A 56,220-nucleotide genomic window follows, 5' to 3' on the forward strand; every position below is an offset into this window, starting at 1 on the left:
CACCCAGGTGATCGTGCCGGGCATCGTCGGGATCGTGCTGCTCGGCGACCGGGTCCGCGACGGGTGGGTGCCGGTCGCCGTGATCGGCCTGCTGATGGCCGTCTACGGCGTGCTCGTGCTGGCCAGGCGCAAACCCGTGCGGCGGAAGCCCGCGCGGGTAACCTGACGACCCGTGCCGCAGCTCGAACGCCCCGGCGTCTCCCTGTACTACGAGGACCACCGGCCGTCGTCGCCCGCCTCGGACGTCCCGATCCTGCTGATCGCGCCCGGCGGGATGCGATCGACGGTCGACTTCTGGCAGCACGCGCCCTGGAACCCGGTCACCCACCTCTCCGAGCGCTACCGCGTGATCGCCATGGACCAGCGCAACGCCGGTTCCTCGGTCGCCGACGTGCACGGCACCGACGGATGGTCGAGCTGGACCACCGACCAGCTCGCAGTGCTCGACCATCTCGGCGTCGACGAGTTCGCCGTGCTCGGCATGTGCATCGGCGGCTCCTACATCGCGAGCCTGCTGGCCACCGCACCGCAGCGGATCCGGGCGGCCGTGACGCTCCAGCCGATCGGCCGCGACGGCAACCAGGAGCGGTTCGACGGGATGGTCGACGACTGGGCCGCCGAGCTCGCCCCTGCGCACCCGGAGGCGACGGAGGCCGACTGGGCGGGGCTGCGCACGAACCTGTTCGGTGGCGGCGGGGTCCTGTTCAGCGTGCCCGACGAGGCGCTGGCCCACGTCACGACGCCGTGGCTGGTGCTGATGGGCGGCGACGAGGCACATCCGGAGTCGGCGTCCCGTCGTCTCGCGGAGCTGGCTCCCGGCGTCACGCTCGTCGAACGGTGGAAGGCGCCGGAGTACGTCGAGGCCGGACGACGAGCCGTCGACGGGTTCCTGGCCGAGCACCTCTGAGCGGATCCGTTTCGTTCACGACACCGCACGCGGGCCGGTCCAGGATGGACCCATGCCGACGTGGGATGACGTGGTCCGGATCGCGACCGCACTGCCGGAGGTCGAGGAGTCGACGTCCTACGGGACGCCGTCGTTGAAGGTCCGCAGGAAGGGCTTCGCGCGCCTGCGGACCGAGGCCGAGGGCGGGCTCATGGTCAGGTGCCCGATGGAGGAGAAGGAGGCGCTGCTCGCCTCCGGCGACCCCGCGTTCTACACGACCCCGCACTACGACGGGTACGGCTCCATCCTCATCGACCTCGACCGGATCGACGAGCAACGGCTCACCGAGCTGATCGAGGACGCGTGGCGTGGCAGTGCCCCGGTGACCGTGATCCGGAAGTTCGACGCCTGACAGGCTGGCCCCGTGCGCTACGTGGTGATCGGTGCGGGGGCCGTCGGCGGGACGATCGGGGTGCGGCTGCACGAGGCGGGGCGCGACGTGGTGCTCGTCGCCCGCGGACCGCACCTGGCCGCCATCCGCGAGCACGGGCTGCGGTTCGACGACCCGGAGCGCTCCCGGACCGTGCGGGTACCGGTCGCCGGGACCGTCGCCGAGGTCGCGCCGGGCGCGGGCGACGTCGTCGTGCTGGCCGTGAAGAGCCAGGACACGGCCGCGGTCCTCGACGAGCTCGCCCCCGGCGTGCCGGTGGTCTGCGCCCAGAACGGGGTCGCGAACGAGCGGGAGGCCCACGGGCGCGGCTTCCCGACGCAGGCGATGCTCGTCATCCTGCCCGCCGAGCACTACGAGCCGGGCGTCGTCGTCGCGTCGTCGGTGCCGGTGCCGGGCGTGCTGGACGTCGGCACCCACCCCACCGGTACGGACGAGCTGAGCGAGAAGATCGCCGCCGACCTCACCGCGGCCGGGTTCTCGTCGCGGGCCGATCCGCACGTGATGGACGCGAAGTACGGCAAGCTCCTGACGAACCTGGCGAACGCGGCGGACGCGATCTGCGGCGCGGACGATCCGGCGTTCGACGAGGTCGCCGCCGCGGCCCGCGCCGAAGGCGCCGACTGTCTGGCCGCGGCCGGGGTCGCGGTCCGCCCGGACGAGGACGACCGGGTCCGCCGTGAGGGCGTGATCACCGAGTCACCGGTCGGCGGGCTGGAGCGCCGCGGCTCGTCGATGTGGCAGAGCCTGCGACGCGGGACCGGCCGGACCGAGGCCGCGTTCCTGAACGGCGAGGTCGTCGCGCTCGGGGCGGTCCATGGTGTCCCGACGCCGGTGAACGCCGAGCTGCTCCGCGTCGTGACGGAGATGGGCGAGGCGGGCGAGCCGCCCGCGTCCCGCGACGGCGCCGGCCTGCTCGCCGCGGCGACGGCCGGCGGCTGACCGCAGCCGTCCCGGCCCGTGGCATGCGGCGATTCGCCGCAGCGCACTAGCCCGTTACGCCGTCCCCAACTCTGATGAACTACGCCGTTCGGTCCAGCTCGGCCGATAACGACACCCCGTTCCGACCTCGATGAACGGGCATGCGGCCGGAACCGGAGGCCGCGCGTCGTCGGGGAGTGGTCGGGAATGGGCGAACGGTGCCGGTGCGGGGCGGATCTCCTGCCCGGACTGCACTTCTGCGTGGGGTGCGGGGCGGACCTCGCGGTCGCGGCGCGTCCGGCGGCGATGGCCGTGGGGCGCGGACCCGCTCCGTCGGCACCGGTGTGGGGTCCCGTCCCGCGCGGTGCGGCTCCGTCGTACCCGCCGGTCCCGGTGTCGCAGCCGACGACGCTGCGTCCGGCTCCGGTGCCGGCTCCTGCCTCGTACGCGCCGTTCCAGCCCGCCCCCGTCCCGTACGCGCCGGTCCAGTACGTCCCGGTCCCGCAGGCCGTGGCCCCCACGGCCCGGGCCTGGTCGCCCGCTCCGTGGCTGGTCGCGCTGTCCGTCGTGCTCGTTGTGCTGCTGTCCGCGGGCGCCGTGCTGGTGACGCTGCGCCCCGCGCTCGTGTTGGGCGACGCGTCGCCCACCGTCGTCCCGGCGGCCGCCGCACCGACCGGCGCCTCGGGTGCGCAGCCGTTCCTGCCCGCCGTCGCGCCGTCGGCGTCCGACGAGCTCCGGGACCAGGTCGAGCAGGACCGCGTCCGGGTCGAGTCGACGACCGGGTGGTGGGTCCCGCAGCTGTCGTCGAAGAAGTCCGGCACGGTCGACGGCGGCGTGCGCTACGACGACGCGGCGATCCTCGGTCACTACCGCGGCCTGGCCGCCCAGTACCCAGGTGCGGCCCTGCTGTACTCCGGGGACTGGCCGGTGTTCAGAGGAGGCGACTACTGGGTCGTGGTCGTCGCGCAGCCGTTCTCCACCGCCGCCCAGGCCAACGCCTGGTGCGACGCGCAGGGCTTCGGTTCCGACGACTGTTTCGCCAAGAGCCTCTCCCACTCCGGTGGCCCGACCGGCACGACGGTGCACCGGTGACCGCCCCGATCGTGCACGCGTAATGGACATCGGCCCGGCCTGGATCCTCGTGGCGGTCGTCAGCACGTCCTGTTCCTGGCCTACGCCCGGGTCGGTGTGACCGCGCCGTCGCGACCCGGTGACCCGCCCACCGTCCGGATCCCGGTCGTCGGAAGCCCCGGAATGCCGCTGACGACGGTCGCCGCGCGATCTACCGTCGTAGTGTGGACACCGACACCGAGATCCGCACCGTCGCCGACCTGGAGGCCCTGACCGGCACGCCGATGCCGTCGGCGATCCGGAAGGAACGTGACCGGCTCCTCGACGTCCACCGCGAATGGCTCGCTGTCTCGCCGTTCTGCCTGCTCGCGACGAGCGGAGCGGACGGGACGTGCGACGTGTCACCGAAGGGCGACCCGCCCGGTTTCGCCCTCGCCGTCGACGAGCACACGCTCTCCGTCCCGGAGCGGCCCGGCAACGGACGTGTGGACGGCTGGCGCAACGTGCTGGAGAACCCGCACGTCGGGCTGATCTTCCTGGTGCCGGGCCGCACGGACACGCTGCGGGTGAACGGTCGCGCTCGGCTCGTGCGCGACGCCCCGTACTTCGACGCGATGGCGGTGCGGAACCGACGCCCGATCCTGGCCATGGAGGTCGACGTGGCACAGGTGTTCTTCCACTGCCCGAAGGCGTTCATGCGCTCGAAGCTGTGGGACCACGGGAGCTGGCCGGAGGACACGCTGCCCTCGATCGCCCGGATCGCGAAGCAGCTCGCCCGTCAGGACGAGCCGCTGGAGCAGATCGAGGCCTACTACGGCCCGTCGTACGCGGAGAAGCTGTACTGACGCCGTACCGAAGCGCGGAACGCCGCACTTGACGGGCGGCGTACGGCCGGGATTCTGAGGAGCACCTCGACGAGGAGGTCGCCCGTGCCCGGTCTGACGTTGAGTACCCGCGACCCGGACGAGGCGGGCGCGATCTGCGGCGACGTCTACTACCCGCACCGGCTCGACGTCCGCCACGACCGGACGCGGTTCCACATGTCGCTGTCCGCGGCGACGCTCGGCTCCGTGTCGGCCGGCATCCTCGGCTACTCCGGCGAGGTCGCGATCCAGACCGGCGAGCTGGAGACCGGCTACGAGATCAACGTCCCGTTGACCGGCCATCTGCACACCTGGATCGGCGCCGACGAGGTGTGCGCGACGCCGACGACGGCCGCCCTCTACCCGCCGGACCGTCCCGCGCGGCTGCACGGATGGGCCGACGGCGGCGGGCTGTTCGGGATGAAGATCGAGCGATCGGCGCTGGAGGACCGTCTGCGCGAGCTCACCGACGGGCGCGCGTCCGGCCCCGTGCGGCTCGGCGGTTCCCTCGACCTGACCGAGGGCCCCGGGCGGCAATGGTGGGCGCTGGCCAGGTCGCTCGTCGATCTCACGGCCGACCCGGACGGCCCGCTGACCCGGCCGATCGTCGCCCGCCCGCTGGCCGACGCGCTGGTCAGCCTGCTCCTGCACGTCGCCGACCACCCGCACCGCGACCTGGTGCACGCCCGGCCGCCGCTGCCGCGCCCGTCGACGATCCAGGCGGCCCTGGACCTGATCGAGGCCGAACCCGAGCGTGCGTGGACGGTGCCGGAGATCGCCGAGCAGGTGGGGCTGTCGACCCGCGGGCTCCAGCACGGGTTCGCCCGGCACGTCGGGCGGACACCGACGGCCGAGCTGCGGCGGATCCGGCTGGACCGTGCCCGTGCCGACCTGCGGGGCGCCGACCCGGCCCGGCAGACGGTCGCCGCCGTCGCGGCCCGGTGGGGGTTCGCCCACCTCGGCCGGTTCGCGGCGGACTACCGGCGACGCCACGGCACGTCGCCCTCGGAGGACCTGCGGGCCTGACGGCGCGGCCACCGGCACGCGTGGCCGGCGGTCCTGCGCACCCCGGACACGGTCGCTGCGCACAGCGGATCGACCGTGACCGCCGTCACTCCTAGCGTCGGTCCACAACCGAGACGCACCGTCCCACCACGCCGGGAGTACCGATGACCGCGACCGATCCGGCCACCGCCGAGTTCGACTTCAACCCGCTCGTCTCCCCGCACCGCGAGGACCCGCACCTGTTCTACCGGGCGGCGCGGGCGCGCCCGTTGCAGATGAGCCCGACGCTCGGCGCCTACATGGTGACCCGCTACGAGGACCTGGTCGCGGTGATCGACGACCCGGACACGTTCTCCTCCGCCGTGGCCGTTCCGAAGATCATGTCCAACGCGCCGGAGGTCGTCGAGATCCTGCGTGAGGGCGGCGTGCCGGAGACGAACGCCGTCGTGAACGACGACGAGCCGGAGCACACCCCGAAGCGCAGGGTGTTCGACGCCGGGTTCACCGGTGCGCGTGTGCGGGCGATGCTCCCGACGATGCACGAGACGGCCGAGCAGCTGATCGACGCGTTCGAGCCGGGCCGGGCCGATCTCGTCGCGGACTACGCGATCCCGTTCGTGCAGCGGGTGATCAGCGCGATCATCGGGTTCCCGCCGGAGGACACGCAGCAGATCCAGCAGTGGACCGACGACCAGAACACGCTCTGGAACCCGCTCGCGCCGCTGGAGGACCAGAAGGCGGCCGCGACGCGGTTCGTCGACTACACCCGCTACATGCAGGCCCTGATCGACGACCGGCGCGCCAACCCGCGCGACGACCTGCTGTCCGACATGGTGCACGGCGCGAACGGCTATCCCGGCGTCCCGGACGAATACACGCACACGGCCGTCCGCGGGGCGGCCCGGGTCGCCGGCTTCGACACCACCCGCGACGCGATCACCTCGACCGTGCTGGCCGTGCTGCAGAACCCGGACATCCGCGACCGGGTGCTCGCCGACCCGGTGAAGATGATCCCGCGGGCCACCGAGGAGGTGCTGCGCCGTGACGCGCCGCACCGGGGGCTGTTCCGGATCGCGACGCGTGACACCGAGCTGAACGGCGTCCCGTTGAAGGCGGGCAGCATGCTCCTGCTGCTGTTCGGGTCGGGCAACCGCGACGAGTCCGTGTTCCCGGACCCGGACGCGGTCGACCTGGACCGCCAGAACGTGCGCGACCACCTGGCGTTCGGGCGCGGCATCCACGTGTGCCCCGGCAAGCCGATGGCGCTCGCCGAGATCCGGGTCGCGCTGGAGCACCTGTTCAGGCGCCTGCCCGACCTGCGCCTGGCCGACGGGTTCGAGCCGGTCTACATCGCGAGCTACTTCTTCCGCGGGCTGGAGCGCCTCGACGTCACGTGGTGACGGGCTCGGCCACCGCCCGTCCGGCGGCCGCGGCCAGCGCGGACAGGCCCAGACCGATCGCCCGCTGGGAGCCGCTGCCCCGCCGGATGCAGGTCAGCAGACGACGGCGGGGCGCGGCCGGGTCGGCGAGCGGGACCCGGACGGCGTTCAGGCCCTCCGGGATCCGCACGAGCCGCGGGACCAGCGCGACGCCGAGTCCGTGACCGACGAGCGCGGCGGTGGCGGCCCACTCCCTCGCCTCGTGGGCGACGGTCGGGCGGAACCCCGCCTGCGTGCACGCGAGGAGCGCGAGCTCGTGCTGGTCGCAGCTGTCCGGAGCGGGCAGGATCCACGGCTCGTGCGCGGCCCTGTCGAGCGTGACGTCCGGTTCGCCCACCAGGGGGTGACCGGCCGGCACCAGGAGGTCCTGTGGCACCTCCAGCAGGTGGTCCTGCTCGAACCGCGGGTCGTCCGTGGGTGGGCAGTCCCGGTTCGGGACGAACACGGCGACGTCCAGCTCCCCGGAGAGCACGTGCTCGAACGCGTCCGTCGTCTCGACCTCGCTGATCCGGACCCGCATCCGGGGCTCGGAACGGGTGAGATCGGCCACGGCCGGGGCCACCACCATGTCCAGGCTGGAGGGGATCCCACCCACGGCGAGCGCCCCGGGCGGTTGGTCGGCCTCGTCGAGGAGCTCGGCGCGGGCGTTCTCCCAGCGCTCGGCGATCTCGTCGGCGTGCCGGAGCAACGCGTGCGCCGCGGGGCTCAACCGCACCCCGCGCCCGTCGGGAACCAGCAGGTCAACCCCGACGTCCCGGGCCAGCGTGCGTAGCTGCTGGGAGACGGCGGACGGGGTCAGGTGCAGCAGGCGGGCCGCCGCGGTGACCGTCCCGACCTGGTCCACGACGCGCAGCACCTGCACCCGGCGAAGGTCGATCATGTAGATATTCTGCACGGTCAGGTCGAAAAACGTGTGATGGACCTCCACGGTTTCTCGGCGAACCATGGTGACGTGACATCGATTCGCCTCCGCCTCGCCCTTCTCGTGACCCCGGCCGCCCTCGTCATCGGGCTCGTCCGGCCCGCCGCCCTGCTCGCCCTGCTCCTGCTGACCGTGTTCGCCGCGGCCGTGGCCCGACTCGGGCTGTGGTTGCTCGGCAGCGAGGACCCGAGGGGTTCCGACGTGCAGGCCGTCGGCGCGGCCGCCGTCGTGTTCACCGCGGCCGTCACCGTCGCCGCGATCCTGCTCGTGCTGGGCCCGGCGAGCGTCCCGGTGCTGGCGGTGCTGGCCGTCGCGACGGCGGCGGGCGTCGCCGTGCGGCTGCGGCCGGTGCCACCGGCGATCTGACCGCGAGGCGTCACCACTCTTGATGACGCCGTTCGTCGTTTCGCTGAGCGGGTGAACGGTTGTCGAGGGCTCCCGGAGATCGATTCCGGGTGGTGTCCGTGGCCGGCCGGGAGCCTCCGGAACGATCTCCGGTGGTAGCTGCCACATCGGCCCAGCTCCGGTGTGGACACGGTCTGACCTGGGCCGTTACGTCTGGAGCGGATGACGGGAATCGAACCCGCGTATTCAGCTTGGGAAGCTGATGTTCTACCATTGAACTACATCCGCAGCGTGCGTCACGACTCTAGCACCCTGCTCCGGACGGTCGTCGACGCCAGGTGTGGTGATCCGGGCCGTTGTCCACCTGGCGACAATTGCTCGACGCGCGCGACGGATCCGGGCCACACTCGCGGTCGTCGGTCAGCTCCCCGGCCGGAAGGACAGGCGATGACCACTGAGTTCGACCTCTCGATGCTGGGCGGTTCGCCGGACCACGAGCACGACATCCTTCTGATCGCCGGGAGCCGCCCCGAGGTGGCGCGCCTGGCACCGGTCGCGACGGCCGTCGCGAAGGCCGACCGGTTCCGTGCGATCACGGTGGCGACCGGAGCCGACCCGATGTCCGTGGACGAGGCGTTCGACGCGTTCGGCGTGCCCACCGACATCACACTCCTGCTGCCGTTCGAGACCGGGCCCGGCCTCGCTGACGTCGCCGCCGCCCTGCTGACCCGCCTGGACCGGCTGATGGTCGACCAGGACCCGTCCGCGGTCCTGATCCACGGAGGCGGGGTCGCGGCGTCGATCGCCGCGACGGTCGCGTTCTGGCGGCGCATCCCGGTCGTCCACATGCAGGCCGGGATGGGTACCGACGATCTGCTGTGCCCGTTCCCGCAGGAGGCCCACCGTCGGGTGATCGGCCAGCTCGCGTCGCTGTTCCTGACGACGAGTGGTGCGGCACTCGGCAGCCCGCTCGGCCCGAACGTGCTGACCATCGGCGACACCGTGCACGGGCTGCCTGCGCCGGAGGACCCCCGGTGCGCCGACGTGCTGGCCCGCATCCGACCGGAGAACCGGCGGCTGGTGCTGGTCGATCTGGCCCGCCCGTCGTCGCACGACGCGCTGGCCGGGCTCGCCGGGCTGCTCGAGCGGTTCGACGACATCGAGGTCGTGATCTCCGGCGATCTCGCCTCCGACCAGCTGGCGCTCGACCTCGGCCGTCATCCGCGGGTGGTCCTCACCCCGGCGCCCGAGCTCGCGGACCTGCTCGTCACGCTCGCGGCCGCGTCCGTGCTGATCTCCGACGACACGGACCTGGTCGGCGACGCGCCCGGCCTCGGCACGGCGGCGGTCCTGGTGGACGGCCCGAACGTGCCCCAGCCCGGCGATTCGATCCGGTCGATCGGCGGCTCGTCCGTGCTCGCGGACGTGACCCGGATCCTGGAGGGCGACCACGGCCGCCGCCCGGCACCCTCGGACGGGGCCGAGGCGCAGCGTGCCGAGCAGGCCGTGGCCTGGATGTTCGGTCTCTGCCGGTCCCCGCACCTCGACGACGAGGCCGACCACGTCGACCCGGACACGGCGGCCCGCAAGGTGGACACCGGGTCGACGGAGGCCTGAGCACCGCTAGGGTGATCGGGTGCTGCTGTCCGACGGCGACCTGCGCAAGGAGATCGAAGCGGGCCGGCTGGTGATCGATCCCTGGGATCCGGGGATGGTCCAGCCGTCGAGCGTGGACGTCCGGCTGGACCGGTTCTTCCGCGTGTTCATGAACTCCCGCTACACCCACATCGACCCCTCCGAGCAGCAGGACGAGCTGACCACCCCGGTCGAGCCCGAGGACGACGAGCCGTTCGTCCTGCACCCGGGCGAGTTCGTGCTCGGATCGACGTTCGAGTCCGTCGGCCTGCCCGACGACCTCGCCGGTCGATTGGAAGGAAAATCGAGTCTCGGCCGTCTCGGCCTGCTCACGCACTCCACCGCCGGCTTCATCGATCCGGGCTTCGAGGGCCACATCACGCTGGAGCTGTCGAACGTCGCGAACCTGCCGATCACCCTCTGGCCCGGGATGAAGATCGGCCAGCTGTGCCTGTTCCGGCTGTCCAGCCCGGCCGAGAAGCCGTACGGCAGCGAAGGCGTCGGATCGCGGTACCAGGGTCAGCGGGGCCCGACGCCGTCCCGCGCGTTCCGTAACTTCCACCGGATCGACACCCGGCGCGGCTGAGCTCGCGAACTGCGGCCGGTGGGGCCGCCGGCCGCAGTACGCTGGCCGGCGATGGAGCCCCAGGAGCGTCCCGACCCGCCGTCGAACCTGCCTGCGGTCCCGGGTCGCGGCCCCGACGCGGGCCCGCCCGGTCCCGACCCGTGGGCGTCCGGACGGCGTCGCGACCCGGGGCAGGGCGGGGTCCCGTCGTGGGCCCGCCGGTTCCGTCCGCGCTCGCTGAAGGCCGCCGTCGGGCTGGGTCTCCTCGGTGCGGCCGTGCTGCTGTACCCGTTCGCGGCGGCGTCGTCGCAGGACGACAACTACGCCTGGTGGCTCCCGCTCGGGCTCGGCGTCGGCGTGCTGGCGTTGATCACGCTGTTCCGCCTGGACCGGGTCATGTTCGGCTGGGCGCCGCACGTGGGTGGGGTGGTGCTGGTCGGCACGCTCGTCTGGCAGACGAGCCTCAACCCGTGGGCGTGGGGTCTGGCCGCGGGGGTCGGCGTCGCGCTGGCGGGGCTGCTGCTCCTGCCCCGGTGGCAGGTGCTGGCCGTGGGGGCGGTGCTGCTCGTCGTGGCCGGGATCGGGTACCAGTTCCGGTCCGCGGAGCTCACCGAACAACGGGCTCAACTGGACACCCAGGCCGGCGAGCAGATGCGCACCGTCCTCGGCGTGACACGCCCCCAGCTCGCGGTCGTCAGCCTCGACAACGGTGTGCTCGACAACGACCAGGAGCGCATCTGCCGGATCCTCCAGGACCCAGCTGTGGACCAACTCCGCGCCGCGACCGGCGGTGCCGACTGCGCGGACGCGGTGGCGCGACTGCACGGCCGGGCCGCGGGCGTGGGAATCGCGGCGACACAGCCCGACCGTCAGGCTGATCCCACGGTGGCTCCCGGACAGACGACGACGGTCGACGCCTGTTCGACGCTGTGGGCGGCCTCTGCCGGGCCCGGACTCGGCCGAGTCCAGCTGGTGCGGACGGACGCGCCGCAGCAGCGCTTCCAGGTGACGGGCTTCGCCGCCTGCTGAGGCGGCACCGCGCGACACGAGGGCCGGCCCGCCGAACGGCGGACCGGCCCTCGCGTCCGTGGGTCAGCTCTGGGACTCGGAGCGCTCCTCGCTCGCCGAGCTGTCCGCGGAGGAACCGTTCGCGGTGGACCCGTTCGAGGACGACCCGTTCGCCGAGGCGTCGGACGGCTGCGGCTCCTTCTCGGCGTCCTGCTTCTCGGACTCCTCGGCGGGCGCGGAGCCGTTCGAGGAACCGTTGGCCGCCGGGTCGCCGCGCTTCACGGCGGCCAGCAGCATCTGCGACACGTCCTGGACCTGGACGTTGTCGCCGAGGCCGTCGCTCTGCTTCTCGGTGAGGCCGTCGGAGATCATCGTCCGGCAGAACGGGCAGCCGACGGCGATCGTGCCGCCCGCGGCCGACCCGTCGCCGCCCTTCGCGGAGGCGCCGACCCCGTCCAGGGTCTCGATCGCCTCGGTCGTGCGGTTCACGTTCACCCGCTGGGTGCCGAGGTGCTCCTCCATCCACATGCGCGCACCGCCGGCGCCGCAGCACATCGAGCGGTCGGCGTGCCGCGGCATCTCGGTGAGCGTCGCGCCGGCGGCCCCGACGAGCTCGCGCGGCTCGGCGTAGACCTCGTTGTGGCGCCCGAGGTAGCACGGGTCGTGGTAGGTGACGGGCGCGGCGTTGTCCGGTGCGGCGACCGGCACCAGCTTGCCGTCCCGGACGAGCTTGTTCAGCAGCTGCGTGTGGTGCACGACCTCGTAGTGGCCGTCCAGCTGCGGGTACTCGCGGCCGAGCGTGTTCAGGCAGTGCGGGCAGGTGGTGACGATCTTGCGCTTGCCCGGCTCGCGGCCCTCGAACACCGCGTTGAGCACCTCGACGTTCTGCTGCGCGAGCATCTGGAACACGAACTCGTTGCCGGAGCGCCGCGCCGGGTCACCGGTGCAGGTCTCCTCCTGGCCGAGCACGACGTACTTCACACCGGCCCGGTGCATCAGCTCGGCGGTGGCCTTCACGGTCTTCTTCTGGCCGTCGTCGAACGCGCCCGCGCAGCCGACCCAGAACAGGTACTCGGTGTCCTCGGTGAGCTCGCCGTCGAACACCGGGACCTCGAAGTCGAGGCCCTTGGTCCAGTCCAGGCGCTCCTTGGCGTTCTGGCCCCAGGGGTTGCCCTTGTTCTCGAGGTTCTTGAACAGCGAGTTCAGCTCGTTCGGGAACTCGGACTCGATCAGGACCTGGTGCCGTCGCATGTCGACGATGTGGTCGACGTGCTCGATGTCCACCGGGCACTGCTCGACGCACGCGCCGCACGTCGTGCAGGACCACAGCACGTCGGGGTCGATCACGCCGCCCATCTCGGCGGTACCGACGAGGGGGCGCGCGGCCTGCTCGTCGTTGGAACCGCGGATCCGCTCGAAGCCGGACTCCGGAACGCCGTGCCGGTGCACGTTGTCGTCCGTGAGGCCCGCGGAGAAGTCGATCGCGCCTTCCTCGGGCACCGCCTTGCCGCCGATGATGTACGGCGCCTTGGCCATCAGGTGGTCCCGCAGGTCCATGATGACGAGCTTCGGCGACAGCGGCTTGCCGGTGTTCCAGGCCGGGCACTGGCTCTGGCAGCGACCGCACTCGGTGCAGGTTGCGAAGTCGAGCATGCCCTTCCACGTGAAGTCCTCGATCTTGCCGCGGCCGAACGTGTCGTCCTCGCCGGGGTCCTCAAAGTCGATCTTGACGCCGTTCGACTCCATGGCGGGCAGCGGGCCGAGCGCCTTCGGGTAGCGCTTGGCCGACACGTTGATCGGCGCGGTGAAGATGTGCAGGTGCTTCGAGTAGGCGACGATCACGAGGAACGCCAGCATGACGCCGATGTGCAGCAGCAGGCCGATGCTCTCGACGATCTCCAGCGCCGGCGTGCTCAGACCGGTGAACAGGTTGCCCAGCCCGATCGACGCGAACGCACCGGACTTGTACGGGAACGCCCCCAACGCCGACGACGCGGCCCGGAAGAAGAACAGCGTCCACAGCACGTTGAAGATCATGAAAAGGATCAGCCAGGCGCCACCGGTGTGCGAGCCGTAGAACCGGGAGTCACGCTTCTCGCGCTCGGGGGAGTTGCGCACCCGGATGATCGCGAACACACCGAGCGAGATCAGGCAGAGCACCGCGATCAGGTCCTGGAGGAACCCGAGGGGCGCCCAGGTGCCGATCAGCGGGATGTGGAACTCCGGGTCGAACAGGGCGCCGTACGCCTCGATGTAGACGGTGAGCAGCAGCACGAACGCCCAGAACGTGAAGAAGTGCGCCAGGCCGGGGACCGACCACTTGAGCAGCCGCTTCTGGCCGAACACCTCGACGAGCTGGGTGCGCACCCGCCTGCCCAGGTCCTCGCTCCGGTCGTGCGCCGGTTGTCCCGACTTGATCAGTTTGTAGATCTCGAAGGCACGCCGTCCCGCGATCGCCAGCGCGATCACGGTCAGAGCAAGTCCGACCACCAACCTCCACACCATGCGTGCCTCCTTGAACACTCGCTCCGCGTGGTGGTGGGCACGCGGAGGCAATCCGCCAGAAGGGTAGTGCGCCGCGGGCCGGGCCGCGCTCCTGCCGGGACCGGACCGGTTACCGAAGAGTAGCGGGACGACTCTGTCATTCCGGGAACCCGTCGGGAAGCCGAGAAGGGCCGCGTGGGGCGAGGGTCACGTTCACGGTCGTGAACGATCGGTGACCGGTTCGCCTCGCCCCGTCGCCGCGACGCCCGGTCGCGCGCCGTCGTCGGCCCGCGGGCTCGACAGCCGTCGACGGCCTCGTGACGTGCGAGAATGTGCGTCAGTCGGGACCGCTTCCGGTGCTGCGCCCCCGTCTGCGTTCCGGACGACGAGAGCCCACTCGCCCGTACGGCCCTGTCGCTTTTCCGTCCCGGTGACACGGCGTAGCCCGGCGGCTCCGGACACGGAGCGTCAGCTAACATCACGCCGGTTCGGCGTGTTCTACTCGTCTCTTGACCGATGCCGAGGATGATCACTGCGGTCGTCCCGTGCCGCGCGGCGGACGGCAGGGCAGCGCAACAGCGGGGCGACGGTCCCGGAGGAGGAGCCGTGAAGACCACTCCTGAGGCACTCGGGTCGTGGCTCGCTCAAGGGCTCAGTACGAACAACCTCCAGAGCTGGATCACGAACAACATCGTGCCGCTCATCCTGCTCGCCATCGCCGTGATCCTGCTGTGGATCGGTGGCCGCGGCGACAACGCAGGCGTGGCCCGGCGCAGCATCGGCCTGATCGTCGGCCTCATCGCACTGGGCATCGCGGTGACCGGAAGTGGTCCGGCCGTCGGAAAAGCGATGGCCGAGCTGTTGACCGGGTGAGTCGTGCTCGTTCGCACCGATGACGAGGTGTATCGCATCGACGCGGTGTGGCTGGGCCCGCCGCGTGCGACGTTCCCGTGGCGCGCCCGCTACGTGAGCTACGGCGTCGGGCTGCTCGTCATGATGCTGATCATGTTCGCGCAGCGGCGCCTCGGCGTGCCGCTGGACTTCTTCTCGATCGCGTGGGCGCTCGTCGGCACCGTCGCGATCACCCGGCTGCTCGGCAAGAAGATCACCTTCGAGCGACCGTTCGGCCAGGTCGTCACGCAGTTCTGGTCGGAGGTGACCGGGCCTCGCAAGCGCACGACGGGCGGCGGCGGGCACCTCAGGGCCGGCCATGTCCGGGTCCGGTCGACGCGGAGCGCGCCGGTCGCACCCCGGCGTGCCGCGGCGGATCGGCGGGCGGCCGCTGCTCCGCGGGCGACCGCAGAGGTCGCCGCCGGGCAGACGCCCCCGCAGTCGGCGGTCCGCGACGGCCGGGCGGCGCCGGTCCGGACCGCGCCGGACGCGTGGTCCACCCGGCGGTCCCGCCCCGCGACGACGGCCGCGCCGGCGCGTCGGACGGGACGGACGACGAAGGAGGCCCGTCGTGGCCGCGGGTGAGCGGACCGAACGCAGGCGGGGCCGCCGGTCGCTGGCCGGCGAGGGCGGCTCCTCGTTCAGCCCGTCCATCGCCCTGCGCTCGATCGACGGCCACCTGACCCGCACCGGCGGCCAGGTCATGGCCTGGTACCGGCTGGCCGCGCAGGCGTGGAGCTTCCGCAGCGACTCGCAGCGCGAGGTGCTGATACGCCAGATCGCGGCGCAGCTCGGCGAACTGCAGGGCCGCTGGCTGCACCTGCGCGTGACCACGCGTCCGTACCCGGTGCACATGTGGGCGGAGTCGTTCGACCAGAACGCGCTCGGCCGGATGCCCGACGTGCCCGGCGCGCTCGGCTGGGACGGGTTCCTCGAGGGCGAGCAGCGCCACCTGATGGGTCTGTCCATGTCGGACAAGGAGGTGTTCCTCGGCATCGAGGTGTCCGGCCGGGGGATGCTCGACCGCTGGGTGGACAAGGCGGCACCGGTTCTGGACAAGCTGGTGCCGTCAGCAGTGCGTGCCGAGCTCGCCGCGCTCGAGTCCGAGGTCAACCACCTCGACGTGCTCGTGGCCGGGTCCGGGCTGGACGCGGTGCCGGCGAACGCCGAGGACATGGCGTGGCTGATGCACCGTTCGGTGGCGCTCGGCCTGCCCGCGCCGCGCGGTCTGTCCTCGGTGCCCCGTGGCGTGACGCGGTGGGAGAGCGAGGACCTCGCCGCGTTCACCGAGGGCGTCGACGTGTTCCAGGAGCCCTACGCCCCGACCGTGCAGGTGACCGGCCGGATCCGGAACCAGACGGTCACCCGGCACGTCGCCGTCCTCTCGGTCGGGCTGATGGAGGGTCTGCGGATCCCCGAGGTCGACGACCCGTGGATGCAGCACTCGGACCGGCTCCCGTTCCCGGTGGAGTGGTCGGCACGGATCTACGTCCGGCGCCCGGAGGACGTGACCGGTGAGCTGCAGCGCCAGATGGGCAAGGTGCGCAGCCAGATCCGCCACTACACCCACGACCATGACCTCGACCCGCCGATGTCGCTCGCCCGCCAGGCGGACCGGGTGCTCGAGGTCGAGGACGAGCTGACCAGCGGTCTGACCCAGCTGAACACGCGGCTCTACGGATGGTGGCGGATCGCGGTCAGCGGGCGCGACGAGGAGGAGACGACGACGCGCGCCCAGCAGGTCGTCGAGCTCTACCGGCCGAAGGTGCAGATCGAGCACCCGGAGGCGCAGTACCGCTACGCGCGCGAGTTCGTGCCCGGCGAGCCGCTGGCGTCCACGGCCTACCGACGGCGCGCGTCGGTGACCTGGGCGGCGGCGGGTGTCCCCGCGGCGACGGCCAGCGTCGGCGACCGCCGCGGGATCATGCTCGGCGAGACCTGCACGGCCACCCGGCGCCCGGTGGCGTGGGACCCCTGGCTCGCCCAGGAGGTGCGGCGCGCGTCCGGCCTGACCGCGATCGTCGGCGGCCTGGGTTCCGGGAAGTCGTTCCTCACCGGGCTGATCGTCTACAAGACCCTGCGCAGCGGTGCACGGTGGACGGTGCTCGACCCCTCCGGCCCGTTGGCCGAGCTGACCCGCCTGCCCGAGCTCGCCCCGTTCTCCCGGCACATCAACCTGCTGCGCGCCGACCCCGGCATCCTGAACCCGTACCGGGTGGTGGCCGAGCCGCGTCCGGAGCACTACGCCGACGACGAGGACCCCGAGCGGGCCTGGCGACGCGAGCGCTCGCTGGCCGCGGCGACCCGGCGCCGGCTGGTGCTCGACGTGCTGTCCGGCCTGCTGCCGTACGAGATCTCCCGGCAGCCGCATACCCGGATCGTGCTGCTGCGCGCCGTGCGCGAGGTCGGCGGCGCCCCGGACCGGCATCCCGGGATGGTGATCGACGCGCTGCGACGGCACGCGCGCGACGGGGAGGAGCACGCCGGCGTCGTCGCCGACTTCCTGGACGAGCGCCGCGAGCTGCCGCAGGCCGCGCTGCTGTTCCCGGACGAGACCCGTGACGACCCGTGGCAGGCCGACCGGGACTACCGGTTCACCGTGCTGACGATGCAGGGCCTGTCGCTGCCCCGGCCGGGCAGCCCGCGCGAGGAGTGGACGGACAACGAGGCGCTCGGCGTCGAGCTGCTGAACCTGGCGTCCTGGCTGACCCAGCGCACGATCTACGACGCCGACCGCAACCTGCGCAAGGGCGTCGCGCTGGACGAGACGCACTTCCTGTCCCAGGTGCCGACCGGCAAGGTGCTGATCGACCGGCTGGCCCGCGACTCCCGCAAGTTCAACGTCCGGGCGCTGTTCGCCTCCCAGCTGGCGGGCGACCTGTTGCGGGTGTCCGGGTTCGCGTCGCTGGTGAACGCCGTGTTCGTCGGCCGCACCGACGACGAGGAGGCGCAGGCCGAGGCGCTGCGGCTGCTCCGCGTGCCCACCGACGTCGGCTACGAACAGATGCTCGGCACGCTCTCGCCGCGCCCGCGACACGACGACCGCCCGGACGACACGCCGCGCCAGTTCATCTTCGCCGACGGGCACGGCGGCGTCGAGAAGATCCGGATCGACCTGGAGGCCCCGCACGTCGAACACGTGCGTGAAGCACTCGACACGAACCCGGACGCGAGCCGCGTGCAGGTCAGCGGCGCGCCGTCGTACGAGCTCCAGGCTCCGGACGAGCCGAGCCCGCTGCCACCCGCGGCGCCGCCGGCCCACCCGACGAACGGGTCCGTCCCGACCGAGGTGGACGGCGACGACGTGTCGCTGCGGATCGGGCCCGGCGGCGACCAGGTGATCACGGGCTCCACCGAGCTGCGGGCCGGTGGGGTGCCGGTCGTGGCGGGCGACGGCGGGCTGCTCGACGACGAACAGCTCGATCTGCTCGACGAGCTCGACGAGGGCTGGCACGAGGATCTCGACGACCCGGCGTCCGACGACCGGAGCCCCTCGAACGGCTCGAACGGTGCGCACGCCCCGAACGGCTCGAACGGCTCGGACCGGTCCGGCGGGTCCGCCGCCGGTGACGGCGGGGTGCGCGCCGGCGAGGCCGGACGGTGATCCCGAACGACCCGACCGGTGGCGCCGGGTGGTTGCCCGTACTGCTGGTCGTGGCGGCGGCGGTCGTGGTGGCCGTCCGCCGCTCGCGACGCTCGGCATCGCCGTCGCCGCCGCGGCGTCGCCGGGCCGCACTGCTCGTGGTGACGGCCCTGGTGGGCGGCAGCGTGCTGCTCGGCTCGCCGGCGATGGCGCAGTCGCTGGACTGCAAGCAGGCGCCGGAACCGGACCGACCGGGGACCGGCCTCGTCGGCTCCCTCGACCCGCCCCGCCCGGACGGCGGCGAAGTCGGCAGCGTCTACCGCGAGGTCGGGTACGCCGGTCTGACCTGGCACAACTACGACCTCGGCTGCGCGACGTCCGGTGTGCTGAACCCGTCGGTCACGACCGACACGTGGCTCGGCAACCAGACGTTCAACCTGGCCAAGCTCACCGTCGGCGGCGTCAACTGGTCGCACTACCTGATCGCCGACGGCGGTGAGCTTTTCGCCCCGCTGGACCAGGTGATCACGAGCGCGACCAGGGCGATGTACGAGACCGTGTTCACCACGTGGGTCGGCATCGCGCTGCTGGCCTTCGCCGTGATCATGCTGGTGCTGTCGTTCCGCGGTGAGCTGGCCCGCCAGGCACAGCGCGGTGGGATCGCCGTCCTCGCGCTGCTGATCGGGTCGGCGGCGTACCTCGCGCCGGTGGACTGGTCGAAGGCCGCGGACGGGTTGCTGCTCGACGGCGTGACCCAGATGCAGGAGGGCTTCCTCGGCCAGATCGGGCTCGGGAACCGGGACACGCTGCCGACCGTGCTCGTGGACCAGGTCGCCTACCGCAACTGGCTGCGCGGGACGTTCGGGTCGCCCGACGTGCCGCAGGCCCAGGAGATGGGCCGCGACCTGCTGCGGGCTCAGACGTTCACGATCGACGAGGTCGACCAGCGGCAGGACAACCAGCAGCTGGCGGACAAGAAGAAGGCCGACTACGCCGCGCTCGCCGACCGCATGGGCGACCGGTACTCCTACTTCACCGGCGCCACCGGAAGCCGGATCGGCTCCGGCGCACTGGCCGCGATCATGGCCGTCTGCATCGCGCTGTTCCAACTCCTGTCCAAGGTCCTGGTGCTGGTCGCGCTGCTGGTGATCCGGCTGATGGTGATCACCGCGCCAGCGATCGCGGTGGTCGCGCTGCTCAAACCGGACGTGATCCCGGCGATCCTGCGGGTCGCCGGCTCGGCGATCGTGAACACGCTGATCGTCGGCGCGCTGGCCGGGCTGCACGCGCTGCTCGTCGTGTCGCTGTTCCGGCCGGGCTCGAACGTCGACCTGTGGCTGGCGCTGCTGGTCACCGGCGTCGTCACCGTCGTGCTGTGGGCCGTCGCGCGCCCGTTCCGGCGCCTGGTGTCGATGGTGTCGCTGACCAGGGAGCAGTTCGGCGGGATCGTGCCCGGTGTCGGCGACGGGCCGATGGCGCGCACCTGGCAGCGGTTCCGTGGGCCGGCTGCCGGCGACGACCGCCAGAGCCGCTGGTGGGCCGACCGCGAGAACGGCGTGGGCTCGCGTGATCCGGACGCCGTGCGGCCCGAGGCGGAGGCCGTGCCGTCGCAACCCGTCGGCCCCGGCGCCCGCCCGCGGCGGCGCGCACGTGCGGAGCGGGCCGAGCCGGCCACACCGCAGACCGCCGAGGCGCGGCGCGGGCTGCCGGTCGGCGCGTCCGTGCGCCCGTCGACGACGGCCGGGTTCACCGGTCGCCCTGACCAGGGCGAGGTCGACGACCGGTCGATCTACCGGCGTCCGGACTCGCCGCGAAGGGGCGGCGACCCGGTGCCGGTCCAGCCCGAGCTCGTCGACGGCGTGCCCGTCTACAAGATCTACCGTCCGCGCGCCGCCCGGGCCGCGGACGGATCCACCTGGAGCCGCCGTGCCGATTAGGTCGTCCCGCGGCCGGGCCGGGGCCTACCGGTCGCTGTGGCAGTGGCCGCTGCGCTCCCCGTTGCGGCTCGCCGCCGTCACGATCGTCGCGCTCGCGCTCGTCGGCGGAGCCGTGTTCGTCGGCAACAAGGTCGGCGGCTCCGCGCGCAGCGGAGGGCTGCTCGCCGAGGGTGCTCCGCCGTCGTCGACCGCGCCTGCGCAGGGCCCTGACCAGGCCGCCGTCCCGACGCCGACCGCCCTCCCGCCCGTCGCTCCGCTCACGCCGCAGGAGCTCCCGCTGTCCGCCGCGCCACCGGAGGCGCTGCAGGCGGCGCGCGCCTGGACCGCGGCGTGGGTGAACCACCCGCCGGGCATGACGAACGAGCAGTGGGTGGCCGGCATGCGCGCCTACACCACCGACGAGTACCTCGGCGTGCTCGCCGCGGTGGACCCGTCGAACGTTCCGGCCTCGGCCGTGACCGGGTCCCCGCGGGCGACCCGGGTGTCGCCGCGCAGCGTCCAGGTGGAGGTGCCGACGGACGCGCTGCGGCTGTCGGTGCTGGTGGTGGACACCGGAGCCGGCTGGCGTGTCTCCGGTTACGACCGGGCATGAGCCCGCCCGTCTCGCGATTCCTGCGGCCCCTGCGGCTGCTGCTCCCGTTCCTCGTCATCGGACTCGCGCTGGTCCTGTTCCTGACCGTCGGCTTCCTCGCGTTCAGCCCGAACATCGGCAGCCGCAACCGTCCGAGCGCCAACTGCGACGCGGGGATCGGCACCGTCGGGCCGGACTCCGCGGGCGGCGCGACGATCGACACGCTCACGCCGGACCAGCGGCAGAACGCGTCCGAGATCATCAGCGTGGCCAAGGAGAAGGGCGCCCCGCCACGGGCCTGGCTCGTCGCGCTGGCGACGGCGATGCAGGAGTCCACCCTGCGCAACATCAACTATGGCGACCGGGACTCGCTGGGCCTGTTCCAGCAGCGCCCGTCGCAGGGGTGGGGCAGCCCGGCACAGGTCACCGACCCGCGCTACAGCACGGGCATCTTCCTGGACCGGCTGCTCGCATTACCCGGATGGGAGCAGATGCCAGTCACGGTCGCGGCGCAGACCGTGCAGCGCTCCGCGTTCCCGGACGCCTACGCGAAGTGGGAGCGGCTGGCGACGCAGCTCGTCGAACAGGTCGGCGACGTCTCCGACCCCACCGGCTGCGGCTCGGCGCCGACCGGGGCACTGCCGCCCGGCGCGGCGGGCGCGGCGATCGGGTTCGCGCTGCGCGAGGTCGGCAAGCCGTACGTGTGGGGCGCGACCGGGCCGGACGCCTACGACTGCTCCGGGCTGATGCTCCGCGCGTTCCAGGCTGCCGGCATCACGCTGCCGCGCGTCTCCCGCGACCAGTACAACGCCGGCGGCCACGTCCCCGTGCGCCAGGCGCAGCCCGGTGACCTGCTGTTCTACGCCACGGACCCGTCGGACCCGTCGACGATCCACCACGTCACGCTCTACATGGGCAACAACCAGATGGTCGAGGCGCCGAACCAGAACGTGCCGGTGCGGGTGCAGCCGGTGCCGTGGGACTACGACGAGCTCGTCCCGTACGCGACGCGGCCAGCCACCACGCCGAACCCGGCCTGAGCGGGCCATCATGGGCGCATGCCCGCGTCCACGACCCCGTTGCGCGACTACCTGGACCGTTCGTCCCCCGGCTCGGCCGGCCCCGACCACCTCGTGGTGCCCCGGTCGCTCGCCGAGTCGATGCCGCTGCGCTGGCAGCAGGTGTTCGCCGGGATGCTGGCCGATCTGCACGACGCCTACGCCGACCTCCCGTGGCCGCAGTACCGGGTCACGGCCGTCCGGGACGAGGCGCTCACCGATCTCGACGACGACCAGCTCGCGGCGACCGGCTACCAGGCCGATCTCGGGCCGGACGGAACGCTGGAGTACCGCGGACCGGACGGCCGCCCGGTCGCCGAGCCGGAGCGTCACCAGGTGCTCGCGCCGGTGCGGGACCCGATCCCGCCGGTGTCGGCGGGACGCGTGGAGCCACGCCCTGCGCCACGGCGCTGACCCCGGGCGGTCACCCGGATCAGCTCCTCGATCTCGGAGGCCAGCCGGTCCCCGGTCGCCGGTGCCGTCACCAGCGCGCCAGGCGGGCCCGCGCACGGTCTCTGGCAGCGGTGCCCGGACGCGGTGCGCTGCACGGTGATCCGGTACGGCCCGTGGCGCACGCCATCGGCGTGGCGCAGCGTGACGCCGATCCGCGACACATCGCGGACCTCGCGGTTCGCGTCCACCAGCGTCCGGGCGCCCGCCCCGCTCACCCCCCGCCGCATCAGCTCGACGACGAGCCGGTGCGTGTCCTCCCCCGCCGCCGCGACCGCGTCGGTGACGACGGCGACCGGGACCCGCACCGGCCGTCCGACCGCAGGTCGCAGCGGTCCCAGCAGCTCCGGCACGGCGGAGATCGCGCGTCCGGAGGGGAGGGCCCTGAGCGCGACGTCGTCACCGTGGCGGACGGCGAGCACGCCCGTCGCGGCGTCGACGCCCGCGACCGCGTGGAGGCCGCGAGGTCCGTCCAGCTCGACGGCCAGCGGGGCGCAGCACAGCCGCCGCAGCGTGGCGGCGACCGTCGCGGCGATCCCGGCCCGCTCCAGCAGGCCCCGCGCGGCGAGGTCGTCGCGGGCGTCGGTCAGGGCGGGCTCCCCGCGGTCGTGGAGTTCGAGCGCATCCGGCGGGTCCAGCGCGAGCAGCGTGCACAGCACGTCGATCTCGGCAACGGACAGCCGGAGCGGTCCCGGACTCACCGCGCCCCGGGACCGGCCCCGGCGACGAGCTCGTCGAGCTCGTGGGTCAGCGCCGCCGCGTCCACCGGCCCGGCCTCGACGACGGTCTCCACACCGGCGCGTGGAACCCGGCGCTGGCGGTACACCCCGTGGTCCGTCACGTGCACCAGCAGCGGATGGGTGGCCCGCCGCCCGAGGTGGGTCGCGCCGAGCTGACCGGCGCCGGTGAGCTCGCCCATCCGCAGCACGGCGACCGCGTCCGGCCCGTCCACGCCGCGGCGCATCAGCTCGGACGTGAACCGGTCCCGATCGCCGTCGCTCGCGGCGGCGGCGTCGGACAGGACGTCGGCCGGGATCCGGACCGCAGGGCCATGGCCGGGCCGCACCGCCCCGATGAGCCCGACGAGCTCGGCCGACGCCCGGCCCGGCGCGATCCGGGCCAGCGCGACCCGCTGGTCCAGGCGGGCGGCGAGCACGCAGTTCGGGTCCTCGGTGGCGGCGACCGCGGCGAGCCGGACGGGCGCGGACACGACCAGGTCGCGGACCGTCCCCGCGCCGGCGAGCGTCGTCAGGTCGGCGGCGAGTGCAGGCACCGGGGCGGATCCGCGCACCAATCCGCGTGCGCGGAGCGTGCCGATCGCCCCCGCGACGATCCGGTCGCGCTCCGCATAGGTCCGGCCGCGGCGCCGCAGCTCCAGCGCGGCCGGGGTGTCGCCGAGGTCGAGCAGCTCCCACGCCACGTCGAACTCGTCGACCGACAGCACGACGGACCGTGCCCAGTCGACCGCCATCAGCCGTCCTCCTCGGGTGCGAGTACGGGTGGCGAGTGCGGGAGGTCGACGTCGAACGGTTCGCTCGTCGGCAGCAGGTAGCGGTTGCGGTGCGCATCGCCGTCGGGGCGTGCCCCGCCCATCCCGCCCATCATCGGCGCGTAGCCGGGGCCCGTCCCGCTGCGCCCGGTCACGGCCGGCTCGCCCGCGACCGTCCTGCCGAGCGGGCCCTCCGTGGGCGTTCGTGACCACGTCCTCGACCCGGTCTCGCCCGGGAGCCGGGACGACGTCTCCCCGGAACCCCCGGACGGACCGGGCGCACCGGAGAGCCCGGGGCTGCCGCCGCCGGACCGCCCGTACCCGCCGACGCCGCCCGGTTCACCGAGACCGACCCCACCGCCGCGCCAGGCCCCGGAGCCCGCCCGCCCGCCGGTCAGCGGCGACCGTCCGTCCGAACCGGACGAACCCCACGCGGTCGGCCGGCCCGTACCGGCTCCCCCACCGGATCCGGCCCAGCCACCGGGTCGTCCGCCGACGCCGCCCGCGCCGGTCCGGGCCGCCGGGCTTCCGTTCACGAGGTCCCTTCCGAACTGTTCCCCGCGCCGGATCCGCTCCTGCTCCTGGTCGCCGAGCCCGGTAGCACCGTTCGCGCCGGCAGACCCCGCCGACCCCGCGGGCGACGTCGTGCCGCCCGGACTCGTCCGGCCAGTACCTACACGGTCCGGACCACCGGCCGTCGTACCCGATCGAGTGCCGCCGCCGGATCCGGCCGGACCCGATGTGCCCGGTCCGCCGGGGACCGGCGCCGGCGCCGTGATGGGCGGTGCCGAGCCGGCCGCCGGAGGGGGTGCCGCCGCCGGAGGGGGTGCGGCGGGAGGCGTGCTCACAGCGGGTGGGGCATGGGCCGCGGCCACCGGCGGCGCCGCGGACGACGACGCGCCGACGCCCGCCCCACCGCCGCCGCCACCGGACTCGGTGCCGTGCGCCGCCGCACCGACCGGTACCGCGGACGGCATCTGCCCGTCCGTCACGAACCGGTCGTCGGCCGCGCGGGCGTTCGCCTCGTGCCAGCGCAGCGCGTCGTTCGCGGCGGCGTCGTGCTCCTGGTCGCGCCGCAGCACCGAGACGTGGTCCTCGCCGTCGGCCCACGGCCGCATGTCCCACACGTACTTGGAGGGCTCCATCGCCAGCTGGATCCAGCTGAGCTTGCTCGGGTCCTCGAACGCGATCCGCGTGCGCATCTCGTCGAACGAGTGCCCGTAGTCCAGGATCCGGTCGGCCCCGTTGGCGGCCAGCGATCGCGTGTCCGCCGCCCGGTCCACGATCTGTTGCGACGACCGCTGCGCGGCCTCCGAGGCCGGGCCCGCCCAGGAGACACCCAGGCCGCGCATGGACCGCCCGGCCGCGTCCGTGATGTCCCCGAGCCGCTCGCCCATCGTCCGGACGCTGTCCGCGCCGGCCTCGACCGCGCGCATCCCCGGCTGGCCGGTCACCCACGCGTACTTCTCGGCCAGGGAGTAGCCCTCGTAGCGCTGGGTCTCGATCGCCGACATGACCGCAGCGTAGGGACGCAGCACAGGTCGGCGGGACGTTCCGGGGAAACCGTTCGCACCTGCGATCGCGGCGAGAAAGTTGAGTCGGGTGGGAACAACTCTGCATGGTGACCCGTTGGGGCGGGTAGGAACAGGTTGAGCAGCCGCGGCTCAAGTAGTGTCGGGGCCGTCTGCTACAACGTGAGCCGACCCAGCTCATATCTACGCGCAAGACAACCACGGAGGCAGTCACCATGGCTCGTACGGTCGGTATCGACCTCGGGACCACCAACTCCGTCGTCGCCGTCCTCGAGGGTGGCGAGCCGACGGTCATCGCGAACTCGGAGGGGTCCCGCACGACGCCCTCGGTGGTCGCGTTCGCCCGCAACGGTGAGGTTCTCGTCGGCCAGTCGGCCAAGAACCAGGCCGTCACGAACTCCGACCGCACGTTCCGCTCGGTGAAGCGGCACATCGGCACGGACTGGAAGACCCCGGACATCGACGGCAAGACCTACGGGCCGCAGGAGATCAGCGCCCGTGTCCTGCAGAAGCTGAAGCGCGACGCCGAGTCCTACCTGGGTGACGACGTCACCGACGCGGTGATCACCGTGCCGGCGTACTTCGAGGACGCCCAGCGTCAGGCCACGAAGGAGGCCGGCCAGATCGCCGGCCTGAACGTCCTGCGGATCGTGAACGAGCCGACCGCGGCGGCGCTGGCCTACGGCCTGGACAAGGGCGACAACGAGCAGACGATCCTCGTCTTCGACCTCGGTGGCGGCACGTTCGACGTGTCCCTGCTGGAGATCGCCGAGGGCGTCGTCGAGGTCAAGGCGACCAACGGCGACAACCACCTCGGCGGCGACGACTGGGACGAGCGGATCGTCACCTGGCTCGTCGACAAGTTCAAGAGCGCCCAGGGCATCGACCTGACCAAGGACAAGATGGCCATGCAGCGGCTGCGTGAGGCCGCGGAGAAGGCGAAGATCGAGCTGTCCAGCTCGTCGAGCGCCGCCATCAACCTGCCGTACATCACGGTCGACTCGGACAAGAACCCGCTGTTCCTGGACGAGACGCTGTCCCGCGCCGAGTTCCAGAAGATCACCTCGGACCTGCTGGAGCGCACGCGCCAGCCGTTCAACCAGGTGGTCAAGGACGCCGGCATCTCGGTCGGCTCGATCGACCACGTCGTGCTCGTCGGCGGCTCGACCCGCATGCCCGCGGTGACCGAGCTGGTCAAGGAGCTCACCGGTGGCAAGGAGCCGAACAAGGGCGTCAACCCGGACGAGGTCGTCGCGGCCGGTGCGGCCCTGCAGGCCGGCGTGCTGCGCGGCGAGGTCAAGGACGTCCTGCTGCTCGACGTCACCCCGCTGTCCCTGGGCATCGAGACCAAGGGCGGCGTGATGACCAAGCTCATCGAGAAGAACACCACGATCCCGACCAAGCGCTCGGAGATCTTCACGACGGCCGACGACAACCAGCCGTCCGTCCAGATCCAGGTGTTCCAGGGCGAGCGGGAGATCGCGGCCTACAACAAGAAGCTCGGCATGTTCGAGCTCACCGGTCTGCCGCCCGCCCCGCGCGGTGTCCCGCAGATCGAGGTCTCCTTCGACATCGACGCGAACGGCATCGTCAACGTGTCCGCCAAGGACATGGGCACCGGCAAGAGCCAGGAGATGCAGATCACCGGCGGCTCGAGCCTGGGCAAGGACGAGATCGACCGCATGGTCAAGGAGGCCGAGGCGCACGCCGAGGAGGACGCCAAGCGTCGCGAGGAGGTCGAGACCCGCAACCAGGCCGAGACCCTCGTCTTCCAGACGGAGAAGTTCGTCAAGGAGAACGACGAGAAGCTCCCGTCCGAGGTGAAGGACTCGGTCAACGCGGCACTGGGCGAGGTCCAGGAGGCGCTGAAGGGCACCGACAACGAGGCCCTGAAGTCCTCGATGGAGAAGCTGGCCACGGAGTCGCAGAAGATGGGCTCCGCGCTGTACGCCCAGCAGGGTTCCGACGACGCAGCGGGCACCGCGGGTGACGCCGGCTCGGCCGGCGGCGCGCAGGCCCAGGACGACGACGTCGTCGACGCCGAGGTCGTGGACGACGACGACAAGGACAAGGGCCAGAAGTGAACACCGACGACCGGGACGACGGAACGGTCGGCGGGCACGCGGAAGGCCAGGACGAGCCGGTGACGATCCGGGACCGCCGCAAGGTGGTCCCGGAGGGCACCGAGACTCCGGAGCACGGCACCGTGGCCGGGGACGGCACCGCCGCCCCCGGCCCGGCGGCCGGCCCGGCCGACGGGGTCGACCCGGAGGTCGAGAAGCTCACCGCCGAGGTCGCCGAACGCACGGCGGACCTGCAGCGGGTCAGCGCGGAGTACGCGAACTACCGGCGGCGGACCGACCGGGAGCGCGAGAGCGTCCTGGTCGGCGCCAAGGCGTCGTTCGTGTCCGACCTGCTGACCGTGCTCGACGACTTCGAGCGTGCCGAGCAGCACGGCGACCTCACCGGGGCGTTCAAGTCCGCGGCCGACAAGGTCGTGGGTGTGGTGACCAAGCTCGGGTTGGAGCCGTTCGGTGTCCAGGGCGAGCTGTTCGACCCGTCGCTGCACGAGGCCGTCCAGCACGAGCCGTCCGACGCGAGCGGCCCGACCGTGACGGTGCTGTCGACGGTGCTCCGTCGTGGCTACCGGATCTCGGACCGGGTCCTGCGTCCGGCGATGGTCACCGTGCAGGACCGCGCCGAGTCCGAGGTCCCCGCCGAGACGACGGCGGAGACCGTGGAAGGCGGGGCGGAGCCGCCGTCGGCCGACGGCGGGCCCGGCGGTGGCGAGCCGCAGAACCCGGCCTGACCGCCGGCGTAGTTGATCGTGGACGCCGGGTCCCGGCTCCGGGCAGGACGCCCGGTGCCGGGACCGGATCCGGAAAGGAGGCGGGATGACCCAGCGCGACTGGATCGAGAAGGACTACTACCGCGACCTGGGCGTCTCCTCGACGGCATCCCAGGACGAGATCAAGAAGGCCTACCGGAAGCTGGCCAGGGAGAACCACCCGGACGCCAACCCCGGCAACCCCGAGGCCGAGGCGAAGTTCAAGGCGGTCTCCGAGGCGAACGGCGTCATCGGTGACCCGGACAAGCGCAAGGAGTACGACGAGACCAAGGCGCTGTTCCGCGGCGGTGGCGGTTTCGGCGGCGGTGGGTTCCCGGGCGGTGGCGGCTTCGGCCGCGGGGCCGGCACCGAGAACATCGACCTCGGTGACCTGTTCGGCCGCTCCGGCGGCGGGGCGGGCGGCGCCACCGACCTGAACGACCTGCTCGGTGGCCTGTTCGGCCAGTCCGGTGGGGGCGGCGGCGGTGGCTTCGGCGGGGGTGGCGGCAGCCGCTCCCGGCGGGGGGCGGACGTCGAGACCGAGGTCCGCATCTCGTTCGAGGAGGCCGTCCGCGGCGCCACGATGCCGCTGCGCATGACGTCTCCCGGCCGCTGTGAGCGGTGCGGAGGCACCGGCTCGAAACCGGGCACGACCCCGCGTACGTGCCCGACCTGCAACGGCCAGGGCCTGGTCAGCCGCAGCCAGGGAGCGTTCGCGTTCTCCGAGCCGTGCCGCGACTGCCGCGGTACCGGCCGGATCATCGACGACCCGTGCCCCGAGTGCCGCGGCGACGGCGTCAGCAACCGGACCCGCACGCTGACCGTGCGGATCCCGGCAGGCGTCGACGACGGCCAGAAGGTGCGGATCGCCGGTCAGGGCGAGCCGGGCCGCGGAGGCGCGCAGGCCGGTGACCTGTACGTCCTGGTGCACGTGAACCCGCACCGGGTGCTCGGCCGGTCGACCAAGAACGCCGACGATCTGACGATCACCGTCCCGGTGACCTTCCCCGAGCTCACACTGGGTGCGACCCTGACCGTGCCGACGCTGGACGGGACCGTGTCGCTGAAGGTGCCGGCGGGAACCACGAGCGGTCGCACCCTGCGGGTGCGCGGGCGTGGTGTGGAGCGCAAGAACGGCAAGAAGGGCGACCTGCTCGTGACGGTCGAGGTGGCGGTCCCGCAGAAGCTGGACGACGCCGCGTCCGAGGCGTTGCAGGCCTACGCCGAGGCGACGAAGTCGTTCGACCCCCGGGCCGACCTGCTCGGGAACGCTGGGAGGTGACGGTCGTGCCGGCACGGCGCAGCACCGGGGGCACGGACGGCAACGGTCCCGAGCACGGACTGCCCGCAGGGGCGGGCCAGGACAGCCCGGTGTTCGTCATCTCCGTCGCGGCCCAGCTGTCCGGACTGCACGCCCAGACGCTGCGCAGCTACGACCGGCTGGGGCTGGTGAGCCCCGGCCGGTCGTCCGGCGGCGGGCGCCGGTACTCGGCCCGCGACATCGCGCTGCTGCGCGAGGTCCAGCGGCTCTCGCAGGACGACGGCGTGAACCTCGCCGGCGTGAAGCGGATCATCGAGCTGGAGCAGCTCGTCGGTGAGCTCCGCGAACGGATCGAGGAGCTGAACGCCGAGCTCGCGGAGACGCACGCCGCCGCCCAGCAGGCCACCGCGGCCGTGCACCAGTCCTACCGGCGCGATCTCGTGCCGGTGGACCGTCGCCAGGCGCTGGTCGTCTGGCACCCGGACCGCAAGGACTGACGGGTCAGGACGCCGAGGCCGTCGCGGCCGGAGCGGTGAGCCTGCCCCGTCGGGCGAGCGTGCCCAGCACGGCGGCGCCGGCCAGCGGGACGGCCGTCATGACGAGGAACGGCACGGCGGCGGGCACCGCCGGGTCCAGCAGGGCGCCCACGGCCGTCGAGCCGAGCAGCACCATCACCCCGCCGAACGAGGCGAGCACGCCGAAGTGTGCGCCCAGGCGTCGCTCACCGGCCAGGCGCGGGACGAGCGACTGCGCGACCGGGACGGCGAGCATCTCGCCCGCGGTCAGCAGCACGACCATCCCGACGGCGGGCACGAGCAGCGCCCACGACGGTGGCACGGGCAGCATCCGGGCCACCGCGACGACCGCGAACGCCGTCGCCATCAGCGCGAACCCGAGCACCACCGAGCGGCCCTCGCCGAGGCGCCCGGACCAGCCGGTCACCCGCAGCTGCAACGTGATCACCAGGACCGACGAGACCACGAACAGCGGGCCGAGTGCCGCCCCGCCCCCGACACGTTCCAGCTCGGCGGGCAGCGCCAGGTAGAGCTGGTTGTAGCAGAGCAGCCAGCCCGAGTAGCCCGCCGCGAACACGACGAACCGCCGGTTGCCGAGCACCTCGGCCCATCCGGCCAGCACCGGCTCGCCCGCGTGCTCCGCCTCGCGCCACGGCAGCCACGCGAGGTGCGCGAGTCCGATCAGGACGAACGCGCCGGCCGCGACGAGGCAGGCCAGCCGGAAGTCGACGAGCAGCAGCGCCGTCCCGACGAGCGGGCCGGTGACGGTCCCGACCTGCCCGCTGACCGCGAACAGCGCGAACACCTCCGTGCGCGTCGACCCCTGTCCGGAGCGCTCCCGCTCGCCGGCCTCCCTGGCCAGAGCCGACTCCACGGCCGGGGAGAACAGCGCCGCCGCGAACCCGGTGAGCAGCGCGCCCGCGATCACACCGGACGCCGACGACGCGGCGCCGAGCAGCACGAACCCGACCACCCGCAACGCGCACCCGGCCAGCACGACCGGCTTCGCCCCGTAGTGGTCGGCCAGCGTGCCGCCGACCACGAACATGCCCTGCTGGCTGAACGTCCGCAGCCCGAGCACGAGTCCGACGACGGCGGCCGCGAGTCCGAGGTCCTCGGCCAGGTGCGTGGCCAGGTACGGCAGCACCATGTAGAAGCCGATGTTGAACGCCATCTGGGTGAGCACGAGCAACCGCATGACCGGGGGCAGCGCGGCCAGTCGGGTCACCGGGCGCGGCCATCGGGGGCGCAGCGCGCTCGTGATCGTCACTGACCATTCGTAGCATGCTGCTACTGAGTGGCAGGTACGACATATGCGCTTTCGCGCACATCTCTTGACTAGCTGAACGGCTGTGCAGACGATCACCCGGACGCGCGCCCGGCGTGTCCCGCACGCCGAAAGGACCTCGATGGTCACCGCCTCACGCCCGCGCACCCGCGCCCGCGTCGCTCTCGCCTGCGCAGCGGTCGGACTGCTCGCGGCGTGCGGTGGAGGCGGCTCCGGGACCGGGGTACCGGTCCCGGACGGCCGGATCACGGTCGCCGCGCAGTTCAGCCCGGACTCCGGCTACGGCATCGACACCGACGACGCGTACGTCCTGTCCCAGCTCGGCGTCACCGAGAGCCTCGTCGCCTCCGGTACCGACGGTGTCGCGCGTCCGCGGCTGGCCACCGCCTGGAACCAGGTCGACCCGCGTACCTGGCGGTTCACGCTGCGCCATGGCGTCGTGTTCCAGGACGGCACGCCGCTGAACCCGGCCGCCGTCGCGCGGTCACTGACGTGGCTGGCCGGCGTCAGCACACCGCCGAGGGCGATCAAGGGCGTCGGGCTGGCCGTCGTGCCGGACGGCGCGGACGGGGTCAGGGTCACCACGACGAACCCGGACCCGATCCTGCCGCTGCGGCTGTCCGCGCCGTCCACCGGCATCCTCGCGCCGTCCGCGTACGCCGCGACCCCGCCGAAGGTCCAGGGCACCGGCACCGGCCCGATGACGATCACGGCTGCCAACGGCACGCAGAGCGCCGAGCTCGCGCGGAACGACCGGTACTGGGGCGAGCGCCCGACGCTCTCCGGGGTGACCGTCAACTACGTCAGCGACCCGGCCGCGCGGGCCCTCGCGCTGCGCGCCGGGGACGCGGACATCGCGCAGGGTCTCCCGGAGTCGTCGGCGCTCGAGTTCACCGACTCGAACGGCTACACGAACCAGACCGTCGCCGCCCCGCGTACCGACTCGCTGCTGCTGAACCAGTCGGCGGCCCCGTTCGACGATCCCCGGGTGCGGCAGGCCGTGACCGCCGCGATCGACCGGACCGCGCTCGCCGAGCAGGCACTCGCCGGATCGGCCGTGCCGGCCTCCGAGCTGTTCGGCCCGGCCGTCCCGTGGGGCTCGTCCGCCCCGCCGCCCGCTGCCGACGTGGAGCGGGCGAAGTCGCTGCTCGCCCAGGCCGGGTACGGGCCGGGACGTCCGCTGCAGGTCACGCTCGCGACGTACCCGAACCGCCCGGAGCTCCCGACGCTGGCCACCGCGATCCAGGCGATGCTGCGCGGCGCGGGCATCGAGGCGACGATCCGGGTCGGCGACTACGACGCGGACGAGCCCGACCTGCTGGCCGGGAAGTACCAGATGTACATCCTGTCCCGCAGCTACCTCACCGACGTCGCGGACGCCGGTGCCACGCTGAGCACGGACTACACCTGCCAGGGCTCGTACAACATCAACAGCTACTGCTCGCCGCAGTTCGACGCGATCGTCGCGCCGCTGGCCACGCAGACCGACGCCGCGCAGCGCCAGGACGGGTTCCGGAGGGCCGCGGAGAAGCTGAACGCCGACGCCGTCGGCGTCCCACTCGTGCACACGCAGGTCAACGGCGTCGGACGTCAGGTGGCCGGGTACGCCGTCGACCCCCTGGAGCAGTCGCTGGTGACGCCGGGGCTGGCCACGACGCAGTGACCGGGCCGACCCAGTGACCGGGCGGACGCCGTGACCGGGCTGGTCGTCCGGCGGCTGCTGGCGCTGCCGGTCGTCCTGCTGCTGGCCTCCGTGCTGATCTTCCTGCTGCCCAGGATCTCCGGGGTGGACACCGAGCGGGCCGTGCTGCGCAGCCGGTTCGCCGAGGCCGAGCCGGACCCGGCGACGCTCGCGGCCGTGCGCGCCGAGTTCGGGCTGGACGCCTCGCCGGTGGAACAGTTCCTGCGCTGGCTCGCGCACCTGGCCACCGGCGACATGGGGATCTCGTTCGCGACGCGCACGCCGGTCGCCGGGCTGGTGTTCCCCGCGCTCGGCGTCTCGGTCGTCCTGACCGCGCTGGCGCTCGCCGTGGCCGCCGCCGTCGGCATCCCGGCCGGGGTCCACGCCGCGAACCGCCCCGGCGGGTGGCTGGACCGGGTCGTCGCGGGCGCGTCGGTGCTCGGCGTCGCGGTGCCGGAGTTCGTGCTCGGCACGGTGCTGGTGCTCGTGTTCGCCGTCGCGCTACCGCTGCTCCCGGCGACCGGATGGGGTGGCGCGGCGCAGGCGGTGCTCCCGGTGCTGACGCTGGCCGCCTTCCCCGCCGCCCTGGCCGCGCAGCTGACCAGGGCCGAGACGCTCGACGCGCTCGGGCGCCCGCACGTCGCCGTCGCACGGTCCAAGGGGCTGGCGGAGCGCCGGGTGCTCTGGCGGCACGGCGGCCGGCTGGCACTGACGTCGGTGACGTCGATGTCCGGCATGTTCTTCGGCGGCCTGCTCGGCGGGTCGGTCGTCGTCGAGGTCGTGTTCGCGGTGCCGGGGCTCGGGCGCCTGCTCTACGACGCCGTCGTCGGCCAGGACCTGCCGGTCGTGCAGTCCGGGCTGATGGTCGTGGTGACCGTGGCCGCGCTGGCCACGATCGCGGCCGAGGTCGTGGCGCTGGCGATGGACCCGGTCGGCCGGAGCGTGGCCACGTGACCGTCGCGGTGTCCCGGACGGCGGCCCGGTGGCGGCCGTCGGCCGGGCGGGTGCTGCTCGTCGGAGCGGTGCTGCTCGTGGTCGTCGCCGCACTGCCGTGGGACGCGGTGGGTACCGACCTGTCCCAGCGCTTCGCGGGCCCGTCCGCGCAGCACCTGTTCGGGACCGACCAGCTCGGCCGCGACGTCCTCGCGCGACTGGCCGTCGGCGCGCGGCTGTCGATCGGGTTCACGGTCGTCGCGCTGGCGCTGTGCACGGCGATCGGCACCGTGCTCGGTCTGCTGGCCGGCTGGGCCGGGCGGGTCGTCGGGCAGGCGTTCCAGCGGCTCATCGACGTGCTGGTGTCGATCCCGGCGATCGTCGTCGGGCTGGTCGTGGTCGCCGCCAGCGAGGACCCGCCGGACCTCGGGACGCTGCTGCTGGCCGTCGTGCTCGTCGGGTGGACGCCGTTCGCCCGCCTGACGTTCCAGCTGGCCGCGCGGGAGCGGGGCCGCGAGTACGTCGAGGGCGCGGTCGCGCTGGGCGCCGGGACCGGACGAATCGTGTTCCGGCACGTGCTGCCGAACCTGCTGCGCCCGTTGGGTGCGCACGCCTGCCTGCGGTTCGCGAACGTCCTGCTCTCGATCGCCGGGCTGTCGTTCCTCGGGCTCGGGGCGCAGCCCCCGACTCCGGAGTGGGGCGCGATGCTCGCCGAGGGCAGGCAGTACATGTTCGTCGCGCCGCAGCTCGTCCTGCTCCCCGCGCTCGCGGTGGTCGGCTCGGCACTGGCCGTCACACTGGCCGGCCGGGCCCTGGAACGTCGCTGGGACGCTGCGAACGGGTAGTTTCGGGCACTGTCTCGTTGCTGCCAGTATGAGGCAGAAGACGTCCAGCGACGAGGAGGCGGCGTGGCCCAGACCGACCGGGACGGACGGCGCAGCGGGACGGTACGTCCCGAGCTGAAGGAGATCGTCGGCGAGGCAGGGGTCGTCCCGGTGCGGGCCGAGCCGGAGCACGCCAGGGAGGTGTTCGAGCGCGACGGCGTCGTGATCCTGCCCGGCGGCGGGGACGATCCGGAGACGCTCGTGGCGACGGCGGCGCGGTTGCTCGGCGGGCGCCTGCGCGAGCTGTTCGGGATCCGGCTGCAGGGCGGCGTGGACGCGCCCGCGCTCGGGCTGCACTCCGACGGCGCGTTCGTCACCGTCGACGTGCACGGTCGCGCCACCCGCCTGCGGGACCCGGACGAGGACTACCTGTTCATGCACTGCACCGCGCCCGCCCCGTCCGGCGGTGACTCGGTGCTGGTCGACGGGTACGCGCTCGTCGACGCGCTGCGGACCACGCGGCCGGACCTGCACGCGTTCCTGACCGGCGTCGACGTCGACTTCTTCGGTGCCATCGCGACGCCGCGGCGTGGGATCCCGACGACCCCGCTCGTGCGTCGCATGGTCGAGCACACCCGGGGTGGACGACGGGCGGTGCGCGCCAGCGACTACGCGCTGCCGGTCCCGCGCGCACCGCACTGGGACGAGCACGTGCGGATGATCGAGGACTGGGCCGACGTGCAGGCGACCGTGTTCGAGGTCGCGCCGCGGTTCCGGCTCGGGGCCGGCGAGCTGCTGGCGCTCGACAACTACCGGTTCCTGCACGGCCGCGACGGGTTCCACGGCGAGCGGACCCTGCACGTGCTGTCCGTGCGGAGCACGGACGCGTTCGAGTAGCGCGGGTCGGCGGCGACCTCAGTCCATCGTGAACGGGTCGTAGGTGATCCGGTCCAGCGGCGTCCCCGCGACGAGCATCCGGGACACGGTGGACCGGATCATCGCCGGCGAGCCGCAGACCAGGACGTCGTGGTCGCTCCACGCGCCGTAACGGGTGACCACGTCGGCCAGCGTGCCGATCTCGGCCCCGGACGTCTCGGCCTCGGATTCGACGACCGGGATCACGTCCAGCCACGGGTAGGAGAACGACAGCCGGCGCAGCGCCGTGAAGTCGTACAGGTCGTCCCACGTCCGGCCGCCGACGAACACCTGCGTGCGCGGCGGACGCGGACGCTGCCGGACCTCGTCGAGCAGCGCCTTCATCGGGGCCGCGCCGGTGCCGCCCGCGACCATCAGCAGTTCGCGGTTCGAGTTCTGCGGCACGGCCATGCGGCCCATCGGCGGGCCGATCCGCCAGGTCTCACCGATCTGGCAGTGCGCCACGATGGCCCGGCTGACCCACCCGTTGTCCACCGCGCGGACGTGGAACTCGATCGTCCCGTCCTGGCGCGGCGCGTTGGCCGGTGACAGGTAGCGCCACAGGCGGGGCCGGTGCGGCGTCTCGACGCTCACGTACTGGCCGGCCTGGTACGGAACCGGGTGGCTGGCCTCGACGGTGACGACGGCCAGGTCCCAGCCGATCCGGCGGTGATCGACGACGCGGCCCAGCCACGACGCCGGCCCACGCTCGGCGGCGGCGGCCTCCTGCATCGCGTTGGCCACCGTGGCGTAGGCGTTCACCCAGGCCCGTTCCAGGTCCGGCGTCCACGCCTTGCCCGCGGCCGTCGCGATGGCGGTGATCAGCGCGTCGCCGACGGCGTCGTAGTGCTGGGCCAGCACGCCGAACTTGCGGTGGTCGCGGCCGAGCTGCTGCAGGAACGGCACCAGGTCGTCCGGCTGGTCGACCATCTGGACGACGTGCACCAGCGCGCGGAGCAGGCGGCTGCGCTGGACCTCCATGTTGACCGGGAACAGGTCCCGCGTCTCGGGGGCGCGGCTGAACAGCGTCGCGTAGAAGTGCTTGCCGAGCTCCTCGGCCTGCGGCTCGACGGCGGCGAAGCTCGAGCGGATCAGCTCGACCGTCCGCTCGGCCGCTGTCGCGGGCCGGTTCGGCGGGGAGACGTCATTGGAGATCAGCTGATCAGCGGTCATGCCTGAACGACACTCTCCTCCGTCGTGCTCCGTCGGTCGTCCGGACCCGTCGCCGTCGCAGGACGTCCGACCGGTACCGTACGCGAGTTCGCCCGTTCGCCGGAACGACGTTGGCCGATCGAGCGCAGGACCACGGCACCGTCGTCGGGGACGACGGTCTCGGCGGTCGGGTTTGCGGTCACGGATCATCCGTTCGGGGACGGCGGTCGAACTCGACGGCGTGGGTGCGCCGTGGGCAAGAATAGCGCCCGGGTGACAGATCGCTTCCAGACGGTGCCCGCGTCACTCGATGTCGTGTTTCACGCCGTTCGATGGCACCGTGTGGTCCGTGCCGTTGCGAACCCCCATGTCTTCGGTCGTGCCGCGTCGCAGACCGGACGTCGTGGCCCCCTACCGTCCGGCGCTCCCCGAACCCCGCAACGCCCCGGAACCGTCCGCCGCTCCGGCCGCCCGTCCGGGATCCACGGGAGAGCACGCGTTGCAGGAGGAGCACGGCAGCACGAGGCGGGCCGACCGCTTCTACGACGACCAGGTGCGGGACCGCCTGCTGCCGCGGATGGTCGAGTTCGTCGGCCGGATGGAGATGGCGTTCGTCGCGACGTCGGACGCGCACGGGGAGTGCGACAACTCGCTGCGGGCCGGTCTCCCCGGCTTCATCCGGGTGCTCGACGAGTTCACGCTCGCCTACCCCGAGTACCGGGGCAACGGCGTGTTCGCCAGCCTCGGCAACATCCTCGAGAACGGCCACATCGGCATCCTGATGGTGGACTTCGTCGAGTCGCTGATCGGTCTGCACGTCAACGGCCGTGCGCGGGTCGTCGACGACGCCGCCTTCCGCAGCCGGTACCCGGGCGCCGCGGGCGGCTACGACGTGCCGGGGCGCCGCGCCGAGCGCTGGGTCGTGGTGGACGTCGAGGAGGCGTACATCCACTGCCGCAAGCACATCCCGCGCATGGAGCGGGTGACCGAGAAGCGCGACTGGGGCACCGACGACCCGGCACGCAAGGGCGGCGACTTCTTCGGCGCGAAGGGCACACCTCTGCGGTCGTCACGCCCGCGCAGGCGGTTCCCCAGCACCACGCACCTGCACGGTGGCGCCTCGCGAACGCTGCGACGGCGCTGAGCCGGTCGCCGGAACAGCGTTCCTCCCCGTAACGGGCGGCCCTGCTCCGGGCGGGCGCGAATGCGACTCTATGTCCACACGGAGTCACCGCGGGCGTCCGAGAAAACTTCGAGTCGGAGCCGTTACCTGTCGCTGATGCCCTCGTTGTCGGCAGTAGGCATGCGGAACCCGTGTGCCAGCATCACGGCTGCGAAGGAGATTGAGGGATGCTGAAGAAGGTCGGGCTCGTCACGATCGGTGCGGCGGCGACGCTGGCCGCCGTGGCTCCGATTGCGTCGGCGACCGGTACCCACGAGGACGGCCCGAAGCACCACGGGGGCGGCAAGGCCTGCGCGTTCAACGGCGGCGAGGCCGGCGCGGCGTCGGAGATCAGCGGCGACGCGCTCCTCGGCAACGTCGTGGCTCAGGCCCCGATCGCGGGCAACAACATCGCGAACCTCGCGAACTGCTCCGACTTCCTGAACCACAACCTGAACGACAACCTCAGCGGCAACACGATCGCCATCCTCTGAGGTCGTTCGTTCCGACCACCTGGGCTCCCACCCTGAGGACTCGTCGAGTCCTCGGTCGATGATCGACTTCACCCCCTAGGAGAGGCACGATGCTGGGTAGGATCAGCAAGGTCACCGTTGGCGTGACCGTTGGTCTGGTCGCGGCCGCGCCGTTGGCGTGGGCCGGCGGCACGGGTTACGACGACGCCACGGACGTCAAGGGCGACAAGGCCGACAGCAGCCACGACAAGGACTGGGGCAAGGACAAGGACAAGGGCCACCACGCGGCCAAGGTCTGCTCCTTCGACGGCGGCAACGCCGACGCCCAGTCGCTGATCAGCGGTGGCTCGCTGGTCAACGCCGTCGCGCAGGCGCCCGTCGCGGGCAACAACATCGCCAACCTGGCGAACTGCAGCGACTTCCTGAACGACAACCTGAACGGCAACCTGTCGGGCAACCAGATCGTCATCGGGGACAACCTCCCGCCGCTGCTCTGAGCAGCCACTGAAGCCGGGGTGGGTCCGACGGACCTGCCCCGGCTCCTCAGTTCCGCCGTCGCCGCCCGATCCCGACCGCGACGGCGAGCACCGCCAGTCCGAGCAGGACGATCCACACTCCCGCGACGATCACCGCCACGCCGGTGACCACGACCGTCGCGTAGAGCGCGAGGCACAGGCCGAGCGCGATCCAGGTCCCCGCGAGCGGGCCGTCCGCGGCCAGCGCGGCGCGCATCACCGTCCACGTGCCCCGAGGCAGGCCGCGGACGGTCCACCACGCCAGCACCGCACCGACGACGAGGGCCAATGCCGCGGCGATCCGTGCCGCGTTCGACGTCAGGTCACCGCTGCGGTCCGCGCCTCCCGCGCCGAGCACGACGAACACGGCCACGAGCAACAGCATCCGCAGCCGCCACGACAGCTGCCAGAGCACGGCCCCGACGTTGCGCAGGACGCCGGTCGCGGACGGGTCCAGCCGGCCCGCGTCGATCAACCCGCGCAGCGCCCGGCCCGGGTGGTGCGTCCGCGAGTCCAGCACGGCCAGGTCGTGCCGGGCCCCGGCGTGCGCCGGGTCCAGGCGCAGCGTCTCGAGGTAGGCGGCCCGCGCCGTGCGCCGGTCGCCGGAGTCGCTGCTGACGTCGGCCAGCAGGAAGTGCGACGCGGCGTCGTGCGGTGCGAGCTCGACCACCCGGCGGGCGACCCTCCCCGCGTCGGTCAGGCGCCCGGCCCGTTGCAGCACCCGCGCGTACCCGGTGGCCGCGAACGGGTCGTCCGGCGCGAGCTGCACGGCGCGGTAACCGGCCTCCACCGCCTCACCGTGACGGTCCATCATGGACAGATGCAGGGCCCGCAGGCGGTGCGGGTGCTCGCGGTCCGGCTCCAGTGCGGCGGCCGCCTCGGCCGCGGCCAGGCCCTCCGCGTGCCGGCCTCCGCCCGCTCCGAGCAGCACGACCGACAACGCCCGCAGCAGCGCCGGGTCCTCCGGGTACTCGGCCAGCCCGGTCCGCGCGGCCCGCTCCGCGTCGTCGAGGCGTCCCAGCGCGCGCAGGTGCTCGGCGCGGGCGACCGCGGCCGCCGCCGTGTCGGTGGAGAGGGGTTCGCTCACGGCGTGCGGCGTTTCTTGAGGTAGGCGGCCAGCTCGTCGTAGCTGCCGTCGGAGTTGCCGAACAGCGCGACGTTGCGCGCCGTGGTGAACCACGGACCGGTGCTCGGCGCGATCTCCCGCGCCGCGGTCAGCAGGTCCTTCGTGGTCAGGTTGCGCACCGTGCCGGAGCGCATCGAGTCGGCCAGCGCGCGCTCGGTCGCGGTGTCGCACACGTGCGCCAGGTCGGCGCCCGAGTAGTGCTCGGTCGCCCTCACGACGCGGTCCACGTCCAGCCCGTCGGCCGGTCGGTCGCGCAGGTGGTGGCGCAGGATCGCGGCGCGCGCGGGTGGGTCCGGCGGCAGGACGAGCAGCATCCGGTCGAACCGGCCGGGCCGCCGCAGCGCGGGATCCATGTCCCACGGGTGGTTCGTCGCGCCGAGCACGAACACGCCGTCGTTGTCACCGGACAGCGAGTCCATCTCGGCGAGCAGCTGGTTCACCGTGTTGCGTAGCCCGCCGGAGTGCGTCAGGTGCGAGCGCTTCTGCCCGAGCGCGTCGACCTCGTCGAGGAACAGCACGCAGGGTGCGTTCCGGCGGGCGGCGCGGAACACCTCGGCCAGGTTGCGCTCGCTGCGCCCGATCCACATGTCGAGCACGTCCGCGATGCCGATCTCGGAGAACCGGGCGCCGAGCTCGCCGGCCACCGCGCGGGCCAGGAACGTCTTGCCGCAGCCGGGCGGGCCGTAGAGCAGCAGCCCGCCGCCGGGACGCTTGCCGAACCGGGCCGCCATCTCCGGATTGCGCATCGGACCGAGGAACGCCATCTCCAGCCGTTCCTTGACGTGCTCCATGCCACCGACGTCGGAGAGCCGGACGGTCGGGCGCACGGCGGCGTCCACGTCCTCGACGGGGCCGCCGCCGGTCTCGTACGACGCGGCGATGTCGGCGACCTGCTCCTCGGCGCGTGCCCAGTCGAACTGCGGTGACGGGGCCGGCTCGTCGTCGGTGTCCACGGAGTCCGGGTTCGCGGGTGCCGGGTCCACCGGTGCCGGGTCCGGGCGCGCCGGCTGCGCCGCGGGCGTGTCACCTCCGGTGAGCTGCGCGGTCAGCCTCCGCAGCATCGCGAGCGCGTCCGCGTTGCCCGGGTCGACGGACAGCGCCGTCGTCACGTGCGACAACGCGTCGGTGGCCCGTCCGGCGGCCGCCAGCTGCCCGGCCACGTGCAGCCGCAGCGGGACGTCCTCGGGGGCGGCGGCGACGGCCGCGAGCAGGCTGGTCAGCAGCGGATCCTCGCTCATCACGGCCAGTATCGCCGCTGCGCGGAGAAAGAGTTACTTGAGCGGAACAGACTCAACTTTCCTGACGTTGGAACCAGCGACAGGCACACTGAGAGCAGCTTGCGGAACGAAGCGGCGACACTGGGTGCCACGACGACACGACGCAGGAGGACACGGGGCGGATGGACTCGTTCAACCCCACCACCAAGACCCAGCAGGCGATCTCGGCGGCCGTGCAGGCCGCCACGCTGGCGGGCAATCCGGACGTCGGTCCCACTCACCTGCTGGGCGCGCTGCTCGCGCAGGGGGACGGGATCGCCGCGCCGTTGCTCGCCGCCGTCGGTGCGGACGCCGACACCGTCCGCACCGAGCTGGCCGGACTCGGCAACCGGCTGCCGTCCGCGGCCGGTTCCTCGGTCAGCGCTCCCCAGCTCTCCCGGGACGCCCTCGCGGCGATCACCTCCGCGCAGCAGCTGGCCACCGAGATGGGCGACGAGTACGTCTCGACCGAGCACCTGCTCGTCGGGCTCGCGCAGTCCGGAGGGCCGGTCCGTGATCTGCTCGCCCGCCACGGCGCCGGGCCGGACGCGCTGCGCGAGGCGTTCACGAAGGTTCGCGGCTCCGCGCGGGTGACCAGCCCGGACCCGGAGGACAGCTACCAGGCCCTGGAGAAGTACGGCCAGGACCTCACCGCCCGCGCCCGCGAGGGCGACCTCGACCCGGTGATCGGCCGGGACACGGAGATCCGCCGCGTGGTGCAGGTGCTGTCGCGGCGCACGAAGAACAACCCGGTGCTGATCGGTGAGCCGGGCGTCGGCAAGACGGCGATCGTCGAGGGCCTCGCCCAGCGGATCGTCGCCGGTGACGTGCCGGAGTCGTTGCGGGGCAAGCGCGTCGTCGCGCTGGACCTCGGCTCGATGGTGGCCGGTGCGAAGTACCGCGGTGAGTTCGAGGAGCGGCTGAAGGCCGTCCTGAAGGAGATCACCGAGTCCGCGGGCGAGGTCATCACGTTCATCGACGAGCTGCACACGATCGTCGGTGCCGGTGCCTCCGGCGAGGGAGCGATGGACGCCGGCAACATGATCAAGCCGATGCTCGCCCGGGGTGAGCTGCGGATGGTCGGCGCCACGACGCTCGACGAGTACCGCAAGCACATCGAGAAGGACCCGGCACTGGAGCGGCGTTTCCAGCAGGTGCTCGTCGGCGAGCCGTCGCCGGAGGACACGGTCGGCATCCTGCGTGGCCTCAAGGAGCGCTACGAGGTGCACCACGGCGTCCGGATCACCGACGCCGCACTCGTCGCCGCGGCCACGCTGTCCGACCGCTACATCACGGCGCGGTTCCTGCCGGACAAGGCGATCGACCTCGTCGACGAGGCCGCGTCCCGGCTCCGCATGGAGATCGACTCGCGTCCGGTGGAGATCGACACCGTGGAGCGGGCGGTTCGCCGTCTCGAGATCGAGGAGATGGCGCTCGAGAAGGAGTCGGACGCCGCGTCGAAGGACCGTCTGGTCGCGCTGCGCGCCGAGCTGGCCGAGAAGCGGGAGGAACTGTCCGCGCTGACCGCGCGCTGGCAGAACGAGAAGGGCGCGATCGAGTCCACCCGTGAGCTCAAGGAGCAGCTCGAGCAGCTGCGCGGCGAGTCAGAGCGGGCGGAACGCGACGGCGACCTCGGCCGGGCCGCGGAGCTGCGCTACGGGCGCATCCCGCAGCTGGAGAAGGAGCTGGCCTCGGCCACGGAGACGGCGCAGCGCGTCGACGACGTGATGCTCAAGGAGGAGGTCGGCCCGGACGACGTCGCGGACGTCGTCAGCGCGTGGACCGGCATCCCGGCCGGCCGGATGCTCGAGGGCGAGACGGCCAAGCTGCTGCGCATGGAGGACGAGCTCGGGCACCGCGTCGTCGGTCAGACGGAGGCGGTGCGCGCGGTCTCGGACGCCGTGCGGAGGGCGCGTGCCGGTATCGCCGACGAGAACCGGCCCACCGGCTCGTTCCTGTTCCTCGGCCCGACCGGTGTGGGCAAGACCGAGCTGGCCAAGGCGCTGGCCGAGTTCCTGTTCGACGACGAGCGGGCGATGGTCCGCATCGACATGAGCGAGTACTCGGAGAAGCACTCGGTGGCCCGGCTCGTCGGTGCCCCGCCCGGCTACGTCGGCTACGACGCGGGCGGCCAGCTCACCGAGGCCGTGCGACGCCGTCCGTACACGGTGGTGCTGTTCGACGAGGTCGAGAAGGCGCACCCGGACGTGTTCGACACGCTCCTGCAGGTGCTCGACGACGGGCGTCTGACCGACGGCCAGGGCCGCACGGTGGACTTCCGGAACACGATCCTGGTGCTGACGTCGAACCTGGGCAGCCAGGCGATCGCCGACCAGAGCCTCGACGACGCCGGCCGCCGGGACGCGGTGATGGCCGTGGTCCGGCAGCAGTTCAAGCCGGAGTTCCTCAACCGGCTCGACGACGTCGTGGTCTTCCACGCGCTGTCCACCGACGAGCTCACGCACATCGTGGACATCCAGGTCGACGTGCTGCGGAACCGGCTCTCCAAGCGGAGGCTGTCGCTGGAGGTCACGGACGCGGCCCGCGAGTGGCTGGCCATGAACGGGTTCGACCCGGTCTACGGCGCGCGTCCGCTGCGCAGGCTGGTGCAGTCCTCGATCGGCGACCAGCTCGCCAAGGAGCTGCTGTCCGGCGCCGTCCGCGAGGGCGACACCGTGCGGGTCGACCTCGACCCGTCGGCCGCGGGCGGCACCGGCGGACTGATCGTCGGCAAGGGGTTCGCACACGACCCCGTCGCGATCGGGAGCTGACCCCCACGAGCCCGCCGTCCGGAACCGGACGGCGGGCTCGTTCGTGCGCCGCAGCGCGCTCACACCGGCCGGCGACGCCGCTGGACGCGCTGTGATCCGCGGAACGCGCGCGACCGGACGCGTGCGTTCTCCGGCTCCGTGCGCGTTCTCCGGATCACCGCGCGGTGGTGGCGATCGCGAACGGATCGGCGGAACCGGGGACGGGCGGAGCGGGCATCCGCCTACCGTCGCGGGCATGGAGCGACGACGGCCGTACCTCGTCCCGGTGGACGACCTGCCGCCCCCGCGCGGGATCTACCGCGACCGGATGGACGGCGTGCTCGACCGCGTCGAGCGGGTGCGGGCCGAGCTCGCCGCCGTGCGGGAGACGGCGGGCTCCGCGGACGGGGCGGTCGTCGCGACCGTGGACGGGGCCGGGGCGTTGACCGGGCTCCGGTTCGGGCCGCGGGCCACCGCACTGCCACCGGAGCGGCTGGCCGAGCAGGTGCTCGCCGTCGTGGCCGACGCGGCGTCCGCTGCGACCAACCGGGCCGCGCGGCTGGTGGACGGCCTCACGACCGGATGAGGGAACCCCTCGTTTCGCTACCACGCTCGACGGCGTCGCGGGACTAGGCTCCGCCGCATGTCGGTCTGGTTCTGGGTCTGCATCATCGCCATCGTGGTGGGGGTCGGGCTCCTGCTGTTCGACCGGTTCCGCGGCGGCGCGACCCGGGACCGCAGGCGCTGGGCGTCCATGCGGGAGTGGGAGTACCTGGAGAGCGACCCGGTGCTGCCCAGCCGGTGGCGCTACGGGACGGTCCACCAGGGCGGACCCGGCGTGGCCCGCAACCTGGTCAGTGGCGACGTGCCGACGCCGGACGGGCCGCGGCAGGCCTACGCCTTCGACCACGAGCAGGCCGGCCGGATCAGCTCGGTGCTGTGCGCGGTGCAGGTGCAGAAAGCGCTGCCGGCCGCCGTCGAGCTCCGGCTCCCGAGCGCTCCGCTGCCCGACGACGCCGGTCTCGACCTGCTGGAGCCGGTCGGCGAGCGCTACGCGTTCGTCAGCGACGCCGACGCCGTGCGCCCCCTGCTGACGACCCGCCTGGCCGACGCCAGCGACGCCGTCGGTGACGACATCGAGCTGCTCTGGGCGGAGGACGCCTGGGTGCTCGCGGCGGCGCCGGTCGGGATCTCGCCTGATCGCATGCAGGACCTGCTGGCCGACCTCGCCGAGGTCGCCACGGCGCTGGAAGAGGGCCTGGGGGCCGAGAAGAAGTCGATCCCGTCCTGATCGTCCGATTTGGTCCGAATGCGTTGGGTGACCACCCGATTGCGCTACGTGGAGCAGTGCTGGATACCCTCTTCGGGTGTCCCTCGCTCTGATAACCGGCGGTAGTGCCGGGCTGGGTGCTGCGTTCGCCGACCGCCTCGCCGGCCGCGGCCACGATCTCCTGCTCGTCGCGCGCGATGCGGAGCGCCTGGCCGCCACCGCCCGCGAGATCTCCTCCCGGCACGGCGTCCGGGTCGACGTCCTGGCCACCGATCTCGCGCAGCGTCACGGGCTGTTCCGGCTGGAGGCGCTGCTCTCCGGGCCGGAGGGACTGGCCGTCGACGTGCTGGTCAACAACGCGGCCACGGAGACCGGGTCGCCGTTCCCGCACGCCGACCGGAACGACCTCCAGACCGAGATCGACCTCAACGTGACGGCCATGATGCGGCTCACGCACGCCGTGCTGCCGGGCATGCTGCGGCGCGGCACCGGGACGGTCGTCAACGTCGGCAGCGTCGCGGGATGGCTGCCGTCCGCCGGCTCGACCTACGGCCCGACGAAGGCGTGGGTGGCGGCGTTCACCGACTCGCTCGTGCCGGTCGTGCGGGGCACCGGCGTGCGCGTGCTGGCGTTCTGCCCGGCCTGGGTCCGTACCGGGTGGAACGGTCGCGCGGAGCCGACCGGCCCGTCGCCGATGTGGCTGGAGGCGGGGCCCGCCGTCGACGTGTGCCTGGCCGACCTCGACCGCGGACGGGTGCTGAGCGTCCCCGGGGCGGTCCACCGGCCGCTCGTCGGGCTGCTGGAGATGCCCCGGCGGGCGCTGCGGACCGTCGCCCGCGCCACGGGGTCGTCCCGGGAGGCCCGCTACCAGCGCGCGGAGCTCCCGCCGGCCCCGGTCGCGGAGGCTCCGGCGCCCGTCGCGCGTCCCGCGGGGTCGTTCCGGCCCGTGCTGCCGGACCTTCCCGCCCGGCCCGCCGAGCGGTCGTCGCGTCGCCAGCGCCCCGCGCCATCGCCGCACTTCGTGCCCACGTCGCGCCTGACCGGCGAGGCGCGCGCCCGCGCCGACCGGGCGCGCCAGCGCACCGGGACCTGACCGGGCGACCCGGCCGAGCACCGGGCCCGAACGGGGGTGCCGGCGGAGCACCAGGCCCGAACGAGGGTGCCGTTCGGGCAGTGGGACTGCTCGATGGTGCCGTTCGTTCGGGTGGTCAGGTGGGGTCAGGTGGCCCGGGTGGTCAGGTGATCCGGGTGGTCAGGTGGCCCGGACGGCCCCCAGCGGGCGCCCCGCACCTCGGCGACCGGCGACGGTGCGGAACGGCGCGCGGCGGAAACGCCGGGTGCGCAGCTGGTACTCGGCCGTGTTCCCCGGCCACATCACGACGTTGATCCCGTGGTCGTTCTGGTAGTAGCTGGCGCAGCCGCCGACCTCCCACACGGTGCGTGCGGAGCGCCTGCGCACCCGTCGCGTCCACCGGCGTTCGACGTCGGCGCGGACGTCGACGGTCTCGATCCCGTCCCGGGCCATCGTCACCACCGCGTCCGCCACGTAGCGGCCCTGGGCCTCGGCGAACAGCAGCGTCGAGCTGACGCCGCTCGTCGCGTTCGGGCCCTGCATCAGGAAGAAGTTCGGGAACTCCGGGTAGGACATGCCCAGGTAGGCGTGTGGTAGGGCGCCCCAGTGGTCGGACAGCGACCGGCCGGACGCGTCCCGCACCCGGCGGGCGATCGGGGACGTCGCACCGATCTCGAACCCGGTGGCGAACACGATCACGTCGACCTCGGCCGACGTGCCGTCCGCCGCGACGACCGTGTTCCCGCGCACCTCCTCCAGACCACCGGTGTGCAGTGTCGTGTTCGGTGCGCCCACCGCGGGCAGGTAGTCGTTCGAGACCAGCGGGCGCTTGCACAGGTACTCGAAGTCCGGCGTCAGGCGCTCCCGCAGCTCCGGGTCGGTGACCTGCTGCTGCAGATGGCGGCGCCCGATCCGCATGAGCCCGGTGCGCATCGTCCGCACCCGGCGGGCCGCGGCGAGGATCTCGGCGCCGACGTAGGTCAGGTCGAACTGCATCCGCATCAGGAACGGGTTCGCGGCCAGCCACCGCCGGGTGCGCTCCGGCACCGGCCGGTCCGGTTTCGGCATCACCCACGCCGGCGTGCGCTGCACCAGGTGCAGCTCGGAGACCAGCGGCTGGATCTCCGGCACGATCTGGACGGTCGACGCCCCGGTCCCGACGATCGCGACGCGCCTGCCGGCGAGGTCGAGATCGTGGTCCCAGCGCGACGAGTGGAACGACGGCCCCGGGAACGCGTCCAGTCCCGGCACGTCCGGCAGCTTCGGATCGGAGACCAGACCGGCGGCGCTGACCAGCACGTCACAGGTCACCTCGCCGCGACCGGTGGTGATTCGCCAGCACCGCGCTGCGGGGTCCCACCGGGCGTCGCGCACGTCGTGGCCGAACCGCACCCTGTCCATCAGACCGTCGGTGCGAGCGAGGCGACGCGAGTAGTCGAGGACCTCGTGGCCCGGCGCGTAGGTGTCGGTCCAGTCCGGGTTCGTCATCCGCCGGAGCTGGTAGAGCGACGACGGCGTGTCCACCCCGACCCCGGGATAGGTGTTGTCCCGCCACACCCCGCCCACGTCGTGCGCGCGCTCGAGCAGCACCACGTCGTCGACCCCGCGGCGCAGCAGCGCCAGGCCGACGGTCAGCCCGGTGAACCCGGCGCCGATCACGGCCACGCGGTGGTGGTCGTCGGTCCCCCGGGCTCCGACACCCGGCGACGGGCCGGTCAGCACTTCCGACGTCATACCCTCGACGGTAAAGGGCGAGTAACCACGGCGTGGTGTGAACCGTGCCGCGCCCGGGTCGCGCGGCTCCGCCCGACCGACGGCTAGGCTGCCCCGGTGCCCTCCGTCATGATCACCGGAGCGTCCGCGGGGATCGGTGCCGCGTTCGCCGACCGGTTGGCCTCGGACGGCCGCGACCTGGTACTCGTCGCCCGGGACACCGAGCGTCTCGATGCGGCCGCGAACCGCTACCGCGGGCTCGGCGTGTCGGTCGAGGTGCTGTCCGCCGACCTCGCCGACGCCGACGCGCGGCAGCGGGTCGTGCGCAGACTCACCGACCCGGACCTCTCGCCGGTCGACCTGCTGGTCAACAACGCCGGGCTGTCGATCGGGACGTCGTTCCTGCAGGCCGATCCGGCCGAGCTCGCCCGCCAGCTCGAGGTGAACGTGGCGACCGTGCTGACGCTCACCAGGGCCGCGCTGCCCGGGATGGTCGACCGCGGGCGCGGCGCGGTGGTCAACGTCGCCAGCGTGGCCGGGTTCGTGGCGGGCCGCGGGTCGACGTACCCGGCCGACAAGGCCTGGGTGATCACGTTCACCGAAGGTGTCTCGGGGTCGCTGCAGGGCACCGGCGTGCGCGCGATGGCGCTGTGCCCCGGCTTCGTGCGCACCGAGTTCCACGAGCGCGCCGGGATCGAGGTCGGCGGCCGCCGCGGCCCGTTCTGGCTGGAACCGACCCGCGTCGTCGACGAGGCGTTGGCCGATCTGGAGCGCGGCCGCGTGATCTGCATCCCGTCGCCGCAGTACAAGGCCGTCGTCGGGCTCGTCGGGGCACTCCCGCGCAGCCTGGTCCGGCGGATCACCTCGTCGTTCAGCAGGGACCGCACATGACCGCGCACGCCGACCGAGCCCGCCTGGCCGCACTCGTCCGCGAGCACGGCGTGGTGCACGGGCGCGTCACGCTCTCCTCCGGCGCCGAGGCCGACTACTACGTCGACATGCGCAGGGTCACGCTGCACCACGAGGCCTCGCCGCTGGTCGGGCGGCTGCTGCGGGCTCTCACCGACGACTGGGAGTACACCTCGGTCGGCGGCCTCACGCTCGGCGCGGACCCGGTCGCGACCGCGATCCTGCACGCCGCGGCGGCCGAGCCGGACACCCCGCCGGTGGATGCGTTCGTCGTCCGCAAGGAGGCGAAGGCGCACGGGATGCAGCGCCGGATCGAGGGACCGGACATCGCCGGCCGCGCCGTGCTCGTCGTCGAGGACACGTCGACGACGGGTTCCTCCCCGCTGACGGCCGTGCGGGCCGCGCGCGAGGCCGGTGCGACGGTGCTCGGCGTGGCGACCGTCGTCGACCGCTCCAGCGGTGCCCGCGAGGCGATCGAGGCCGAGGGAGTCCCCTACCGGTCCCTGCTCGGACTGGCCGACCTGCAGCTCGGGTGAGCGTCGACCCCGGCGAGGACGCGCCCGGACCCTCCGAGTGGACGGTGCCGGGTGCCCCGGTCGGGGTGGGGCCGTGGCCGGGCGGCCCGGACGCGTGGCCGTCCGGTGACCGTTGGGACCCGGAGCTGCTCGAGCACGGCGACCGCCGCAACGTCGTCGACGCCTACCGCTACTGGCGCCGTGACGCCGTCGCGGCCGACCTGGCCCGTCGCGCCCATCCGTTCCACGTCGCGATCGAGAACCTGGGCCACGACCACAACATCGGGACGGTCGTCCGGACCGCGAACGCGTTCGCCGCGGCCGGCGTGCACATCGTCGGGCGGCGGCGGTGGAACCGGCGCGGTGCCATGGTCACCGACCGCTACCTGCGCCTGCACCACCACCCGGACGTCGACGGGCTGGCCGCGTTCGCCGCGGAGCGCGGGCTGACGGTGGTCGCGGTGGACAACACGCCCGGTGCGGTCCGGCTGGAGACGGCCGAGCTGCCGCGGGAGTGCGTGCTGCTGTTCGGGCAGGAGGGCCCCGGGCTGTCCGGACCGGCCAGAGAGCTCGCGTCGCTGTCGGTGTCGATCGCCCAGTTCGGCTCGACGCGGTCGATCAACGCGGGGGTCGCGGCGGGCGTCGCGATGCACGCCTGGGTCCGCAGGCACGCGGACCTCGACGCGGCCTGGTGACGCGCGGCGCTGTCCGTTCGCTCGGCAAGCCTCGCTTACGACTCCTCGGGCCCGCGGCGATCCTGTGCCCTGCCCATCACCGGACGGCCCGACGAGCGGGTCTCCACCGGGCCGCGGGCCTGCCCGTTCGGCTGCCGGGGAGCGGACTGCGGCGTGACCGGGGACATCCGGGTCGTCGCGGCCGTGCTGTCGACGCCGTCCTGCGTCCGCGGGGCACGGCCACCCGGCGCCGGGGCGTCCGGACCGTCCCAGCCCGTCCCGCGTGGCGGGACCGGCGAGATCGGCTGCGTGAGGTCCGACGGGCCCTGGGCGGCGACCGCGGGGCCCTCCTTGCGCGACTTCGCCCTGGCCCGCAGCACCTCGACGATGATCGGCAGGATCGAGACGAACACGACCAGGACCAGGATCAGGTCGATGTGGTCCCGGACGAACGTGAACTGGCCGAGGAAGTAGCCGAGCACGGTGACGCCCGCCGCCCAGGCCACGCCGCCGATCAGCGAGTAGGTGAGGTAGCGCTTCGGGTCCATCCTGGCCACGCCAGCGCTGACCGTGATGAACGTCCGCACGATCGGCACGAACCGGCCGAGCACGATGGCCCGGTTGCCGTACTTCTCGAAGAACTCGTGCGTCTTCGCCACGTGCTTCGGGTTGAACAGCTTCGACTTCGGCTTGTCGAAGATCGCCGGGCCCGCCTTGTAGCCGATGCCGTACCCGACGGCGTTGCCCAGCAACGCCGCGAACACCAGCACCAGGCAGGTCGCCCACAGCGGCGCGATGTGGCCGGACGCGACGAACAGGCCCGCGGTGAACAGCAGCGAGTCACCCGGCAGGAAGAAACCGAGCAGCAGGCCGCACTCCGCGAAGATGATCGCGGCGACGCCGACCAGCGCCCACGGCCCGAGCCATTCGATGATGACCGTCGGGTCGAGCCACTCCGGGCCCAGGGCGAGCGTGCTGAACGTCTGCGTGGCGAGCGGCGTCACGAGACACGACGGTACCGGTCCGGTATGTGCGACTCGTGAGCCGCTGCTGTGCGGTCGTCCCTCGGCCGGGTGACCAGGACCGACGCGGTGGTCAGCCGATCGCGGGCAGTACACCGGGCAGCAGGACCGACAGCAGCGCGAGGCCGCCGCCGAGGATCGCGCCCACGAGCAGCGTCACGACCAGCGCCCAGACGATCTGTCTGCGGTCCGACCCGGTGGCCTGCTCCTGCACCTGCGGAGAGGGCGGTGCGGTCTGCGACGGGCGCGGTGCGGGCGGCGGCATGCGGTTCGGCATCCGAGGTGGCGCGGGCGGCGGTGCCTGCCGTTGCGGGCGGGGGCCGTTCTGCGGCGGCATCGGGCCGCGCGAGGCCTGCGCGTGCAGGGCCTCGCTGAGCCGCCGTCCGGCGTCGTCGGGATGGGTCATGGCGAGTTCGTCCGTCCGGCGCCCGAGCGATCCTCCATGATCCGCGCCACCGCGTCGATCGCCCGGCTGGCCGTCGACTTGACCGTTCCGCGACTCATCCCGGCGGCCTCGGCGATCTCGGACTCGGACAGCCCTCCGTAGTAGCGCAGCACCAGGACCTCGCGTTGCCGCGGCGGGAGCGCGGACAGCGCGTCCACGACGGACTGGTGCTCCGCGGACAGCATCGCGAGCGACTCGGCGGAGCGGGCGTTCGCCGAGTGCGGCGGGACGTACTCACGCGCGGTACGACGGCGACGCAGCACCGAGCGCGACCCGTTCACCACCGCAGCGCGCAGGTAGGCCAGCGCAGCCGCCTCGTCGCGCAGACCGGACCAGTGCCGGTGCAGGCCCGCGAACGCCTCCTGCACGACGTCCTCGGCCGTGGCCGGGATGTCCACCAGCAGCATCGCGAGGCGCATCAGGCGTGTCCGGTGGTCCCGGTAGAGGTCGGCCAGCGTCAGCGGGGTCGCCGGGGCGTCGTGCGGCCCGGTGTCGGAGACCTGGTCCGGACTCTTGCCGCTGTCGATGCGCCGGAGCCGGCTCAGCGTCCGGTCGACGGCGTTCTCCGCCCCTGCCTCCTCCACGCCCCCAGCGTAACGGGGACGGGTGACCCGCCTCGAACGTCCGCCCGGGACAGGTGATCTCGGGCACCGCCCGCGGCGCCCGGAGTGCGCAATACTCGCGGCAGACTGCGCACCCGCAGGCCTGTCGACGACGAGGAGGTCCACCCGTGCCGATCGCCACGCCCGAGATCTACAACCAGATGCTGGACAACGCCAAGAGCGGCGAGTTCGCCTATCCCGCCATCAACGTGACCAGCACCGAGACGCTCAACGCCGCCCTGCGCGGTTTCGCCGACGCGGGCTCCGACGGCATCGTCCAGGTGTCCACCGGAGGCGCCGAGTTCCTGTCCGGTACCCGGGTCAAGGACATGGTCACCGGGTCCGTCGGTCTCGCCGAGTTCGCGCACGTCGTCGCGGACAAGTACCCGATCAACGTCGCGCTGCACACCGACCACTGCCCGAAGGACAAGCTCGACGGGTTCGTCCGGCCGCTGATCGCGATCAGCCAGGAGCGCGTGTCCCGCGGAGAGAACCCGCTGTTCCAGTCGCACATGTGGGACGGCTCCGCGACCGAGCTCGAGGAGAACCTGAAGATCGCCGCCGAACTGCTCGAGGAGGCGGCCAAGGCGAAGATCATCCTCGAGGTGGAGATCGGCGTCGTCGGCGGCGAGGAGGACGGCGTCGCCAACGACATCAACGAGAAGCTCTACACCGCCCCCGGCGACTACGAGCGGACCGTCGAGGTGCTCGGCACCGGCGAGAAGGGCCGCTACCTGCTGGCCGCGACGTTCGGCAACGTGCACGGCGTCTACAAGCCGGGCAACGTGAAGCTCCGCCCGGAGATCCTCAAGCAGGGCCAGGAGGTGGCCGTGCAGAAGCTGGGTCTCGACGCCGGCGCCAAGCCGTTTGACCTGGTCTTCCACGGCGGTTCCGGCTCGCTGCTGGAGGAGATCCACGAGGCACTGGGCTATGGCGTCGTGAAGATGAACGTGGACACCGACACCCAGTACGCGTTCACCCGCCCGATCGCCGGGCACATGCTGTCCAACTACGACGGCGTCCTGAAGATCGACGGCGAGGTCGGCAACAAGAAGGTCTACGACCCGCGCTCGTACCTCAAGGCGGCCGAGACCGCGATGGCCACGCGCGTCGGAGAGGCCTGCGAGTCGCTGAAGTCGGCGGGCAAGGCCCTGTCCTGACCTCCCCTTCCCGAACGAACGGCACCTTCGAGCAATGCCATTGCTCGAAGGTGCCCCTCGTTCGCGGGGTCGGGGCGCCGGGCGCGAGGATGAGCGCATGAGTCTGCACGGCAACCTGCTCGAGCCGGACGACACGCGCCTGCCCGTCGATCCGGCCGCGGCCGAGATCGACGGCGGGGCCGACCCGGCGGCCGTCGTCGCCGCGAACCCCACCTCGAGCGTCGCCTGGGCCACGCTGGCCGAGCGCGCACTGGACGCCGGTGACGCGGTGTCCGCCTACGCGTTCGCCCGCACCGGCTACCACCGCGGGCTGGACCAGCTGCGCCGCAACGGGTGGAAGGGCTTCGGTCCGGTGCCGTGGGCGCACGAGCCGAACCGCGGGTTCCTGCGGGCCTGCGGTGCGCTGCTGCGCGCCGCGACCGAGTTCGGCGAGGCCGACGAGGTGGAGCGGCTGCGCACGCTGATCTCCGACTCGGATCCGGCCGCGCTGCCTGCGCTCGGCCTGTCCTGACCGGCGTGGTGCCGGCGGCGCGGCCCGCACGAGTGTGGCGCCCGTTCCGTTGACCGGCACGAACGCCACATCCGTGCCGGTGGGGCCGGGATGAGCGGAGCACTCGCCCGGATCGGGACGCGGATCCGGGACCGGACGGTGCTCGGCGGGCGTCGCCTGCGCGCGTCGGCGCTGCCGATCGTGCAGTGCGCGTTCGCCGGTGGGCTCGCGCTCTACGTCGCCGGCGACGTCGTCGGGCACGCGAGGCCGTTCTTCGCCCCGATCGCCGCGGTGATCAGCCTCGGCGTGTCGCTGAACTCCCGTCTGCGACGTGCGACCGAGCTCGTCGTCGGCGTCAGCCTCGGCGTGCTCGTCGGGGACCTGCTGATCGCGCAGATCGGCAGCGGTGTCTGGCAGCTGATGCTGGTCGTCGCGCTGGCCATGGCGATCGCCGTGTTCACCGACGGCGGCACGCTGATCGTCGCCCAGGCCGGCGCGTCCGCCGTCCTCGTCACCACGCTGCTGCCGCCGGGCGAAACCGGCGGGATCGACCGCTGCGTGGATGCACTGATCGGCGGGGTGGCCGGGATCCTGGTCGCCGCCGTGATCCCGGTGAACCCGATCCGGCTCGTGCGCCGCGAGGCCAGGCGTCTGCTCGACGAGCTGTGCTCCGTCCTGCTCGAGGTCGCGACTGCGTTGCGCGAGGGCGAGGCCGACCGCGCCCGCCAGGCGTTGCAGAAGGCCCGAGACACCCAGCCGTTGATCGACGAGCTGCGCGCGGCCGTGGCCTCGGCGGGCGAGGTCGCGTCCGTGTCCCCGCTGCGCAGGCCCCGGCGCCGCATGCTGCACCGCTACCGCGAGCTGGCCGAGCGGGCGGACTACGCGATGCGCAACGCCCGGGTGCTCACCCGGCGTGCGCTGACCGCGCTGGAGGACGGCGAGCCGATCCCGGAAGGCCTGGCCGACGCCGTCGCCGGGCTGTCCACCGCCGTCGGCGCCGTGACCCGCGAGCTCGGTGTGGACGGCGACCGGGAACGCGCACGCCGCCCGATCCTGGACGTCGTGCACGCGGCTCCGGTACTGGCCGAGGACCCCGACCACCCGCGCCTCACGACCAGCGCCGTGCTCGTCGCGCAGGTGCGCTCGATCGCCGTGGATCTGCTGCAGGCGACCGGACTGGATCGCGAGGAGGCGTTGCGGGCCCTGCGCGACCGGTTGTGAGGTCCGTGTTGCGCCCTGTGAACATCGCTGCACCCTTCGGGCGGTCGGGGCCGGAGGGGATTCCCTGTCCGGTCGGACAGGTGCTTCAATCCTCGATACCGATCCGGCGCAGGGACCGCTCGTCCCACCCCACGATGTGGTGGCGGCTGTCGTCGTGCCCGTTTCGACCGAGACCCGAGGTCCTTGTGCAGCTGTTCATCCGGTTCGTGCTCGCCCCGCTCGTGCGCCTGGTCTGGCGTCCCCGCGTGCGTGGTGCCGATCTCGTGCCGCCGACCGGTCCGGTCATCCTCGCCGCCAACCACCGCGCGGCCGTCGACACGGCGTTCATCCCGCTCGTCACACCCCGTCCGGTCGCGTTCCTCGGCAAGGCCGAGTACTTCACCGGCCGCGGGCCGAAGGGCCGGCTGGTCGCGGCGTTCCTGCGGGCGCTCGGATACGTGCCGGTCGACCGGGGCAACGTGAAGGCGGGCCTCGCCGCGCTGGACGCCGGGCGCACGGTGCTGCGTGCGGGCGGCGCGTTCGGGATCTACCCGGAGGGCACCCGCTCGCTGGACGGCCGCCTGCACCGCGGGCACACCGGCGTCGCGTCGCTGGCTCTGTCGACCGGCGCGATCGTCGTGCCGGTCGCCTTGCTGGGTACGGACCAGGTGCAGCCGGTGGGCCGTCGCTTCCCGAGGGTTCGACGGGTGGAGGTCCGCTTCGGACGGCCGCTCGAGTTCAGTCGCTACGAGGGACTGGAGGGTGCGCCGGCGATCCGTCGCGCGGTCACCGACGAGATCATGAGCGCCATCGCGGACCTGTCCGGCCAGGTCTACGTGGACAGCTACCACCGCCGCCCGGACCAGATCGCCGCCTGAGGCTCACCCTGCCGGCGCCCGCAGGTCGAGCAGGTGCGCGCGCAGTGCTGCCCGGCACCGCGCCGGGCCCACCGGGTCGACGGCACGCGTCCCGGCCAGCGACAGACCGTCGAGCAGTGCCGCGAGCCGGTCCGCCTCCGTGTCGAGGTCCCGACCCGCCCCCAGTGACGCGGTCAGTGCCCGCCGGACCAGCGCGTCCGTCCCGGTCGTTGACTCGCGCTCCAGATCTGCGAGACCGGGGTCCCGCCGGGCCGCGGCGCTGAACTCCAGGAACACGACGACCTCGTCGTGGCGCCGGGCGTCCAGCGGCAGCAGCTCGGCGAACAGATCGACGGCGGCGTCCACGCGCTCGTCGGCCGGCAGCGACCCCGGGTCGCCGATGGCCTCCACACGGGCGGCCATGCGGGCCGCGACCCGGTCCACGAGCGTGCGCATCGCGAACCGCATCAGATCGGACTGGCCGGCGAAGTAGTGCCGGACCGAGCCGAG

The 56,220-nt window shown here is 73.0% G+C and carries 55 protein-coding genes and 1 tRNA gene (2 of these 56 running past the window's edge); 41 read left to right on the forward strand and 15 right to left on the reverse strand.

From position 1 onward, the window contains the following. The 8 genes from EV378_RS18075 to EV378_RS18110 all read left to right on the forward strand — a co-directional run. Positions 1-166, forward strand: the end of a protein-coding gene (locus EV378_RS18075; protein ID WP_132426925.1) for a hypothetical protein. Its footprint begins 656 nt before the window's first position; only the last 166 of its 822 coding nucleotides appear in the window; its start codon lies off the left edge, out of view; it ends in the stop codon at positions 164-166. A gap of 6 nt (positions 167-172) precedes the next feature. Continuing rightward, positions 173-907: an alpha/beta fold hydrolase gene (locus EV378_RS18080; protein WP_132426927.1), complete on the forward strand. Its 735-nt coding sequence runs from the start codon at positions 173-175 to the stop codon at positions 905-907. 52 nt (positions 908-959) lie between these two features. Continuing rightward, the gene (locus EV378_RS18085; protein ID WP_132426929.1) at positions 960-1,298 is read left to right on the forward strand and encodes an MmcQ/YjbR family DNA-binding protein; all 339 of its coding nucleotides are present in this window, start codon (positions 960-962) and stop codon (positions 1,296-1,298) included. A 12-nt stretch (positions 1,299-1,310) separates the two neighbouring features. Next, positions 1,311-2,276 carry a ketopantoate reductase family protein gene (locus tag EV378_RS18090; RefSeq protein ID WP_132426931.1) on the forward strand — a complete coding sequence of 322 codons (966 nt, stop codon included), beginning with the start codon at positions 1,311-1,313 and terminating at the stop codon, positions 2,274-2,276. 186 nt (positions 2,277-2,462) lie between these two features. Continuing rightward, the gene (locus tag EV378_RS18095) at positions 2,463-3,347 is read left to right on the forward strand and encodes a hypothetical protein (protein ID WP_165922327.1); all 885 of its coding nucleotides are present in this window, start codon (positions 2,463-2,465) and stop codon (positions 3,345-3,347) included. Between the two features lie 203 nt (positions 3,348-3,550). Next, complete coding sequence (locus EV378_RS18100) at positions 3,551-4,171, forward strand: pyridoxamine 5'-phosphate oxidase family protein (protein ID WP_279389637.1); 621 nt, start codon at positions 3,551-3,553, stop codon at positions 4,169-4,171. Positions 4,172-4,255: 84 nt separating this feature from the next. Next, complete coding sequence (locus EV378_RS18105) at positions 4,256-5,215, forward strand: AraC family transcriptional regulator (protein WP_132426935.1); 960 nt, start codon at positions 4,256-4,258, stop codon at positions 5,213-5,215. A gap of 143 nt (positions 5,216-5,358) precedes the next feature. Further along, positions 5,359-6,594, forward strand: coding sequence for a cytochrome P450 (locus EV378_RS18110; protein ID WP_132426937.1), 1,236 nt, complete (start codon positions 5,359-5,361; stop codon positions 6,592-6,594). Here the strand turns inward: EV378_RS18110 and EV378_RS18115 are convergent. Further along, complete coding sequence (locus tag EV378_RS18115) at positions 6,584-7,513, reverse strand: LysR family transcriptional regulator (protein WP_132426939.1); 930 nt, start codon at positions 7,511-7,513, stop codon at positions 6,584-6,586. The two genes, EV378_RS18110 and EV378_RS18115, sit on opposite strands and share 11 nt — an antisense overlap. 72 nt (positions 7,514-7,585) lie before the next feature. Here EV378_RS18115 and EV378_RS18120 point away from each other — a divergent pair, with 72 nt between their 5' ends. Then, complete coding sequence (locus EV378_RS18120; RefSeq protein WP_132426941.1) at positions 7,586-7,921, forward strand: hypothetical protein; 336 nt, start codon at positions 7,586-7,588, stop codon at positions 7,919-7,921. A gap of 193 nt (positions 7,922-8,114) precedes the next feature. Here EV378_RS18120 and EV378_RS18125 read toward each other — a convergent pair. Continuing rightward, positions 8,115-8,188 (reverse strand) — tRNA-Gly (locus tag EV378_RS18125). A 159-nt stretch (positions 8,189-8,347) separates the two neighbouring features. Between EV378_RS18125 and EV378_RS18130 the strand changes: the two genes are divergently transcribed. The 3 genes from EV378_RS18130 to EV378_RS18140 are packed head-to-tail and all read left to right on the forward strand — an operon-like array spanning position 8,348 to position 11,129. Continuing rightward, positions 8,348-9,517 carry a UDP-N-acetylglucosamine 2-epimerase gene (locus EV378_RS18130; RefSeq protein ID WP_132426943.1) on the forward strand — a complete coding sequence of 390 codons (1,170 nt, stop codon included), beginning with the start codon at positions 8,348-8,350 and terminating at the stop codon, positions 9,515-9,517. A 19-nt stretch (positions 9,518-9,536) separates the two neighbouring features. Next, positions 9,537-10,121 carry a dCTP deaminase gene (gene dcd, locus EV378_RS18135; protein ID WP_132426945.1) on the forward strand — a complete coding sequence of 195 codons (585 nt, stop codon included), beginning with the start codon at positions 9,537-9,539 and terminating at the stop codon, positions 10,119-10,121. A gap of 51 nt (positions 10,122-10,172) precedes the next feature. After that, positions 10,173-11,129 (forward strand): hypothetical protein, encoded by a 957-nt coding sequence (locus tag EV378_RS18140; protein WP_132426947.1) that lies wholly within the window; start codon positions 10,173-10,175, stop codon positions 11,127-11,129. 63 nt (positions 11,130-11,192) lie between these two features. Here the strand turns inward: EV378_RS18140 and EV378_RS18145 are convergent, their stop codons facing one another. Next, positions 11,193-13,613 (reverse strand): 4Fe-4S dicluster domain-containing protein, encoded by a 2,421-nt coding sequence (locus EV378_RS18145; protein ID WP_132426949.1) that lies wholly within the window; start codon positions 13,611-13,613, stop codon positions 11,193-11,195. Positions 13,614-14,198: 585 nt separating this feature from the next. Here EV378_RS18145 and EV378_RS18150 point away from each other — a divergent pair. The 7 genes from EV378_RS18150 to EV378_RS18180 are packed head-to-tail and all read left to right on the forward strand — an operon-like array spanning position 14,199 to position 22,046. Continuing rightward, on the forward strand, positions 14,199-14,465 hold the full coding sequence (locus EV378_RS18150; protein WP_132426951.1) for a hypothetical protein: 267 nt from the start codon (positions 14,199-14,201) through the stop codon (positions 14,463-14,465). A gap of 27 nt (positions 14,466-14,492) precedes the next feature. Beyond that, positions 14,493-15,068 (forward strand): hypothetical protein, encoded by a 576-nt coding sequence (locus EV378_RS18155; protein WP_207908701.1) that lies wholly within the window; start codon positions 14,493-14,495, stop codon positions 15,066-15,068. After that, positions 15,055-18,087 (forward strand): ATP-binding protein, encoded by a 3,033-nt coding sequence (locus EV378_RS18160; protein ID WP_132428094.1) that lies wholly within the window; start codon positions 15,055-15,057, stop codon positions 18,085-18,087. Before EV378_RS18155 ends, EV378_RS18160 begins: the two co-directional genes overlap by 14 nt. Beyond that, positions 18,084-20,003 (forward strand): hypothetical protein, encoded by a 1,920-nt coding sequence (locus EV378_RS18165; RefSeq protein ID WP_132426953.1) that lies wholly within the window; start codon positions 18,084-18,086, stop codon positions 20,001-20,003. The genes EV378_RS18160 and EV378_RS18165 overlap by 4 nt, the downstream gene beginning before the upstream one ends. Then, positions 19,993-20,595 (forward strand): hypothetical protein, encoded by a 603-nt coding sequence (locus EV378_RS18170; RefSeq protein ID WP_132426955.1) that lies wholly within the window; start codon positions 19,993-19,995, stop codon positions 20,593-20,595. The genes EV378_RS18165 and EV378_RS18170 overlap by 11 nt, the downstream gene beginning before the upstream one ends. Continuing rightward, positions 20,592-21,614, forward strand: a complete 1,023-nt coding sequence (locus tag EV378_RS18175; protein ID WP_132426957.1) for a C40 family peptidase — start codon at positions 20,592-20,594, stop codon at positions 21,612-21,614. The genes EV378_RS18170 and EV378_RS18175 overlap by 4 nt, the downstream gene beginning before the upstream one ends. Positions 21,615-21,632: 18 nt before the next feature. Further along, positions 21,633-22,046: a hypothetical protein gene (locus tag EV378_RS18180; protein ID WP_132426959.1), complete on the forward strand. Its 414-nt coding sequence runs from the start codon at positions 21,633-21,635 to the stop codon at positions 22,044-22,046. Here EV378_RS18180 and EV378_RS18185 read toward each other — a convergent pair. From EV378_RS18185 to EV378_RS35390, 3 genes are read right to left on the reverse strand one after another with little or no spacing between them, the layout of a single operon-like run. Beyond that, positions 21,962-22,783 (reverse strand): ESX secretion-associated protein EspG, encoded by an 822-nt coding sequence (locus EV378_RS18185; protein ID WP_132426961.1) that lies wholly within the window; start codon positions 22,781-22,783, stop codon positions 21,962-21,964. The genes EV378_RS18180 and EV378_RS18185 overlap by 85 nt on opposite strands. Beyond that, complete coding sequence (locus EV378_RS18190) at positions 22,780-23,553, reverse strand: ESX secretion-associated protein EspG (protein ID WP_132426963.1); 774 nt, start codon at positions 23,551-23,553, stop codon at positions 22,780-22,782. The genes EV378_RS18185 and EV378_RS18190 overlap by 4 nt, the downstream gene beginning before the upstream one ends. Then, positions 23,553-25,085 (reverse strand): hypothetical protein, encoded by a 1,533-nt coding sequence (locus EV378_RS35390; RefSeq protein WP_165922328.1) that lies wholly within the window; start codon positions 25,083-25,085, stop codon positions 23,553-23,555. The genes EV378_RS18190 and EV378_RS35390 overlap by 1 nt, the downstream gene beginning before the upstream one ends. A gap of 233 nt (positions 25,086-25,318) precedes the next feature. Between EV378_RS35390 and dnaK the strand changes: the two genes are divergently transcribed. From dnaK to EV378_RS18225, 4 genes are all read left to right on the forward strand, one after another. After that, positions 25,319-27,187: a molecular chaperone DnaK gene (gene dnaK / locus EV378_RS18210; RefSeq protein ID WP_132426969.1), complete on the forward strand. Its 1,869-nt coding sequence runs from the start codon at positions 25,319-25,321 to the stop codon at positions 27,185-27,187. After that, a complete protein-coding gene (grpE, locus tag EV378_RS18215; protein WP_132426971.1) occupies positions 27,184-27,912 on the forward strand; it encodes a nucleotide exchange factor GrpE in 729 nt (242 codons plus the stop codon). Before dnaK ends, grpE begins: the two co-directional genes overlap by 4 nt. An 85-nt stretch (positions 27,913-27,997) precedes the next feature. Further along, positions 27,998-29,212, forward strand: coding sequence for a molecular chaperone DnaJ (gene dnaJ, locus EV378_RS18220; RefSeq protein ID WP_132426973.1), 1,215 nt, complete (start codon positions 27,998-28,000; stop codon positions 29,210-29,212). A 5-nt stretch (positions 29,213-29,217) separates the two neighbouring features. After that, positions 29,218-29,688 carry a heat shock protein transcriptional repressor HspR gene (locus EV378_RS18225; RefSeq protein WP_132426975.1) on the forward strand — a complete coding sequence of 157 codons (471 nt, stop codon included), beginning with the start codon at positions 29,218-29,220 and terminating at the stop codon, positions 29,686-29,688. A gap of 4 nt (positions 29,689-29,692) precedes the next feature. Here EV378_RS18225 and EV378_RS18230 read toward each other — a convergent pair whose 3' ends face one another. Further along, entirely contained in the window at positions 29,693-30,976 is a 1,284-nt protein-coding gene (locus tag EV378_RS18230) for an MDR family MFS transporter (RefSeq protein ID WP_243653532.1), read from the reverse strand. A gap of 139 nt (positions 30,977-31,115) precedes the next feature. Here EV378_RS18230 and EV378_RS18235 point away from each other — a divergent pair, with 139 nt between their 5' ends. From EV378_RS18235 to EV378_RS18250, 4 genes are all read left to right on the forward strand, one after another. Beyond that, positions 31,116-32,657, forward strand: coding sequence for an ABC transporter substrate-binding protein (locus tag EV378_RS18235; RefSeq protein WP_132426977.1), 1,542 nt, complete (start codon positions 31,116-31,118; stop codon positions 32,655-32,657). Between the two features lie 30 nt (positions 32,658-32,687). Further along, positions 32,688-33,629, forward strand: coding sequence for an ABC transporter permease (locus EV378_RS18240; RefSeq protein WP_132426979.1), 942 nt, complete (start codon positions 32,688-32,690; stop codon positions 33,627-33,629). Next, positions 33,626-34,453 (forward strand): ABC transporter permease, encoded by an 828-nt coding sequence (locus EV378_RS18245; protein WP_132426981.1) that lies wholly within the window; start codon positions 33,626-33,628, stop codon positions 34,451-34,453. Before EV378_RS18240 ends, EV378_RS18245 begins: the two co-directional genes overlap by 4 nt. A gap of 63 nt (positions 34,454-34,516) precedes the next feature. After that, positions 34,517-35,329 (forward strand): TauD/TfdA family dioxygenase, encoded by an 813-nt coding sequence (locus EV378_RS18250; RefSeq protein ID WP_165922329.1) that lies wholly within the window; start codon positions 34,517-34,519, stop codon positions 35,327-35,329. Positions 35,330-35,347: 18 nt separating this feature from the next. Here EV378_RS18250 and EV378_RS18255 read toward each other — a convergent pair whose 3' ends face one another. Beyond that, positions 35,348-36,520, reverse strand: coding sequence for a globin domain-containing protein (locus EV378_RS18255; RefSeq protein ID WP_132426985.1), 1,173 nt, complete (start codon positions 36,518-36,520; stop codon positions 35,348-35,350). Between the two features lie 382 nt (positions 36,521-36,902). Between EV378_RS18255 and EV378_RS18260 the strand changes: the two genes are divergently transcribed. The 3 genes from EV378_RS18260 (at position 36,903) to EV378_RS18270 (ending at position 38,631) form a co-directional block, all read left to right on the forward strand. Beyond that, positions 36,903-37,643 carry a pyridoxamine 5'-phosphate oxidase family protein gene (locus EV378_RS18260; protein ID WP_424511227.1) on the forward strand — a complete coding sequence of 247 codons (741 nt, stop codon included), beginning with the start codon at positions 36,903-36,905 and terminating at the stop codon, positions 37,641-37,643. A 206-nt stretch (positions 37,644-37,849) separates the two neighbouring features. Then, on the forward strand, positions 37,850-38,155 hold the full coding sequence (locus tag EV378_RS18265) for a hypothetical protein (protein ID WP_132426989.1): 306 nt from the start codon (positions 37,850-37,852) through the stop codon (positions 38,153-38,155). A gap of 122 nt (positions 38,156-38,277) precedes the next feature. Beyond that, the gene (locus tag EV378_RS18270) at positions 38,278-38,631 is read left to right on the forward strand and encodes a hypothetical protein (protein WP_132426991.1); all 354 of its coding nucleotides are present in this window, start codon (positions 38,278-38,280) and stop codon (positions 38,629-38,631) included. Between the two features lie 46 nt (positions 38,632-38,677). Here the strand turns inward: EV378_RS18270 and EV378_RS18275 are convergent, their stop codons facing one another. Further along, positions 38,678-39,736 carry a tetratricopeptide repeat protein gene (locus tag EV378_RS18275; RefSeq protein ID WP_132426993.1) on the reverse strand — a complete coding sequence of 353 codons (1,059 nt, stop codon included), beginning with the start codon at positions 39,734-39,736 and terminating at the stop codon, positions 38,678-38,680. Continuing rightward, the gene (locus EV378_RS18280; RefSeq protein ID WP_132426995.1) at positions 39,733-41,013 is read right to left on the reverse strand and encodes an AAA family ATPase; all 1,281 of its coding nucleotides are present in this window, start codon (positions 41,011-41,013) and stop codon (positions 39,733-39,735) included. Before EV378_RS18280 ends, EV378_RS18275 begins: the two co-directional genes overlap by 4 nt. A gap of 161 nt (positions 41,014-41,174) precedes the next feature. Here EV378_RS18280 and clpB point away from each other — a divergent pair, with 161 nt between their 5' ends. From clpB to EV378_RS18300, 4 genes are all read left to right on the forward strand, one after another. Next, positions 41,175-43,802, forward strand: coding sequence for an ATP-dependent chaperone ClpB (clpB, locus tag EV378_RS18285; protein ID WP_132426997.1), 2,628 nt, complete (start codon positions 41,175-41,177; stop codon positions 43,800-43,802). Between the two features lie 235 nt (positions 43,803-44,037). Then, positions 44,038-44,367: a YbaB/EbfC family nucleoid-associated protein gene (locus EV378_RS18290; protein ID WP_243653533.1), complete on the forward strand. Its 330-nt coding sequence runs from the start codon at positions 44,038-44,040 to the stop codon at positions 44,365-44,367. A 57-nt stretch (positions 44,368-44,424) separates the two neighbouring features. Beyond that, positions 44,425-45,072, forward strand: coding sequence for a type III secretion system chaperone family protein (locus tag EV378_RS18295; RefSeq protein ID WP_132426999.1), 648 nt, complete (start codon positions 44,425-44,427; stop codon positions 45,070-45,072). Positions 45,073-45,148: 76 nt separating this feature from the next. Then, positions 45,149-46,144, forward strand: coding sequence for an SDR family NAD(P)-dependent oxidoreductase (locus EV378_RS18300; RefSeq protein WP_132427001.1), 996 nt, complete (start codon positions 45,149-45,151; stop codon positions 46,142-46,144). 159 nt (positions 46,145-46,303) lie between these two features. Here the strand turns inward: EV378_RS18300 and EV378_RS18305 are convergent, their stop codons facing one another. Next, positions 46,304-47,857 carry a flavin-containing monooxygenase gene (locus EV378_RS18305; RefSeq protein WP_132427003.1) on the reverse strand — a complete coding sequence of 518 codons (1,554 nt, stop codon included), beginning with the start codon at positions 47,855-47,857 and terminating at the stop codon, positions 46,304-46,306. Positions 47,858-47,953: 96 nt separating this feature from the next. On the opposite strand from EV378_RS18305, the gene EV378_RS18310 reads away from it, so the two are divergent. The 3 genes from EV378_RS18310 to EV378_RS18320 are packed head-to-tail and all read left to right on the forward strand — an operon-like array spanning position 47,954 to position 49,955. Further along, on the forward strand, positions 47,954-48,727 hold the full coding sequence (locus EV378_RS18310; RefSeq protein WP_132427005.1) for an SDR family NAD(P)-dependent oxidoreductase: 774 nt from the start codon (positions 47,954-47,956) through the stop codon (positions 48,725-48,727). Next, positions 48,724-49,281 carry an orotate phosphoribosyltransferase gene (gene pyrE, locus EV378_RS18315; protein WP_132427007.1) on the forward strand — a complete coding sequence of 186 codons (558 nt, stop codon included), beginning with the start codon at positions 48,724-48,726 and terminating at the stop codon, positions 49,279-49,281. Before EV378_RS18310 ends, pyrE begins: the two co-directional genes overlap by 4 nt. Next, positions 49,278-49,955 (forward strand): TrmH family RNA methyltransferase, encoded by a 678-nt coding sequence (locus EV378_RS18320; RefSeq protein WP_132427009.1) that lies wholly within the window; start codon positions 49,278-49,280, stop codon positions 49,953-49,955. Before pyrE ends, EV378_RS18320 begins: the two co-directional genes overlap by 4 nt. A gap of 35 nt (positions 49,956-49,990) precedes the next feature. Here EV378_RS18320 and EV378_RS18325 read toward each other — a convergent pair whose 3' ends face one another. The 3 genes from EV378_RS18325 to EV378_RS18335 all read right to left on the reverse strand — a co-directional run bounded on the left by EV378_RS18325 (position 49,991) and on the right by EV378_RS18335 (position 51,985). Then, complete coding sequence (locus tag EV378_RS18325; protein WP_132427011.1) at positions 49,991-50,938, reverse strand: DedA family protein; 948 nt, start codon at positions 50,936-50,938, stop codon at positions 49,991-49,993. A 91-nt stretch (positions 50,939-51,029) separates the two neighbouring features. After that, positions 51,030-51,362 carry a hypothetical protein gene (locus EV378_RS18330; protein ID WP_132427013.1) on the reverse strand — a complete coding sequence of 111 codons (333 nt, stop codon included), beginning with the start codon at positions 51,360-51,362 and terminating at the stop codon, positions 51,030-51,032. After that, positions 51,359-51,985, reverse strand: coding sequence for a SigE family RNA polymerase sigma factor (locus EV378_RS18335; RefSeq protein ID WP_132427015.1), 627 nt, complete (start codon positions 51,983-51,985; stop codon positions 51,359-51,361). Before EV378_RS18335 ends, EV378_RS18330 begins: the two co-directional genes overlap by 4 nt. A 146-nt stretch (positions 51,986-52,131) precedes the next feature. On the opposite strand from EV378_RS18335, the gene fbaA reads away from it, so the two are divergent. From fbaA to EV378_RS18355, 4 genes are all read left to right on the forward strand, one after another. Next, positions 52,132-53,163: a class II fructose-bisphosphate aldolase gene (gene fbaA, locus EV378_RS18340; protein WP_132427017.1), complete on the forward strand. Its 1,032-nt coding sequence runs from the start codon at positions 52,132-52,134 to the stop codon at positions 53,161-53,163. Positions 53,164-53,260: 97 nt separating this feature from the next. Continuing rightward, a complete protein-coding gene (locus EV378_RS18345) occupies positions 53,261-53,674 on the forward strand; it encodes a DUF3151 domain-containing protein (RefSeq protein ID WP_132427019.1) in 414 nt (137 codons plus the stop codon). Between the two features lie 90 nt (positions 53,675-53,764). Beyond that, complete coding sequence (locus EV378_RS18350) at positions 53,765-54,874, forward strand: FUSC family protein (protein ID WP_207908703.1); 1,110 nt, start codon at positions 53,765-53,767, stop codon at positions 54,872-54,874. A gap of 134 nt (positions 54,875-55,008) precedes the next feature. Next, positions 55,009-55,731: a lysophospholipid acyltransferase family protein gene (locus EV378_RS18355; protein ID WP_132427021.1), complete on the forward strand. Its 723-nt coding sequence runs from the start codon at positions 55,009-55,011 to the stop codon at positions 55,729-55,731. Positions 55,732-55,734: 3 nt separating this feature from the next. Here EV378_RS18355 and EV378_RS18360 read toward each other — a convergent pair whose 3' ends face one another. Beyond that, positions 55,735-56,220: the 3' portion of a TetR/AcrR family transcriptional regulator gene (locus tag EV378_RS18360; RefSeq protein WP_132427023.1), read on the reverse strand. Its footprint extends 126 nt past the window's final position; 486 of the gene's 612 nt are visible here — the last part of the coding sequence; its start codon lies off the right edge, out of view; its stop codon occupies positions 55,735-55,737.

The sequence above is a fragment of the Pseudonocardia endophytica genome (assembly GCF_004339565.1).
Lineage (GTDB): Bacteria > Actinomycetota > Actinomycetes > Mycobacteriales > Pseudonocardiaceae > Pseudonocardia > Pseudonocardia endophytica.

What these genes read in the sequence shown, in the direction of transcription:
- EV378_RS18295 (WP_132426999.1), top strand. Translation starts at nt 44,425, where the DNA reads ATGTCGGTCTGGTTCTGGGTCTGCATCATCGCCATCGTGGTGGGGGTC.
- clpB (WP_132426997.1), top strand. Translation starts at nt 41,175, where the DNA reads ATGGACTCGTTCAACCCCACCACCAAGACCCAGCAGGCGATCTCGGCG.
- EV378_RS18190 (WP_132426963.1), bottom strand. Translation starts at nt 23,553, where the DNA reads ATGGCGGTCGACTGGGCACGGTCCGTCGTGCTGTCGGTCGACGAGTTC.
- dnaJ (WP_132426973.1), top strand. Translation starts at nt 27,998, where the DNA reads ATGACCCAGCGCGACTGGATCGAGAAGGACTACTACCGCGACCTGGGC.
- EV378_RS18290 (WP_243653533.1), top strand. Translation starts at nt 44,038, where the DNA reads ATGGAGCGACGACGGCCGTACCTCGTCCCGGTGGACGACCTGCCGCCC.
- EV378_RS18350 (WP_207908703.1), top strand. Translation starts at nt 53,765, where the DNA reads ATGAGCGGAGCACTCGCCCGGATCGGGACGCGGATCCGGGACCGGACG.
- EV378_RS18330 (WP_132427013.1), bottom strand. Translation starts at nt 51,362, where the DNA reads ATGACCCATCCCGACGACGCCGGACGGCGGCTCAGCGAGGCCCTGCAC.
- EV378_RS18095 (WP_165922327.1), top strand. Translation starts at nt 2,463, where the DNA reads ATGGGCGAACGGTGCCGGTGCGGGGCGGATCTCCTGCCCGGACTGCAC.
- EV378_RS18255 (WP_132426985.1), bottom strand. Translation starts at nt 36,520, where the DNA reads ATGACCGCTGATCAGCTGATCTCCAATGACGTCTCCCCGCCGAACCGG.
- EV378_RS18265 (WP_132426989.1), top strand. Translation starts at nt 37,850, where the DNA reads ATGCTGAAGAAGGTCGGGCTCGTCACGATCGGTGCGGCGGCGACGCTG.
- EV378_RS18280 (WP_132426995.1), bottom strand. Translation starts at nt 41,013, where the DNA reads ATGAGCGAGGATCCGCTGCTGACCAGCCTGCTCGCGGCCGTCGCCGCC.
- EV378_RS35390 (WP_165922328.1), bottom strand. Translation starts at nt 25,085, where the DNA reads ATGTCGGCGATCGAGACCCAGCGCTACGAGGGCTACTCCCTGGCCGAG.
- EV378_RS18305 (WP_132427003.1), bottom strand. Translation starts at nt 47,857, where the DNA reads ATGACGTCGGAAGTGCTGACCGGCCCGTCGCCGGGTGTCGGAGCCCGG.
- EV378_RS18175 (WP_132426957.1), top strand. Translation starts at nt 20,592, where the DNA reads ATGAGCCCGCCCGTCTCGCGATTCCTGCGGCCCCTGCGGCTGCTGCTC.
- EV378_RS18110 (WP_132426937.1), top strand. Translation starts at nt 5,359, where the DNA reads ATGACCGCGACCGATCCGGCCACCGCCGAGTTCGACTTCAACCCGCTC.
- EV378_RS18085 (WP_132426929.1), top strand. Translation starts at nt 960, where the DNA reads ATGCCGACGTGGGATGACGTGGTCCGGATCGCGACCGCACTGCCGGAG.
- dnaK (WP_132426969.1), top strand. Translation starts at nt 25,319, where the DNA reads ATGGCTCGTACGGTCGGTATCGACCTCGGGACCACCAACTCCGTCGTC.
- EV378_RS18345 (WP_132427019.1), top strand. Translation starts at nt 53,261, where the DNA reads ATGAGTCTGCACGGCAACCTGCTCGAGCCGGACGACACGCGCCTGCCC.
- pyrE (WP_132427007.1), top strand. Translation starts at nt 48,724, where the DNA reads ATGACCGCGCACGCCGACCGAGCCCGCCTGGCCGCACTCGTCCGCGAG.
- EV378_RS18140 (WP_132426947.1), top strand. Translation starts at nt 10,173, where the DNA reads ATGGAGCCCCAGGAGCGTCCCGACCCGCCGTCGAACCTGCCTGCGGTC.
- EV378_RS18180 (WP_132426959.1), top strand. Translation starts at nt 21,633, where the DNA reads ATGCCCGCGTCCACGACCCCGTTGCGCGACTACCTGGACCGTTCGTCC.
- EV378_RS18130 (WP_132426943.1), top strand. Translation starts at nt 8,348, where the DNA reads ATGACCACTGAGTTCGACCTCTCGATGCTGGGCGGTTCGCCGGACCAC.
- EV378_RS18235 (WP_132426977.1), top strand. Translation starts at nt 31,116, where the DNA reads ATGGTCACCGCCTCACGCCCGCGCACCCGCGCCCGCGTCGCTCTCGCC.
- EV378_RS18145 (WP_132426949.1), bottom strand. Translation starts at nt 13,613, where the DNA reads ATGGTGTGGAGGTTGGTGGTCGGACTTGCTCTGACCGTGATCGCGCTG.
- EV378_RS18115 (WP_132426939.1), bottom strand. Translation starts at nt 7,513, where the DNA reads ATGATCGACCTTCGCCGGGTGCAGGTGCTGCGCGTCGTGGACCAGGTC.
- EV378_RS18355 (WP_132427021.1), top strand. Translation starts at nt 55,009, where the DNA reads ATGTGGTGGCGGCTGTCGTCGTGCCCGTTTCGACCGAGACCCGAGGTC.